This window comes from Streptococcus infantis, from assembly GCF_047465035.1.
Lineage (GTDB): Bacteria > Bacillota > Bacilli > Lactobacillales > Streptococcaceae > Streptococcus > Streptococcus infantis_T.
Window position 1 is genome coordinate 57,672 of sequence record NZ_JASHAQ010000003.1, and the last position, 55,819, is coordinate 113,490.

General features: G+C 39.8%; 66 protein-coding genes and 5 pseudogenes (2 of these 71 only partly in view). 15 read left to right on the forward strand and 56 right to left on the reverse strand.

The genetic code is table 11. The annotated features are described in order from the left end of the window. Positions 1-634, forward strand: partial view of a dipeptidase gene (locus QM406_RS01875; protein WP_414273248.1) — the 3' end only. It extends 695 nt beyond the left edge of the window; only the last 634 of its 1,329 coding nucleotides appear in the window; its start codon lies off the left edge, out of view; its stop codon occupies positions 632-634. 492 nt (positions 635-1,126) lie between these two features. On the opposite strand, the gene QM406_RS01880 is transcribed toward QM406_RS01875, so the two are convergent. Continuing rightward, positions 1,127-1,261, reverse strand: a complete 135-nt coding sequence (locus QM406_RS01880; protein ID WP_414273249.1) for a hypothetical protein — start codon at positions 1,259-1,261, stop codon at positions 1,127-1,129. A gap of 10 nt (positions 1,262-1,271) precedes the next feature. Then, positions 1,272-2,816, reverse strand: a complete 1,545-nt coding sequence (locus tag QM406_RS01885) for a peptide chain release factor 3 (RefSeq protein WP_414273250.1) — start codon at positions 2,814-2,816, stop codon at positions 1,272-1,274. A 212-nt stretch (positions 2,817-3,028) separates the two neighbouring features. Here QM406_RS01885 and gatC point away from each other — a divergent pair, with 212 nt between their 5' ends. The 6 genes from gatC to nusB all read left to right on the forward strand — a co-directional run bounded on the left by gatC (position 3,029) and on the right by nusB (position 7,759). Next, complete coding sequence (gene gatC / locus QM406_RS01890) at positions 3,029-3,331, forward strand: Asp-tRNA(Asn)/Glu-tRNA(Gln) amidotransferase subunit GatC (RefSeq protein WP_049548997.1); 303 nt, start codon at positions 3,029-3,031, stop codon at positions 3,329-3,331. Next, positions 3,331-4,797, forward strand: coding sequence for an Asp-tRNA(Asn)/Glu-tRNA(Gln) amidotransferase subunit GatA (gene gatA, locus QM406_RS01895; protein WP_414273251.1), 1,467 nt, complete (start codon positions 3,331-3,333; stop codon positions 4,795-4,797). The genes gatC and gatA overlap by 1 nt, the downstream gene beginning before the upstream one ends. Next, positions 4,797-6,239, forward strand: coding sequence for an Asp-tRNA(Asn)/Glu-tRNA(Gln) amidotransferase subunit GatB (gene gatB / locus QM406_RS01900; RefSeq protein WP_414273252.1), 1,443 nt, complete (start codon positions 4,797-4,799; stop codon positions 6,237-6,239). Before gatA ends, gatB begins: the two co-directional genes overlap by 1 nt. A 126-nt stretch (positions 6,240-6,365) precedes the next feature. Next, entirely contained in the window at positions 6,366-6,926 is a 561-nt protein-coding gene (efp, locus tag QM406_RS01905) for an elongation factor P (protein ID WP_000568646.1), read from the forward strand. Between the two features lie 28 nt (positions 6,927-6,954). Beyond that, positions 6,955-7,344, forward strand: coding sequence for an Asp23/Gls24 family envelope stress response protein (locus QM406_RS01910; protein ID WP_049503061.1), 390 nt, complete (start codon positions 6,955-6,957; stop codon positions 7,342-7,344). Beyond that, complete coding sequence (nusB, locus tag QM406_RS01915) at positions 7,337-7,759, forward strand: transcription antitermination factor NusB (RefSeq protein WP_000203647.1); 423 nt, start codon at positions 7,337-7,339, stop codon at positions 7,757-7,759. Before QM406_RS01910 ends, nusB begins: the two co-directional genes overlap by 8 nt. Positions 7,760-7,813: 54 nt before the next feature. On the opposite strand, the gene QM406_RS01920 is transcribed toward nusB, so the two are convergent. The 15 genes from QM406_RS01920 to QM406_RS01990 form a co-directional block, all read right to left on the reverse strand. Continuing rightward, positions 7,814-8,539 carry a lysostaphin resistance A-like protein gene (locus QM406_RS01920; RefSeq protein WP_414273253.1) on the reverse strand — a complete coding sequence of 242 codons (726 nt, stop codon included), beginning with the start codon at positions 8,537-8,539 and terminating at the stop codon, positions 7,814-7,816. Positions 8,540-8,814: 275 nt separating this feature from the next. Beyond that, entirely contained in the window at positions 8,815-9,582 is a 768-nt protein-coding gene (locus tag QM406_RS01925; protein ID WP_414273254.1) for an acetyl-CoA carboxylase carboxyl transferase subunit alpha, read from the reverse strand. Next, on the reverse strand, positions 9,582-10,445 hold the full coding sequence (accD, locus tag QM406_RS01930) for an acetyl-CoA carboxylase, carboxyltransferase subunit beta (RefSeq protein WP_316107887.1): 864 nt from the start codon (positions 10,443-10,445) through the stop codon (positions 9,582-9,584). Before accD ends, QM406_RS01925 begins: the two co-directional genes overlap by 1 nt. Positions 10,446-10,630: 185 nt before the next feature. Further along, positions 10,631-11,998, reverse strand: a complete 1,368-nt coding sequence (gene accC, locus QM406_RS01935) for an acetyl-CoA carboxylase biotin carboxylase subunit (RefSeq protein ID WP_414273255.1) — start codon at positions 11,996-11,998, stop codon at positions 10,631-10,633. Positions 11,999-12,009: 11 nt separating this feature from the next. Then, positions 12,010-12,432: a 3-hydroxyacyl-ACP dehydratase FabZ gene (fabZ, locus tag QM406_RS01940; protein ID WP_006145014.1), complete on the reverse strand. Its 423-nt coding sequence runs from the start codon at positions 12,430-12,432 to the stop codon at positions 12,010-12,012. Next, positions 12,429-12,869, reverse strand: a complete 441-nt coding sequence (gene accB, locus QM406_RS01945; protein WP_315640836.1) for an acetyl-CoA carboxylase biotin carboxyl carrier protein — start codon at positions 12,867-12,869, stop codon at positions 12,429-12,431. The genes fabZ and accB overlap by 4 nt, the downstream gene beginning before the upstream one ends. 2 nt (positions 12,870-12,871) lie before the next feature. Further along, the gene (gene fabF / locus QM406_RS01950; protein ID WP_414273256.1) at positions 12,872-14,107 is read right to left on the reverse strand and encodes a beta-ketoacyl-ACP synthase II; all 1,236 of its coding nucleotides are present in this window, start codon (positions 14,105-14,107) and stop codon (positions 12,872-12,874) included. A 22-nt stretch (positions 14,108-14,129) separates the two neighbouring features. Then, positions 14,130-14,864: a 3-oxoacyl-[acyl-carrier-protein] reductase gene (gene fabG, locus QM406_RS01955; RefSeq protein ID WP_414273257.1), complete on the reverse strand. Its 735-nt coding sequence runs from the start codon at positions 14,862-14,864 to the stop codon at positions 14,130-14,132. Between the two features lie 33 nt (positions 14,865-14,897). After that, the gene (fabD, locus tag QM406_RS01960; RefSeq protein ID WP_414273258.1) at positions 14,898-15,818 is read right to left on the reverse strand and encodes an ACP S-malonyltransferase; all 921 of its coding nucleotides are present in this window, start codon (positions 15,816-15,818) and stop codon (positions 14,898-14,900) included. Beyond that, a complete protein-coding gene (gene fabK, locus QM406_RS01965; RefSeq protein WP_414273259.1) occupies positions 15,811-16,785 on the reverse strand; it encodes an enoyl-[acyl-carrier-protein] reductase FabK in 975 nt (324 codons plus the stop codon). Before fabK ends, fabD begins: the two co-directional genes overlap by 8 nt. A gap of 115 nt (positions 16,786-16,900) precedes the next feature. Continuing rightward, positions 16,901-17,125, reverse strand: a complete 225-nt coding sequence (locus tag QM406_RS01970; RefSeq protein ID WP_060955323.1) for an acyl carrier protein — start codon at positions 17,123-17,125, stop codon at positions 16,901-16,903. A gap of 56 nt (positions 17,126-17,181) precedes the next feature. Further along, positions 17,182-18,156: a beta-ketoacyl-ACP synthase III gene (locus tag QM406_RS01975; RefSeq protein ID WP_414273260.1), complete on the reverse strand. Its 975-nt coding sequence runs from the start codon at positions 18,154-18,156 to the stop codon at positions 17,182-17,184. Next, positions 18,156-18,590 carry a MarR family winged helix-turn-helix transcriptional regulator gene (locus QM406_RS01980; protein ID WP_000386343.1) on the reverse strand — a complete coding sequence of 145 codons (435 nt, stop codon included), beginning with the start codon at positions 18,588-18,590 and terminating at the stop codon, positions 18,156-18,158. Before QM406_RS01980 ends, QM406_RS01975 begins: the two co-directional genes overlap by 1 nt. A 92-nt stretch (positions 18,591-18,682) precedes the next feature. Continuing rightward, entirely contained in the window at positions 18,683-19,468 is a 786-nt protein-coding gene (locus tag QM406_RS01985; protein ID WP_414273261.1) for an enoyl-CoA hydratase, read from the reverse strand. 110 nt (positions 19,469-19,578) lie between these two features. Next, on the reverse strand, positions 19,579-20,139 hold the full coding sequence (locus QM406_RS01990) for a hypothetical protein (RefSeq protein ID WP_414273262.1): 561 nt from the start codon (positions 20,137-20,139) through the stop codon (positions 19,579-19,581). Positions 20,140-20,298: 159 nt separating this feature from the next. Here QM406_RS01990 and QM406_RS01995 point away from each other — a divergent pair, with 159 nt between their 5' ends. The 3 genes from QM406_RS01995 to serS all read left to right on the forward strand — a co-directional run bounded on the left by QM406_RS01995 (position 20,299) and on the right by serS (position 23,525). Continuing rightward, entirely contained in the window at positions 20,299-21,663 is a 1,365-nt protein-coding gene (locus tag QM406_RS01995; protein ID WP_414273263.1) for an aspartate kinase, read from the forward strand. A gap of 2 nt (positions 21,664-21,665) precedes the next feature. Next, a complete protein-coding gene (locus QM406_RS02000; protein ID WP_070460172.1) occupies positions 21,666-22,037 on the forward strand; it encodes a DUF956 family protein in 372 nt (123 codons plus the stop codon). A 213-nt stretch (positions 22,038-22,250) separates the two neighbouring features. Continuing rightward, the gene (serS, locus tag QM406_RS02005) at positions 22,251-23,525 is read left to right on the forward strand and encodes a serine--tRNA ligase (RefSeq protein WP_414273264.1); all 1,275 of its coding nucleotides are present in this window, start codon (positions 22,251-22,253) and stop codon (positions 23,523-23,525) included. Positions 23,526-23,623: 98 nt separating this feature from the next. On the opposite strand, the gene groL is transcribed toward serS, so the two are convergent. The 24 genes and pseudogenes from groL to QM406_RS02125 form a co-directional block, all read right to left on the reverse strand. Next, positions 23,624-25,243 (reverse strand): chaperonin GroEL, encoded by a 1,620-nt coding sequence (gene groL / locus QM406_RS02010; protein ID WP_414273265.1) that lies wholly within the window; start codon positions 25,241-25,243, stop codon positions 23,624-23,626. A gap of 15 nt (positions 25,244-25,258) precedes the next feature. After that, positions 25,259-25,543 carry a co-chaperone GroES gene (groES, locus tag QM406_RS02015; RefSeq protein WP_414273266.1) on the reverse strand — a complete coding sequence of 95 codons (285 nt, stop codon included), beginning with the start codon at positions 25,541-25,543 and terminating at the stop codon, positions 25,259-25,261. A 155-nt stretch (positions 25,544-25,698) separates the two neighbouring features. Beyond that, a complete protein-coding gene (locus QM406_RS02020) occupies positions 25,699-26,094 on the reverse strand; it encodes a single-stranded DNA-binding protein (RefSeq protein WP_414273267.1) in 396 nt (131 codons plus the stop codon). Positions 26,095-26,170: 76 nt separating this feature from the next. Further along, positions 26,171-26,932: an SDR family NAD(P)-dependent oxidoreductase gene (locus tag QM406_RS02025; protein WP_414273268.1), complete on the reverse strand. Its 762-nt coding sequence runs from the start codon at positions 26,930-26,932 to the stop codon at positions 26,171-26,173. 29 nt (positions 26,933-26,961) lie between these two features. Continuing rightward, positions 26,962-27,588, reverse strand: a complete 627-nt coding sequence (gene ytpR, locus QM406_RS02030) for a YtpR family tRNA-binding protein (protein ID WP_414273269.1) — start codon at positions 27,586-27,588, stop codon at positions 26,962-26,964. Between the two features lie 14 nt (positions 27,589-27,602). After that, the gene (locus tag QM406_RS02035; protein WP_414273270.1) at positions 27,603-27,920 is read right to left on the reverse strand and encodes a thioredoxin family protein; all 318 of its coding nucleotides are present in this window, start codon (positions 27,918-27,920) and stop codon (positions 27,603-27,605) included. Then, entirely contained in the window at positions 27,917-28,207 is a 291-nt protein-coding gene (locus QM406_RS02040) for a DUF4651 domain-containing protein (RefSeq protein ID WP_414273271.1), read from the reverse strand. Before QM406_RS02040 ends, QM406_RS02035 begins: the two co-directional genes overlap by 4 nt. A gap of 75 nt (positions 28,208-28,282) precedes the next feature. After that, the gene (locus QM406_RS02045) at positions 28,283-28,537 is read right to left on the reverse strand and encodes a DUF1912 family protein (protein WP_373114988.1); all 255 of its coding nucleotides are present in this window, start codon (positions 28,535-28,537) and stop codon (positions 28,283-28,285) included. 9 nt (positions 28,538-28,546) lie between these two features. Continuing rightward, complete coding sequence (locus QM406_RS02050) at positions 28,547-29,881, reverse strand: DUF438 domain-containing protein (protein WP_414273272.1); 1,335 nt, start codon at positions 29,879-29,881, stop codon at positions 28,547-28,549. Beyond that, positions 29,881-30,114 carry a DUF1858 domain-containing protein gene (locus tag QM406_RS02055; protein WP_000368732.1) on the reverse strand — a complete coding sequence of 78 codons (234 nt, stop codon included), beginning with the start codon at positions 30,112-30,114 and terminating at the stop codon, positions 29,881-29,883. The genes QM406_RS02050 and QM406_RS02055 overlap by 1 nt, the downstream gene beginning before the upstream one ends. Positions 30,115-30,443: 329 nt before the next feature. Continuing rightward, positions 30,444-30,626, reverse strand: coding sequence for a hypothetical protein (locus QM406_RS02060; protein WP_414273273.1), 183 nt, complete (start codon positions 30,624-30,626; stop codon positions 30,444-30,446). A gap of 1 nt (position 30,627) precedes the next feature. Beyond that, positions 30,628-31,407 carry a hypothetical protein gene (locus tag QM406_RS02065; RefSeq protein ID WP_414273274.1) on the reverse strand — a complete coding sequence of 260 codons (780 nt, stop codon included), beginning with the start codon at positions 31,405-31,407 and terminating at the stop codon, positions 30,628-30,630. 159 nt (positions 31,408-31,566) lie between these two features. After that, positions 31,567-31,917, reverse strand: a complete 351-nt coding sequence (gene rbfA, locus QM406_RS02070; protein ID WP_049527021.1) for a 30S ribosome-binding factor RbfA — start codon at positions 31,915-31,917, stop codon at positions 31,567-31,569. A gap of 251 nt (positions 31,918-32,168) precedes the next feature. Beyond that, a complete protein-coding gene (gene infB, locus QM406_RS02075) occupies positions 32,169-34,922 on the reverse strand; it encodes a translation initiation factor IF-2 (protein WP_414273275.1) in 2,754 nt (917 codons plus the stop codon). A 16-nt stretch (positions 34,923-34,938) separates the two neighbouring features. Continuing rightward, a complete protein-coding gene (locus tag QM406_RS02080) occupies positions 34,939-35,238 on the reverse strand; it encodes a YlxQ-related RNA-binding protein (RefSeq protein ID WP_001041392.1) in 300 nt (99 codons plus the stop codon). Continuing rightward, entirely contained in the window at positions 35,231-35,524 is a 294-nt protein-coding gene (rnpM, locus tag QM406_RS02085; RefSeq protein WP_117305675.1) for an RNase P modulator RnpM, read from the reverse strand. The genes QM406_RS02080 and rnpM overlap by 8 nt, the downstream gene beginning before the upstream one ends. Positions 35,525-35,545: 21 nt before the next feature. Beyond that, a complete protein-coding gene (nusA, locus tag QM406_RS02090; protein WP_000032290.1) occupies positions 35,546-36,682 on the reverse strand; it encodes a transcription termination factor NusA in 1,137 nt (378 codons plus the stop codon). A gap of 42 nt (positions 36,683-36,724) precedes the next feature. Continuing rightward, a complete protein-coding gene (gene rimP, locus QM406_RS02095) occupies positions 36,725-37,204 on the reverse strand; it encodes a ribosome maturation factor RimP (protein WP_000338687.1) in 480 nt (159 codons plus the stop codon). 126 nt (positions 37,205-37,330) lie between these two features. Beyond that, entirely contained in the window at positions 37,331-37,966 is a 636-nt protein-coding gene (gene trmB / locus QM406_RS02100; RefSeq protein WP_414273276.1) for a tRNA (guanosine(46)-N7)-methyltransferase TrmB, read from the reverse strand. Beyond that, a complete protein-coding gene (ccrZ, locus tag QM406_RS02105; protein ID WP_414273277.1) occupies positions 37,963-38,757 on the reverse strand; it encodes a cell cycle regulator CcrZ in 795 nt (264 codons plus the stop codon). The genes trmB and ccrZ overlap by 4 nt, the downstream gene beginning before the upstream one ends. Before the next feature lie 161 nt (positions 38,758-38,918). Then, a pseudogene (locus QM406_RS02110) lies at positions 38,919-39,517 on the reverse strand (lysostaphin resistance A-like protein). A 52-nt stretch (positions 39,518-39,569) separates the two neighbouring features. Continuing rightward, on the reverse strand, positions 39,570-40,538 hold the full coding sequence (locus QM406_RS02115) for a thioredoxin domain-containing protein (protein ID WP_248034702.1): 969 nt from the start codon (positions 40,536-40,538) through the stop codon (positions 39,570-39,572). A 159-nt stretch (positions 40,539-40,697) separates the two neighbouring features. Then, on the reverse strand, positions 40,698-41,102 hold the full coding sequence (locus tag QM406_RS02120) for an immunity protein (RefSeq protein ID WP_206284145.1): 405 nt from the start codon (positions 41,100-41,102) through the stop codon (positions 40,698-40,700). Between the two features lie 19 nt (positions 41,103-41,121). Further along, positions 41,122-41,358: a Blp family class II bacteriocin gene (locus QM406_RS02125; protein ID WP_206284146.1), complete on the reverse strand. Its 237-nt coding sequence runs from the start codon at positions 41,356-41,358 to the stop codon at positions 41,122-41,124. Between the two features lie 328 nt (positions 41,359-41,686). On the opposite strand from QM406_RS02125, the pseudogene tnpA (QM406_RS02130) reads away from it, so the two are divergent. Further along, positions 41,687-42,009 (forward strand): annotated as a pseudogene (gene tnpA / locus QM406_RS02130) (IS200/IS605 family transposase); the annotation flags it as partial. 340 nt (positions 42,010-42,349) lie between these two features. Here the strand turns inward: tnpA (QM406_RS02130) and QM406_RS02135 are convergent. From QM406_RS02135 to QM406_RS02185, 11 genes and pseudogenes are all read right to left on the reverse strand, one after another. Continuing rightward, positions 42,350-42,754, reverse strand: a complete 405-nt coding sequence (locus tag QM406_RS02135) for an immunity protein (RefSeq protein ID WP_414273278.1) — start codon at positions 42,752-42,754, stop codon at positions 42,350-42,352. 28 nt (positions 42,755-42,782) lie between these two features. Further along, positions 42,783-43,103 carry a role in replication gene (locus tag QM406_RS02140; protein WP_414273279.1) on the reverse strand — a complete coding sequence of 107 codons (321 nt, stop codon included), beginning with the start codon at positions 43,101-43,103 and terminating at the stop codon, positions 42,783-42,785. Continuing rightward, entirely contained in the window at positions 43,100-43,339 is a 240-nt protein-coding gene (locus QM406_RS02145; RefSeq protein ID WP_315640804.1) for a ComC/BlpC family peptide pheromone/bacteriocin, read from the reverse strand. The genes QM406_RS02140 and QM406_RS02145 overlap by 4 nt, the downstream gene beginning before the upstream one ends. Positions 43,340-44,024: 685 nt before the next feature. Further along, positions 44,025-44,321 carry a bacteriocin immunity protein gene (locus QM406_RS02150; protein WP_248034706.1) on the reverse strand — a complete coding sequence of 99 codons (297 nt, stop codon included), beginning with the start codon at positions 44,319-44,321 and terminating at the stop codon, positions 44,025-44,027. Next, positions 44,321-44,542 carry a leucocin A/sakacin P family class II bacteriocin gene (locus QM406_RS02155; RefSeq protein ID WP_248034707.1) on the reverse strand — a complete coding sequence of 74 codons (222 nt, stop codon included), beginning with the start codon at positions 44,540-44,542 and terminating at the stop codon, positions 44,321-44,323. Before QM406_RS02155 ends, QM406_RS02150 begins: the two co-directional genes overlap by 1 nt. A 435-nt stretch (positions 44,543-44,977) precedes the next feature. Beyond that, positions 44,978-45,364, reverse strand: a pseudogene (tnpA, locus tag QM406_RS02160) (IS200/IS605 family transposase); the annotation flags it as partial. 205 nt (positions 45,365-45,569) lie between these two features. Continuing rightward, positions 45,570-45,922: pseudogene (locus QM406_RS02165) on the reverse strand (lysostaphin resistance A-like protein); the annotation flags it as partial. A gap of 108 nt (positions 45,923-46,030) precedes the next feature. Continuing rightward, positions 46,031-46,287 (reverse strand): annotated as a pseudogene (locus tag QM406_RS02170) (CPBP family intramembrane glutamate endopeptidase); the annotation flags it as partial. 315 nt (positions 46,288-46,602) lie between these two features. Continuing rightward, positions 46,603-46,851, reverse strand: coding sequence for an immunity protein BlpZ (gene blpZ / locus QM406_RS02175; protein ID WP_414273280.1), 249 nt, complete (start codon positions 46,849-46,851; stop codon positions 46,603-46,605). A 40-nt stretch (positions 46,852-46,891) separates the two neighbouring features. Next, positions 46,892-47,581 (reverse strand): lysostaphin resistance A-like protein, encoded by a 690-nt coding sequence (locus QM406_RS02180; protein WP_414273281.1) that lies wholly within the window; start codon positions 47,579-47,581, stop codon positions 46,892-46,894. A gap of 24 nt (positions 47,582-47,605) precedes the next feature. After that, positions 47,606-47,842, reverse strand: a complete 237-nt coding sequence (locus tag QM406_RS02185; protein WP_414273282.1) for a bacteriocin class II family protein — start codon at positions 47,840-47,842, stop codon at positions 47,606-47,608. A gap of 281 nt (positions 47,843-48,123) precedes the next feature. On the opposite strand from QM406_RS02185, the gene blpA reads away from it, so the two are divergent. The 3 genes from blpA to blpC are packed head-to-tail and all read left to right on the forward strand — an operon-like array spanning position 48,124 to position 51,864. Beyond that, a complete protein-coding gene (blpA, locus tag QM406_RS02190; protein WP_414273283.1) occupies positions 48,124-50,277 on the forward strand; it encodes a peptide cleavage/export ABC transporter BlpA in 2,154 nt (717 codons plus the stop codon). A gap of 10 nt (positions 50,278-50,287) precedes the next feature. Further along, positions 50,288-51,649, forward strand: coding sequence for a bacteriocin secretion accessory protein (locus tag QM406_RS02195; RefSeq protein ID WP_414273284.1), 1,362 nt, complete (start codon positions 50,288-50,290; stop codon positions 51,647-51,649). A 56-nt stretch (positions 51,650-51,705) separates the two neighbouring features. After that, the gene (gene blpC, locus QM406_RS02200; RefSeq protein ID WP_248034714.1) at positions 51,706-51,864 is read left to right on the forward strand and encodes a quorum-sensing system pheromone BlpC; all 159 of its coding nucleotides are present in this window, start codon (positions 51,706-51,708) and stop codon (positions 51,862-51,864) included. Between the two features lie 279 nt (positions 51,865-52,143). Here the strand turns inward: blpC and QM406_RS02205 are convergent, their stop codons facing one another. Genes QM406_RS02205 through QM406_RS02215 form a run of 3 tightly spaced genes read right to left on the reverse strand, consistent with a single transcriptional unit; the run spans position 52,144 to position 54,578 of the window. Then, entirely contained in the window at positions 52,144-53,484 is a 1,341-nt protein-coding gene (locus tag QM406_RS02205) for a sensor histidine kinase (protein WP_414273285.1), read from the reverse strand. A gap of 13 nt (positions 53,485-53,497) precedes the next feature. Then, on the reverse strand, positions 53,498-54,235 hold the full coding sequence (locus QM406_RS02210; protein WP_414273286.1) for a response regulator transcription factor: 738 nt from the start codon (positions 54,233-54,235) through the stop codon (positions 53,498-53,500). 4 nt (positions 54,236-54,239) lie between these two features. After that, positions 54,240-54,578: a LytTR family DNA-binding domain-containing protein gene (locus QM406_RS02215; protein ID WP_248034717.1), complete on the reverse strand. Its 339-nt coding sequence runs from the start codon at positions 54,576-54,578 to the stop codon at positions 54,240-54,242. A gap of 276 nt (positions 54,579-54,854) precedes the next feature. Between QM406_RS02215 and QM406_RS02220 the strand changes: the two genes are divergently transcribed. Next, positions 54,855-55,184, forward strand: a complete 330-nt coding sequence (locus tag QM406_RS02220; RefSeq protein ID WP_049549671.1) for a hypothetical protein — start codon at positions 54,855-54,857, stop codon at positions 55,182-55,184. 176 nt (positions 55,185-55,360) lie between these two features. Here QM406_RS02220 and QM406_RS02225 read toward each other — a convergent pair whose 3' ends face one another. Further along, positions 55,361-55,819: the end of an ABC transporter permease gene (locus QM406_RS02225; RefSeq protein ID WP_414273287.1), read on the reverse strand. 591 nt of this gene lie beyond the right edge of the window; the window shows 459 of its 1,050 coding nt (coding positions 592-1,050); its start codon lies off the right edge, out of view; it ends in the stop codon at positions 55,361-55,363.

A 55,819-nucleotide genomic window follows, 5' to 3' on the forward strand; every position in this document is an offset into this window, starting at 1 on the left:
TGATTATCAACAAAATGATCAGTCCCTTACTGTTCTAGGACTATCTAAGCATGCCAAGGATGCCAGTCAAGGGATTAATGCAGTCATTCGTCTAGCCACCGTGCTTGATTCCATTCAATCCCATCCTGCACTTACATTTCTTGCCAAAGAAGTTGGTCAAGATGGTCAAGGAAAAGAAATCTTTGGTGATATCAGCGACCAGCCTTCTGGACATTTATCCTTTAATGTGGCCGCCTTAACCATTACTCCCGAAAGTTCTGAGATTCGAATTGATATCCGAATCCCAGTCCTTGCAGACAAGGATGCCCTTGTTCATCAGCTGAAAGAGCGCGCAAAAGCTTACCAACTTAGCTACCAAGAATTTGACTACCTAGCACCACTTTACGTTGCAAGAGATAGTATGCTCGTCACTACACTCATGCAGGTTTATGAAGAAAAAACTGGTGACAATAGTCCCGCTCTATCATCTGGCGGTGCAACCTTTGCACGTACCATGCCAAACTGTGTCGCTTTTGGTGCCCTCTTCCCAGGAAGAGAGCAAACAGAACACCAAGCAAATGAATATGCTATCTTAGATGATCTCTATCATGCTATGGATATCTATGCTGAAGCTGTTTACCGATTAGCGACCTAAAAGACCTCCTAAACTCCGCCCCACATTGGGGCGGAGTTTTAGGAAAATTAGGAAAATTTTGAATAGCAAGCTACAACAAAAGCCAAGAAAATCCCTTCCTTGGCTTTTTTCAATAGTTTTAAGGTAAGTTACCAACTCAGGCACTCTTTTGATAGTAGATTGAAATAGAATATGGACAAATTGATGAGGGAATTTTCAAGTAATTTCTAACAATGCTTTAAAAAAATTATGATGTACTATTCTAGACTCAATTTGTTATACTATGACACGAAAACGCGAAAACGATTATTTTTTGCCGATGAGTTAGTAAGGTGGTTAGCTAGTTCACTTCCTTTCTGTTACGACGGCAAAACCCACGAATCAAAACCATTCGCGGATTTTTCCTAATGAAGCGTTTAGGTAAACAGCAATAGCAGTTACCGATTATTAGATTACGACACTGAGTTTTACAAATCGATTCCATTTGTAAAACTCAGTTAGTAAGGCAGTTAGCTAGACCGCTTCCTTTCTGTTACGACGGCAAAACCCACGAATCGATACCATTCGTGGGTTTTGCCTAGTGAAGCGTTTAGGTAAACCGCCATAGCGGTTACCGTCAAATGACAGCAACTTTATGTTGCTAGTCATTTGTAACGATTTACATTTTCTCTTCCAACTCTACATCTGGATACTTGTCCGCAAACCAGCGGAGGGCAAAGTCGTTTTCAAAGAGGAAGACAGGTTGGTCAAAGCGGTCTTTAGCCAAGATGTTTCGACTTGAAGACATACGCTCATCCAAATCCTCTGGTTTAATCCAGCGAACTGTCTTTTTACCCATTGGGCTCATAACGACTTCTGCATTGTACTCATTTTCCATACGATGTTTGAAGACTTCAAACTGCAATTGACCAACGGCACCCAACATATATTCACCTGTTTGGTAGTTGGTATAAAGCTGAATAGCTCCTTCTTGAACCAATTGCTCGATTCCCTTGTGGAAGGATTTTTGTTTCATGACATTCTTAGCAGAAACTTTCATGAAAATTTCAGGAGTAAAGGTTGGCAGCGGTTCAAATTCAAACTTGTTTTTTCCAACTGTCAAAGTATCCCCCACCTGATAAGTACCTGTATCATAAACCCCAATGATATCTCCTGCTACAGCATTAGTTACATTCTCACGACTTTCTGCCATAAACTGAGTAACATTTGACAGCTTAGCTCCCTTACCAGTACGAGGGAGATTAACACTCATACCACGCTCGAATTCACCCGATACGATTCGAACAAAGGCGATACGGTCACGGTGACGAGGGTCCATGTTGGCTTGGATTTTAAAGACAAATCCTGAGAAGTCCTTTTCATAAGGATCGACAAGTTCACCGTCTGTTTTTTTGTGTCCATGAGGTTCTGGAGCAAACTTGAGGAAGGTTTCAAGGAAGGTCTGCACACCAAAGTTTGTCAAGGCTGAGCCAAAGAAGACCGGAGTCAAATCACCTGCAAGAATGGCTTCCTCTGAGAATTCATTCCCTGCTTCATTTAAAAGTTCAATATCATCTTTGACTTGCTCGTAGAAAGGATTGCTAGCAAAAAGTTTATCGCCATCTTCTAGGCTAGCAAAACGTTCATCGCCTTTATAGAGTTCCAATCGTTGGTTATAGAGGTCATACAAACCTTCAAAGGCTTTCCCCATCCCGATTGGCCAGTTCATCGGGTAGCTAGCTATGCCCAAGACTTCTTCCAATTCTTGCAAGAGATCTAGTGGTTCACGACCGTCACGGTCCAGCTTGTTCATAAAGGTAAAGACTGGAATGCCACGGTGTTTAACAACCTCAAACAATTTCTTGGTTTGGGCCTCGATACCCTTGGCAGAGTCCACTACCATGACCGCAGCATCCACCGCCATCAAGGTACGATAGGTATCCTCTGAGAAGTCCTCGTGCCCTGGAGTATCTAGAATGTTGACGCGCTTGCCATCATAGTCAAACTGCATGACAGATGAGGTTACCGAAATCCCACGTTGTTTCTCGATATCCATCCAGTCAGACTTGGCAAAAGTCCCTGTTTTCTTTCCTTTTACAGTACCAGCCTCACGAATCTCGCCCCCAAAGTAGAGCAATTGCTCAGTGATGGTTGTTTTCCCCGCGTCCGGGTGAGAGATAATGGCAAAGGTACGACGTTTCTTAATTTCTTCTTGAATATTCATAAGTTCTCTTTCTTTGATTCTCTATTTTTCTTGTTTCAATGGCTAAGAATGATTTCTACATTGGATTTTACCATTCCTTTCAACACTCCATTATATCGGATTTTAGCATTTTTTTCAATTTCTATTTCTTTTCAGTTCCGCCTCCCTTATTTATAGGAAAATATGGTAAAATAGAACAGATAAATAATCATCATTTCACGAAAGGATACCAGATGAAAATTACGCAAGAAGAGGTAACTCACGTTGCCAATCTTTCAAAATTAAAATTCTCAGAAGAAGAAACTGCTGAGTTTGCGACAACACTCTCAAAAATTGTTGATATGGTCGAATTGCTGGGCGAAGTCGACACTACTGGTGTTGAAGCAACGACTACCATGGCAGATCGCAAGACCGTTCTTCGCCCAGACGTAGCCGAAGAAGGAACTGACCGTGATCGCTTATTTAAAAATGTACCTGAAAAAGATAACTACTATATCAAGGTACCAGCTATTCTGGATGATGGAGGAGATGCCTAATGACTTTTAACAATAAAACGATTGAAGAGTTGCACAACCTCCTTGTATCTAAGGAAATTTCTGCAACCGAACTAACGCAAGTAACACTTGAAGATATCAAATCTCGCGAGACAGCTATCAACGCTTTTGTTACCATCGCTGAAGACCAAGCTCTTGCTCAAGCCAAGGCTATTGACCAAGCTGGAATCGATGCTGAAAATATCCTTTCAGGAATTCCACTTGCGGTTAAGGATAATATCTCTACAGACGGCATCCTGACAACTGCTGCCTCAAAAATGCTCTACAACTATGAGCCAATCTTTGATGCGACAACCGTTGCCAATGCAAAAGCCAAGGGTATGATTGTCGTTGGGAAAACCAACATGGACGAGTTTGCCATGGGGGGATCAGGTGAGACTTCTCACTACGGTGCAACTAAAAACGCTTGGGACCACAGCAAGGTTCCTGGTGGCTCATCAAGTGGTTCTGCCGCAGCTGTAGCCTCAGGACAAGTCCGCTTGTCACTTGGTTCTGATACTGGTGGCTCTATCCGCCAACCTGCTGCCTTCAACGGAATCGTTGGTCTCAAACCAACCTACGGAACGGTTTCACGTTTCGGTCTCATTGCCTTTGGTAGCTCATTGGACCAAATTGGTCCTTTTGCTCCAACTGTTAAGGAAAATGCTCTCTTGCTCAATGCTATTGCTAGCGAAGATGCTAAAGACTCTACTTCTGCTCCTGTCCGCATTGCTGACTTTACTTCAAAAATCGGCCAAGACATCAAGGGCATGAAAATCGCTTTGCCTAAAGAATATCTTGGCGAAGGGATTGACCCAGAAGTTAAGGAAACTATTCTTAATGCTGCCAAACACTTTGAAAAACTGGGTGCCATCGTCGAAGAAGTGAGCCTGCCTCACTCTAAATACGGTGTTGCCGTCTACTACATCATCGCTTCATCAGAAGCTTCATCAAACTTGCAACGTTTTGACGGTATCCGTTACGGCTATCGCGCAGAAGATGCAACCAACCTTGATGAAATCTATGTAAACAGCCGTAGCCAAGGTTTTGGTGAAGAAGTGAAACGTCGTATCATGCTAGGTACTTTCAGTCTTTCATCAGGTTACTACGATGCCTACTACAAGAAAGCTGGTCAAGTCCGTACCCTCATCATTCAAGATTTCGAAAACGTCTTTGCGGATTATGACTTGATTTTGGGTCCAACTGCTCCTAGTGTTGCTTATGACTTGGACTCACTCAACCATGACCCAGTTGCCATGTACTTGGCTGACCTTTTAACAATTCCTGTCAACTTGGCTGGTCTACCAGGAATTTCAATTCCTGCAGGATTTGTTCAAGGTCTACCAGTAGGACTCCAATTGATTGGTCCTAAGTATTCAGAAGAAACTATCTACCAAGCTGCTGCTGCTTTTGAAGCAACAACAGACTACCACAAACAACAACCCGTGATTTTTGGAGGTGATAACTAATGAACTTTGAAACAGTCATTGGACTTGAAGTCCACGTAGAGCTTAACACCAATTCAAAAATCTTCTCACCTACTTCTGCCCACTTTGGAAACGACCAAAATGCCAACACTAACGTGATTGACTGGTCTTTCCCAGGCGTTCTGCCAGTTCTCAATAAGGGTGTTGTCGATGCTGGTATCAAGGCTGCACTCGCTCTTAACATGGACATCCATAAGAAGATGCACTTTGACCGCAAGAACTACTTCTACCCTGATAATCCTAAAGCCTACCAAATTTCTCAGTTTGATGAACCAATCGGTTACAACGGTTGGATTGAAGTGGAACTAGAAGATGGTACGACTAAGAAAATCGGTATCGAACGTGCTCACCTAGAAGAAGATGCAGGTAAAAACACGCATGGTACAGATGGTTACTCTTATGTTGACCTCAACCGCCAAGGGGTGCCTTTGATTGAAATCGTATCTGAAGCAGACATGCGTTCACCAGAAGAAGCTTATGCTTATCTAACAGCTCTTAAGGAAGTGATCCAGTATGCTGGTATTTCTGACGTTAAGATGGAAGAAGGCTCTATGCGTGTGGATGCCAACATCTCGCTTCGTCCTTATGGTCAAGAGAAATTCGGTACCAAGACTGAATTGAAGAACCTTAACTCCTTCTCAAACGTTCGTAAGGGTCTCGAATACGAGGTTCAACGCCAAGCTGAAATCCTTCGCTCTGGTGGTCAAATCCGCCAAGAAACACGTCGTTATGACGAAGCTAACAAGGCAACTATCCTCATGCGTGTTAAGGAAGGAGCTGCAGACTACCGTTACTTCCCAGAACCAGACCTACCGCTCTTTGAAATCTCTGATGAGTGGATCGAAGAAATGCGTACGGAGTTACCAGAGTTTCCAAAAGAGCGCCGTGCACGCTATGTCTCTCAACTCGGATTATCAGACTACGATGCTAGTCAGTTGACAGCTAATAAAGTTACTTCTGACTTCTTTGAGAAAGCTGTTGCCCTCGGTGGCGATGCCAAACAAGTATCTAACTGGCTCCAAGGTGAAGTCGCTCAATTCTTGAACGCGGAAGGCAAGACACTGGAACAAATCGAATTGACACCAGAAAACTTGGTTGAAATGATTGCCATCATCGAAGACGGTACGATTTCGTCTAAGATTGCCAAGAAAGTCTTTGTTCACCTGGCTAAAAATGGCGGAGGTGCGCGTGAATACGTGGAGAAAGCAGGTATGGTTCAAATCTCAGATCCAGAAATCTTGATTCCAATTATCCACCAAGTCTTTGCAGATAACGAAGCTGCTGTTGCCGACTTCAAGTCAGGCAAACGCAACGCAGACAAGGCCTTCACAGGCTTCCTTATGAAAGCAACCAAAGGCCAAGCCAACCCACAAGTCGCCCTTAAGCTTCTTGCCCAGGAATTGGCGAAGTTGAAAGAAGATTAAGCGGAAGGAAAGCAGCCAGAAGGTTAATGTTACCCTTCTGGTATCTTTCAAAACCATTTTGACTTTATTTTCAGACCATTTTATGGTAGAATGAAGAGTAATAATATTTATTAAAGAGGTAAAAACATGATTGAAGCAAGTAAACTAAAGGCTGGTATGACTTTTGAAACAGCTGAAGGAAAATTGATCCGCGTTTTGGAAGCTAGCCACCACAAACCAGGTAAAGGAAACACGATCATGCGTATGAAATTGCGTGATGTCCGTACTGGTTCAACATTTGAAACAAGCTACCGCCCAGAAGAAAAATTTGAGCAAGCGATTATCGAAACCGTTCCAGCTCAATACTTGTACAAAATGGACGACACAGCTTACTTCATGAACACAGAAACTTACGACCAATACGAAATTCCTGTTGTGAATGTTGAAAACGAATTGCTTTACATCCTTGAAAACTCAGATGTAAAAATCCAATTCTACGGAACTGAAGTAATCGGTGTAACTGTACCAACTACTGTTGAATTGACAGTTGCTGAAACACAACCATCTATCAAAGGTGCTACTGTTACAGGTTCTGGTAAACCAGCAACAATGGAAACTGGTCTTGTCGTGAACGTTCCAGATTTCATCGAAGCAGGTCAAAAATTGATTATCAACACTGCAGAAGGAACTTACGTTTCTCGCGCCTAATCTCTAGAAACTAGAAAGAGGTCATTCTATGGGAATTGAAGAACAACTTGGCGAAATCGTCATCGCCCCACGTGTACTTGAAAAAATTATTGCTATCGCAACTGCGAAAGTTGAAGGCGTACACTCTTTTTCAAACAAATCAGTATCTGACACCCTTTCAAAACTTTCTCTTGGTCGTGGCGTTTATCTAAAAGAAGCAAACGATGAGCTCACAGCTGATATCTACCTCTACCTAGAGTACGGTGTCAAAGTTCCTAAGGTTGCTATGGCTATCCAGAAAGCTGTTAAGGATGCTGTCCGTAACATGGCTGATGTTGAAATCTCTGCCGTCAACATTCACGTTGCAGGTATCGTTCCAGATAAAACACCAAAACCAGAATTGAAAGACTTATTCGACGAGGACTTCCTCAATGACTAGTCCATTATTAGAATCTAGACGTGAACTACGTAAGTGTGCTTTCCAAGCCTTGATGAGTCTTGAATATGGTTCAGATTTAGAAACTGCTTGTCGCTTCGCCTACACACATGATCGTGAAGATACAGACGTACAACTTCCTAACTTCCTTGTAGAGCTCGTTTCTGGTGTCCAAGCTAAAAAGGATGATCTGGACAAACAAATCACTCAACATTTGAAAACTGGTTGGACCATCGATCGTCTAACTTTGGTAGAAAAGAATTTACTACGCCTAGGAGTTTTTGAAATCACTTCATTTGATACTCCTCAGCTCGTAGCTGTTAACGAAGCTATTGAGCTTGCTAAGAGCTTTTCAGATCAAAAGTCAGCCCGTTTTATCAATGGACTCCTCAGTCAATTTGTGACAGAAGAAGATTAAATAATATAGAAAAAGTGTTTGACTCCGATCAAACACTTTTTTCTTTACCTTTCACTATCTAAAAAAGTGGTAATAGAAATGATTATAAACAAAAATCCAGATGGGCTTGGCATAAGTGAGAAAGTTGAAAAAACTATGGCAAAGGATTGTGATTTTTAGATTCTTTTTCCAACGGTAGACCAGGGCAAAGAAAAGGCCTCCTAAACTATAAATGATCAAACTGATGGGATCTCGATGGGAAAACACCAAATGACTGATTCCAAAGATAAGGGCTGATAAGATAACATCCAGATAATACTTAGAGTTTGGAAAGAAGGTATTCATAAAATATCCTCTCAGAACTATCTCCTCCAATATAGGTGCGACGACTACTATTAAACTAAACTTAAGAACAGTTGATAGAAAAGTTGGTTGTCCATTTGAATACAAGGCTGAAAGAAGGTCTTGAAAGATATACTTGTTATCAATGAAGTGATGAAACTGTAACTGAAAAGCATCCACCAATTGACGATCAAAATAAGTAGCCACTAGACCAACTACAAGGAAAAAGAGAGTTGACCAAGTCCAAACATTTTTTTCAAAAATATAGAGCATCTTTTTCTTTTTGAGCCAATAGATAAATAATCCTAAAAGAGCTAGTTGCTTTACTGCTAAAATGATAAAATAGCCATCTATCCCCCATTTTAAAAACTTAGTCAGATGCAAAACCCCTAACTCTGGTAGATAAACTGATAGAAATACCAGTAAGATAAAGATTCCCAAATGCCCAAGTTTTTTCATACTCACTCCTTAAAAAAATTAAAATTACCTTGATGGAGGGAAAAATTAACAACCCCCTATTCAGTTTATCAGTTATATACTGACCTAGCACAGCATAAAATCTATAAAAACCTAGTCTATTCTCTGGAGCACTTATAGATTATCATTCCTTATTATATAATATACATCTTTTTTTACGACTCTCAGTTCCATTTCCTCAACTGTCAATTCTTAATCCTGAAATGAATTTTTGAGAGAAACCAAAAAGCTAGAACCACTTTTGTTCTAGCTTTCTTTTAATATTTTCTAAAGCGTTGGTAACGTTCTTCAATGAGTTGGTCTAGTGGCAGTTTACCAAGTTCATAAAGTTCTGCTTGGAGTTGTTCCTTCACTTGCTTGATCAGTTCTTTACTTGATAGACCCACCTCAGAGATGACCTTATCAACAACTTGCATATCCAACAACTCATACGAGGTGATTTTCATCAACTCAGCTGCTTCCATGGCACGAGTTCCATCTTTCCATAAAATAGAAGCAAATCCTTCAGGACTCAGTACGGCATAGATGGAATTTTCAAGCATCCAAACACGGTCAGCTACTGCAAGTGCAAGAGCTCCACCAGATCCACCTTCACCGATAATAATCGCAATGATGGGAACTTTTAAATCACTCATTTCAAAGAGGTTACGGGCAATAGCTTCACCTTGACCCCGTTCTTCTGCTCCTACACCAGGATAGGCTCCCGCAGTGTTGATAAAAGTTACAACAGGCCGGCCAAATTTTTCAGCCTGCTTCATCAAGCGAAGGGCTTTCCGATAACCTTCTGGATGAGGTTGACCAAAGTTGCGGTTAAGATTATCTTGTAAGCTTTTACCTTTTTGGATTCCGACAACAGTTACCGCTTGTTCTCCCAACCATCCGATACCACCAATAACAGCACCGTCATCTCTGAAAGAGCGATCCCCATGTAGCTCTACAAAGTCATCAAAAATTCCTGTTGCGAAGTCCAAGGCAGTTAAGCGGGTTTGTTCACGTGCTTCTCTGACGATTTTCGCAATATTCATCAACTCTCCCTCCTGTGTAGTCTTACTAATCGAGCAATCATATCTGGCAATTCTCGCCGTTTAATAATTGCATCTACAAAACCATGCTCCAGTAAAAACTCAGCCTTCTGGAAGTCTTCTGGTAGGTCTTCTCTTACTGTATTTTCAATCACACGGCGTCCAGCAAAACCTACCAAACTTTGGGGTTCTGCCAAGATGATATCCCCTTCCATAGCGAAGGAAGCTGTTACTCCTCCAGTCGTCGGGTCAGTAAGGATAGTCAGGTAAAATAGACCTGCATTGGAATGACGTTTGACTGCTGCAGAGATTTTAGCCATCTGCATCAAACTCATGATTCCTTCTTGCATGCGTGCACCACCAGAAGCTGTAAACAATACGACAGGTAATTTTTCAGCGGTCGCATATTCGAACAAGCGAGTGATTTTCTCACCAACAACTGTACCCATTGACGCCATAATAAAGTTAGAATCCATGATGCCAAGGGCAACCTTCTCTCCCTTAATCAAAGCTGTTCCTGTTACAACAGCCTCATCAAGACCTGTCTTTTCACGCATCAAAGTCAATTTTTTACGATAGCCTGGAAAATTCAAAGGATCCTGAGTCTCAATCCCTTTAAACATTTCCAAAAACGTACCCATATCAATGGTTAAAGCTAAACGCTCTTGAGCTGAAATACGGAAGGTATAGCCACAGTGAGGGCATATACGCTCACTCCCCAAGTCCTTTTGGTAAATCGTATATTTGCAACCTGGACATTGGGAGAAGAGCTCATCTGGAACCTCTGGCTTGATCTGAGGTTGATTTACAGTCGAACGATTGGGATTGATTCGAATATATTTATCTTTTTTACTAAATAGAGCCATACATCCCCCTTTTCAGTCTTATACTATTTTTATACTCAATGAAAATCAAAGAGCAAACTAGGAAGCTAGCCGCAGGTTGCTCAAAGCACTGCTTTGAGGTTGTAGATAAGACTGACAAAGTCAGTCACATATATAATCCAAGGCCAAGCTGACGCGGTTTGAAGAGATTTTCGAAGAGTATTACATTATTCTTTTTCTTGATAGTGTGGTAAGAAAGTTTCCATCAAGAATGAAGTATCGTAGTCCCCTGCTATCACGCGACGATCTGAAATTAGATCAAGTTGAAAATCAGCATTGGTGACAACCCCTTCAATTTCGAGTTCATAAAGAGCTCGTTGCATTTTCATGAGAGCATCAAAACGATTTTCGCCATGAACAATAATTTTAGCAATCATACTATCATAGTATGGCGGAATGGTATAACCTGGATAGACTGCTGAATCCACACGCAAGCCCACACCACCACTTGGTAGATAAAGATTGGTAATCTTACCTGGACTTGGTGCAAAATTAAAGGCTGGGTTTTCCGCATTGATACGGCACTCAATAGCATGTCCTTTTAGAACAATATCTTCTTGTTTCAAGGTCAAAGGTTGACCTGCTGCGATACGGATTTGTTCCTTGACAATATCCACACCAGATACAAATTCGGTTACCGGGTGTTCCACTTGGACACGCGTATTCATCTCCATAAAGTAGAATTTGCCACTTGCTTCATCTAGTAGGAATTCAATGGTACCAGCATTCTCGTAACCAACAGACTCCGCTGCACGAACTGCTGCAGCACCAATTTCATTACGAAGGGTTTTCCCTATAGCAATCGAAGGACTTTCTTCTAAAACCTTTTGGTTATTCCGTTGCAGCGAACAGTCACGTTCACCAAGGTGAATAGCATGACCCATCTGGTCAGCAAGAATCTGTACTTCAATGTGGCGAGCAGGATAGATTACACGCTCAAGGTACATAGCTCCATTACCAAAGTTGGCTTTGGCTTCACTTGAGGCTGTTTCAAAGGCTGACACGAGATCTTCTGCTTTTTCAACCTTACGAATCCCTTTTCCACCACCTCCAGCTGAAGCTTTCAGCATAACTGGATAACCAATTTTTTCAGCAATAGCGAGGGCCTCTTCTGCAGTATGGACTTCTCCATCTGATCCTGGAATGACAGGTACATTAGCCTTAATCATTTGAGCACGGGCGTTAATTTTATCTCCCATGATATCCATGACACGAGCTGATGGTCCGATAAATTTGATCCCAACTTCTTCACACATGGTTGCAAATTTGGAATTTTCACTTAAAAAACCAAATCCAGGGTGAATGGCTTCAGCTTCAGTCAAGACCGCAGCTGAAAGGATAGCATTGATGTTCAGATAAGATTCTGTAGCCTTCCCAGGGCCGATACAGATAGCCTCATCAGCCAAAAGCGTGTGGAGAGCTTCCTTGTCAGCAGTCGAATAGACAGCGACTGTTGCAATTCCTAACTCTCGTGCCGCACGAATAATACGAACAGCAATTTCACCACGATTGGCAATTAAAATCTTACGAAACATGGAAAACCTCCCTAGTTTCCAATAGCAAAGGTTAGAGTACCGCTTGCTGCAAGCTTACCATCTACTTCTGCCTTCGCTTCTACTACGGCGATTGTGCCACGACGTTTGACAAAAGTTGCTGTCATGACAAGCTGATCACCAGGAACAACTTGCTTTTTAAATTTAACTTTGTCCATACCAGCATAGAAGACAAGCTTCCCTTTGTTTTCAGGTTTTGATAATTCCAAAACACCTGCTGTTTGTGCCAAAGCTTCCATGATCAAGACACCTGGCATCACAGGGTAAGCTGGAAAGTGTCCATTGAAGAAAGGTTCGTTAATCGTCACATTTTTAATAGCAACAATGGTATCTTCGCTAACTTCTAAGACACGATCCACTAAGAGCATGGGATAACGGTGTGGCAAAGCTTCTTTAATTCCTTGAATATCAATCATTTGATACGTACCAAGCCTTTCCCAAACTCAACCATTTCTTCATTTTCAACTAAAATTTCTGTTACAACACCATCTTTAGGTGCTGGAATTTCATTCATGATCTTCATGGCTTCGATGATGACCAAGGTTTGGCCTTTTTTAACAGTATCACCGACTGAAACAAAATTAGGTTTGTCTGGTCCGGCAGCCAAGTAAGCAACTCCGACAAGTGGACTTTCTACAAGGTCCCCCTCAGCTACAGATTCACTAGCACTTGATTCTGAAACTACTTCTACAGCTGGTGTAGTTTGAGCTTGAGGTGCTGGACTTGCTTCTGCAACAAGTTTCGCTTCATTCTTACTGAAGACCAACTCGTCCGTTCCATTTTTATAAGAAAATTCTTTCAAGCTTGACTGGTCAAATTGCGCCATCAAGTCTTTGATTTCATTTAAATTCATCTTTACTTATTCTCCCAACGTTTGAAAACAAGGACTGCATTATGCCCACCAAATCCAAAGGTATTTGAGATAGCATATGGAATTCCACACTCCAATCCCTGTCCATAGATAACGTTCGCTTCGATATAGTCTGATAATTCTTTCGTTCCGGCTGTCATTGGAACATAGCTATGACGAATAGCTTCAATAGTAGCAATGGCTTCAACAGCCCCTGCTGCTCCCAGCAAATGACCTGTGAAGGATTTGGTTGAAGAAACTGGAACATCCTTACCTAGAACAGATACAATCGCTCCACTTTCTCCCTTTTCATTGGCAGGAGTCGAGGTTCCATGAGCATTGACATAGGCTACTTGGTCTGGAGAAATCTCAGCTTCTTCCAAGGCTAATTTGATAGCCTTAATAGCTCCTTGTCCTTCTGGATGTGGTGAAGTCATATGGTAGGCATCACAAGTGTTACCGTAACCAACAACTTCAGCTAAGATAGTTGCACCACGTTTTTCAGCATGCTCTAAACTTTCAAGTACCAACATACCTGATCCTTCACCCATGACAAATCCATTACGATCCTTATCAAATGGAATAGAAGCACGAGTTGGGTCCTCTGTTGTTGAAAGAGCTGTTAAGGCTTGGAAACCTGCAATCGCAAATGGAGTAATAGAAGCCTCAGAACCACCAACTAGCATAACATCTTGGTAACCAAACTTGATGGAACGAAAGGCATCCCCAATTGCATCATTTGAAGAAGCACAAGCAGTATTGATAGATTTACAAACACCGTTTGCTCCAAAACGCATAGCAACATTTCCTGATGCCATATTTGGTAAAGCTTTTGGAAGTGTCAATGGTTTTACACGTTTTGGTCCCTTATCATGAAGTCGAAGCACTTGATCTTCGATTTCCTTGATTCCACCGATACCTGAAGCAACGATGACACCAAAGCGGTCTCTATCAAGAGTCTCTACATCAAGATTAGCATTGTTCACTGCTTCTTGTGCTGCATATAGTGCATATAAAGAATAAGCATCAAAACGGTTGGTATCTTTTTTTACAAAATATTTGTCAAAAGGAAAATCCTGGATTTCTGCCGCATTATGCACCGCAAATTCACTATGATCAAACTTGGTGATTTCAGCAATTCCGATTTTTCCAGTTGTCAAACTATTCCAAAATTCTTCTGGTGTATTTCCGATTGGAGATGTCACTCCATAACCTGTCACTACTACTCGATTCAGTTTCATTCTTCTACCTCTATTTTAACTCTTATTGCATAGTTAGTCCACCATCAATTGCAATGACTTGTCCTGTTAGATAATCTTGACTAGCCAGAAAGGCTGTCACATCAGCAACCTGCTCAGCTTGGCCAAATTGTTTCATCGGAATTTGTGCCAACATGGCATCCTTTACTTTATCTGTCAAGACTGCGGTCATATCCGATTCAATCATCCCAGGTGCAATAGCATTAACCCTGATATTGCGATTGGCAACCTCACGTGCTACTGATTTAGTAAATCCAATCAAACCAGCTTTGGATGCGGCGTAGTTGGCTTGACCGATATTTCCCATGAGACCAACAACACTAGACATATTGATGATAGCACCTTCGCGTGCTTTTATCATCGGTTTTAAGACTGATTGTGTCATATTGAAAGCCCCTGTCAAATTGACTTTCAAGACCTTCTCAAAATCTTCTTCTGTCATCTTGAGCATGAGAGTATCTTGAGTAATCCCAGCATTATTAACGAGGACATCAACTGAACCCAGCTCTTCAATGGCTTGGTCTACCATACGTTTTGCGTCCGCAAAATCAGACACGTCACCAGAAATAGCAAGAACCTTCACCCCGTATGGTTTAAATTCGGCAAGAAGTTCCTCGGAGATTTCACCACGACTATTCAAAACAACATTGGCTCCCAAGCTGGCAAATTTATGAGCAATGGCGAGACCAATTCCTCGACTTGAGCCTGTAATAAAGACATTTTTCTGTTCTAGTTTCATGTTTCTCCTTTCAGAACTTCTACCTCATGAAATTTAATTCTCTAGAAGTGCTTCTAAGCTTGCTTGATCTTCCACATTAGCAAGTTGAGCTGTTTTATTAATCTTTTTAACGAATCCTGACAAGACTTTTCCAGGACCAATCTCGATAAAGTTGGTTACGCCCGCTTCTTGCATAACTGCAATGCTTTCATAAAAACGAACTGGCTCCTTGACCTGACGCGTCAAAAGTTGAGCAATATCTTCTTTTTGCATGACTATAGCTTCTGTATTGCCAACTAGGGGACAAATAAAATCTGAAAAACTTACCTGAGCCAGAGTTTCAGCTAGTTTCTGGCTAACAGGCTCAAGGAGAGCGGTATGAAAGGGACCTGATACCTTGAGAGGAATCAAGCGTTTGGTACCAGCTTCCTGCAAGAGTTCTACAGCTCGGTCAACTGCAGCCCCTTCTCCACCAATCACGATTTGTGCAGGTGTATTATAGTTGGCTGGGTTAACCACTCCAAGTTCAGAAGCTTTTTGACAGGCTTCCTCAATGACCTCTACTGGTGTATTAAGAACTGCCACCATCTTGCCAGAGCCAGCAGGAGCCGCTTCTTCCATATAGACGCCACGCTTAGCAACCAAGGCTACCGCATCTTCAAAATCCAAGGCACCGCTGGCCACCAAGGCAGAGTATTCTCCAAGAGACAAACCTGCCACCATATCAGGCTGGTAACCTTTTTCCTTTAGTAGTCGGTAAATAGCAACGGATGTAGCCAAAATAGCTGGTTGTGTGTAACGAGTCTGATGTAGCTTCGTTTCATCGTTATCAATCAAGTCACGAAGATCATAACCTAAGACCTGGCTAGCTTGGTCGATTGTTTCCTTGACGATAGCATATTGGTCGTATAGTTCACGTCCCATTCCAAGGTACTGGGCTCCTTGACCTGCAAATAAAAAGGCTGTTTTAGTCATTTCTTGTAACTCCTGCCCAACGAGCGGCTTCTTCCTGTATTTTCTTAGCTGCACCGTAGTAAATATCTTTTAAGATTTCTTCAACAGTTTCTTCTTTCGAAACCAGACCTGCAATCTGACCAGCCATCACTGAACCGCCATCCACATCACCATGGACAACAGCCTTAGCTAAGGCTCCTGCGCCCATTTGTTCAAAAATTTCTAAATCTGGATTTTCTTGTTTGAAGGCATCTTTTTCAGCTTGCTCGAAATCACGAGTCAATTTGTTTTTAATGGCACGAACTGCGTGTCCAAAATGTTGTGCTGAGATCGTTGTATCAATATCACGAGCTTTTAAAATCTTAGCCTTATAGTTTGGATGAGCGTTAGATTCTTTAGCAACTACAAAACGAGTTCCTACTTGCACAGCTTCTGCACCAAGCATAAATCCAGCTGCAGCTCCCTCACCGTCTGCAATACCACCAGCAGCGATAACAGGAATTGAAACAGCCGTCGCAACTTGACGAACCAAGGTCATGGTTGTCAATTTACCAATGTGTCCACCTGCTTCCATACCTTCTGCAATAACAGCGTCTGCACCGATTTTTTCCATGCGTTTAGCCAAAGCTACACTTGGGACTACAGGAATAACGGTAATCCCCGCTTCGTGGAATCGCTCCATGTATTTGCTTGGATTTCCTGCACCAGTTGTGACTACCTTAACCCCTTCTTCAATAACGAGGTCAACAATATCATCTACAAATGGAGACAGAAGCATAATGTTAACACCAAAAGGTTTATCTGTTAAAGATTTAATCTTATCGATATTAGCTTTAACAACTTCTTTAGGTGCGTTTCCTCCACCAATGATTCCGAGACCACCAGCTTTTGAAACAGCACCCGCCAGGTCACCATCAGCTACCCAGGCCATTCCTCCCTGAAAGATAGGATATTTAATATTCAATAATTCTGTAATACGTGTTTTCATAGCGCCTCCATGAGTCTTGCTTAGGTAATAGTTCGACTATATTATACTTTGACTGTCAAACTATTACCTGAACAAGAGGGAGCGGGTTTCCCTACTCCTTCTCCATTTATTTAAATTATTTTGTTTGCTCTTCAACGTAAGCAACCAAGTCACCAACTGTTTTCAAGTTGTCTTCTGCTTCGATTTGGATATCAAAAGCATCTTCGATTTCTGAGATTACTTGGAACAAGTCCAATGAATCTGCTTCCAAATCATCAAAAGTAGATTCAAGTGTTACTTCTGATGCGTCTTTTCCAAGTTCTTCAACGATAATTTCTTGTACTTTTTCAAATACTGCCATGATAGACTCCTTTAAAATAAATAGTTTTTATAACAATGTGTTCACCACATGATTACCTAAATTGTAACAACAAGTGTGCCCCATGTCAAACCTCCACCGAAGCCTGACAAGAGTATTTTTTGGCTACCATCCAAACGGATTAGCCCTCCTTCTACACACTCTGAAAGTAAAATCGGAATACTTGCCGCACTAGTATTTCCATACTTGGTCATATTTGCGGGAAGCTTATCACGATCTACACCGATTTTTCTAGCCATCTTATCCAAGATACGGTTATTAGCCTGATGAAGCAGGAGATAGTCTAGTTCTTCTGCAGATACAGGACTCATCTCTATGGTCTCTTTGATAGACTTAGCAACATCTCGAATTGCAAAGTCAAAAACTGCTCGTCCATCCATTTTCAAGAAAGCGTCTGGCTTTTCTTGAACTGAAAATGGGGAAGTCAAGCCTGTCTGCCCATAGGTCAAGCACTCACTACGTGAACCATCGCTATTGAGACTCTCCGCTAGGAAATGTTGCTTATCGCTTGCTTCTAACAAGACGCCACCAGCTCCATCTCCAAATAGGACAGCTGTTGAACGATCTGTCCAGTCCAAGGTTTTGGACATAGTTTCACTACCGATGACCAAGCCCTTGCCAAATCGTCCAGATGATATGAATTTCTCAGCAGTTGAAAGGGCAAAGGTGAAACCACTACAAGCAGCAGTTAGATCAAATGCAAAGGCCTTACGAGCACCAATACGAGCCTGTACATGTGCTGCAGTAGAAGGCATCATTGAGTCAGGTGTCATCGTAGCTAGGATGATAAAATCCAACTCTTCAGCAGAAATCCCTGACTTCTCTAGGAGTTGTTTTGCAACTGCCGTTGCCAAATCTCCTGTTGATTCTGTCTTAGAAATGCGACGTTCCTTAATCCCAGTTCGACTTGAAATCCATTCATCACTCGTATCCATAACCTGAGCCAAATCCTCATTTGTGACAATCTGCTCTGGTACATAATGAGCAACCTGGCTTATTTTTGCAAAAGCCATTATTTCAAATCCTCCAAAAATTGATAAAGATTGGTCAAACCTTTACTCATGACGTCCATTTCCTCTGGGCTCATGCCTTCGATAATTCTTTCGACCATGGCCTTGTGGAAACGTTTATGGAGACGATGTACGAGTCGACCTTTCTTGGTCAAATGCAGATGTACTACACGACGATCCTGATCTGAACGTAAACGTTCGATGTAACCTTTTCGTTCCAAGTTGTTCAAGCTAGTTGTCACTGTTCCTAGAGTTACCATCAACTCTTTGGACACTTGACTTGGTGTCACATCTGGAAACTTACCAATCACATCAATCGTGTGCATTTCCTTGATAGAGATGTCCTTGAAACGACTACCTCGCAAACTCACTTCCTCAATCACCAGGACGTTATTAAAAATAGATGTTAAATAGTCATTGATCCGTTGGTAGTCCAATTCTTTTCCCTCCCTCATCAAAAAAAGTTTAACTATCAAAACATTTGACAAAAAAAGTATATCAAACTTCAAAGAATTGCGCAAGTATTTTCTTATTTCCCCAAAAATTTTGGACGTCTTCTTTCAGAATGTGCACGAACACCTTCCTTAAAATCTTCGGTATAAGATAGAGTTTTCTGTAGCTCCAGTTCCAATTTGGCATATTCATGCCACTGCTTAAACTCGCTCTCCCAGACCAATTTCTTAATGGCTGCGTAAGAGTTAGTAGAGCCTCTTCTCAACTTCTTCAATAGTTGCTCTCTTGTCTTTTCCAGTTGCTCACTAGCACACAGACGATAGACAGCTCCTGCTTCTAAAGCCTTCTCAGCTGTAAAAGCTTCACCGGTCATAGCAAGTTGCGTCGCCCGAGTCGCTCCTAGCGATCGTGTCAGCAAGAATAAACCACCCGCATCTGGAGCCAAGCCCACGCCTACAAAGGCTTGAATAAATTTAGCCTTGTCCGATGCAATACAGAAATCAACTGCTAAAGCCATATTAGCCGCAGCTCCAGCAACTGCTCCGTCTACTTCCATGATGACAGGCTTAGGAATTTGCTTTATTTTATAAGAAATGGCATTGACTAATTCTGCAATCTGAGCCAAGGATGCAATATCATCCTCATCGACAGCTCGTTTCATCTCTACCAAGTCCCCTCCGACAGAAAAAACTTTGCCTCTTGCATTGATGAGAATATAGGAAACAGCACTATCTTTTTCAGCTAATTCTAAGGCTTCTAAAATTTCCTGACACATAGGAATATGAAAGCCATTTGCTACCTCGGGACGATTCAGAGTAAGCATCGCTAGATCGTCCTGAACTTGATAGATAATATGATTCATAGCCACTCCTTTCAAATTACAATGATATTTAAATTATTTTATTTTCAAATTATATCTTTTTCCGGCTTTTTAAACAAGATAAAAATCGACCGAAAGTGTCTCGGCCGATTTTAAAATCTTAGTCTGGTCTCTAAAAATACAGGAAAACCAGTATTTGTATCATCCATGAAATCATAAATCACTTCAAGCATTCGCCCTCCTTCTCTCTGATAGAGCTGTTCTTGGTTGGATCCTTTATGGTAGAATTCTCCTGAAATCATGTAAAAAACACGATTTGGATCTTCAAGGTAGGCAAAAAGATTGCCTGTAAAAGGAGCTTCCTTGTCTCCGTCCTTGTTAACCAGACTTGTAGCTAAGAGTTTTGTGATTCCTCTAAATTGTCCACTTTCATCTGTTCGACAATAAAACTTGACTCTAGTTTCATAGTCAGGATTAACGATAATCTTTTCAGAGAGAATTCGATAGGTCCTTGCCTTACTATCTGACAAGCCGATAGATAAGATAATTTTAGCCCTCTCAACTGAAATCTGACGCTCCTGAGCATACTCCATCGCTAATTCTTCTCCCGTCAAACGACCACTGGGAAGAGGTTGAGAACTTGCTCCGATATTTGTAGGAATTATCACGAAGGTAAGGACTAGTAAGATTAAACAAACTACTCTTTTAATCATCTTCCCCCAACTCCTTTCATTAGAAGAGTCTTTCCTCCTACACCTTTATTATAAGCTTTCCTGATGAGACTTTCAAACAATTGTATAGGATATTTTCCAGATTGAAAAAAGCCCCTCTTTCTGCTATAATCGTATAAAATACTTACTTTAGGAGTTCTTATGAAGGTTGTTAAATTTGGTGGAAGCTCGCTTGCCTCTGCTAGCCAATTAGAAAAAGTTTTAAATATTGTCAAAAGTGACTCAGAACGTCGTTTTGTGGTTGTATCTGCCCCTGGTAAACGTAATTCTGAAGACACTAAGGTTACAGATGCCTTGATTAAATACTACCGCGACTATGTGGCTGGAAATGATATTAGCAAAAGCCAAAACTGGATTATTGATCGCTATGCTGCTATGGTTAGCGAATTAGGTCTTAAACCAGCCGTTTTAGACAAAATTTCAAAAAGCATTCGCTCTCTAGCTACTCTTCCAATTGAAGATAATAAGTTTCTCTATGATACCTTCCTGGCTGCAGGGGAAAATAATAATGCCAAGCTAATTGCTGCTTACTTCAATCAAAACGGAATTGAAGCACGTTATGTCCATCCAAGAGAAGCTGGAATTGTAGTTACTAGTGAGCCTGGAAATGCTCGTATCATCCCTTCAAGTTATGACAAAATTGAAGAACTCAATAATAGTTCAGAAGTTCTTGTTATCCCTGGTTTCTTCGGTGTTACGAAAGAAGATCAAATTTGTACCTTTTCACGCGGGGGATCAGATATTACTGGTTCTATCATCGCTGCTGGTGTCAAGGCTGACCTCTATGAAAACTTTACGGATGTAGACGGAATCTTTGCAGCTCACCCTGGTATTATCCATAAGCCACACTCTATCCCTGAATTGACCTACCGTGAAATGCGTGAATTGGCCTATGCTGGATTCTCTGTACTACACGATGAAGCACTTCTACCAGCCTACCGTGGGAAAATTCCTCTTGTCATTAAAAACACCAACAATCCAGACCACCCAGGTACTCGCATTGTGCTACAACATAGCAGCGACAAATTCCCAGTTGTTGGGATCGCTGGTGATTCTGGCTTTGTCAGCATTAATATGTCTAAGTATCTGATGAACCGCGAAATCGGTTTTGGTCGTAAAGTTCTTCAGATCCTTGAGGACCTTAATATTGGTTGGGAACACATGCCAACTGGTATCGATGACCTGTCTATCATCTTACGTTCACGAGAATTGACTCCGATCAAGGAAGAAGAAATCCTTCGTCAATTAGTCCAAAAAGCAGAGGTAGACCACGCTGAAATCGAACACGATCTCTCTATCATTATGATTGTTGGGGAAAAAATGAAGCGTCATATCGGGGTAACTGCTACAGCCACTCGTGCCTTATCTGAAAACAACATCAACATCCAAATGATGTCACAAGGCTCTAGTGAAGTTTCTATCATGTTTGTTGTCCATAAAGACCAAGAAAAAGCCGCTCTTAAAGCTCTCTACCAAGCATTTTTCGGTGAAAATAAGGAAGACTAAACATGGCACAATCCCTCAACAAGGTCGTCGACTTACAAACAACTGGAACTTCCTATCTCTCCATTACAGGAAAGGTTGGAAAATTTCTGGTCGGAGATCATGCTTTAGAATTTTACGCAGACCGTAATGTCGAGGACTATATTCAAATCCCATGGTCCAGCGTTAACCAAATCGGAGCCAATGTTTCAGGCCGCAAGGTTAGTCGGCATTTTGAAGTCTTTACAGACCAAGGAAAATTCCTCTTCGCCTCAAAAGACTCTGGAAAAATACTTAAAATAGCTCGTGAAAAATTGGGAAATGACAAGGTAGTCAAACTTCCTACCTTAGTCCAAATCATTGGTCGAAAAATTAAAAATCTATTTGCAAAAAAATAGAAAGTTTAGTATAATCATAGAAACGGATAAGTAGGTTACTTCCTTCTTTCAGAAAGTCTGCGGGTGCTGCGAGCAGATAGAAGATTTAATTGAAATTCTACCGTTGTTTTAAATCAAATACAGAATCAAGTGCACACCTGTGAAGTTGGATGGAACCGTGGCCCTGCCACTCCAACGCTTTGTCAGGTGTGCTTTTTTCATAAAGGAGTTTATATGTTAGATATCAAACGTATTCGTACAGACTTTGATGCTGTCGCAGAAAAACTAGCTACACGTGGTGTAGATGCTGCTATCTTGAACGAGATGAAAGAAATCGATGCCAAACGACGTGACATCTTGGTCAAGGTTGAAACCCTCAAGGCTGAACGTAACACAGTTTCTGCTGAGATTGCACAAGCTAAACGTAACAAGGAAAATGCTGACGATAAGATTGCAGCTATGCAAACCCTCTCTGCCGAGGTAAAAGCTCTTGATGCTGAATTGGCTGAAATCGATGCTAAATTAACAGAATTTACTACTACACTTCCAAATATCCCAGCTGATAGCGTGCCTATCGGTGCAGACGAAGATGATAACGTAGAAGTTCGCCGTTGGGGAACTCCTCGCAAGTTCGACTTTGAACCAAAAGCTCACTGGGATCTAGGTGAAGATCTTGGTATTCTTGACTGGGAACGTGGTGGAAAGGTAACTGGAGCGCGCTTCCTCTTCTATAAAGGACTTGGGGCTCGTTTGGAACGTGCTATCTACAACTTCATGTTGGATGAGCATGGAAAAGAAGGTTACACTGAAGTCATCACACCTTATATGGTTAACCATGATTCTATGTTCGGTACAGGACAATATCCAAAATTCAAAGAAGATACGTTTGAATTAAAAGATACGAACTACGTCCTCATTCCTACTGCTGAAGTTCCTCTGACCAACTACTATCGTGATGAAATTCTTGATGGAAAAGACTTACCAATCTACTTTACTGCTATGAGCCCATCATTCCGTTCTGAAGCTGGTTCAGCTGGTCGTGATACTCGTGGTTTGATTCGTTTGCACCAATTCCACAAGGTTGAAATGGTGAAATTTGCCAAACCTGAAGAGTCATACGAAGAACTAGAAAAGATGACAGCCAACGCTGAAAACATCCTTCAAAAACTCAACCTTCCATATCGCGTAGTTGCTCTTTCTACAGGAGACATGGGTTTCTCAGCTGCTAAGACTTATGACTTGGAAGTATGGATTCCTGCGCAAAATACCTACCGTGAAATCTCAAGCTGTTCAAATACAGAAGATTTCCAAGCTCGTCGTGCCCAAATCCGCTACCGTGATGAAGCCGATGGAAAAGTGAAACTCCTTCATACCTTGAACGGTTCTGGACTTGCTGTTGGACGTACAGTCGCTGCTATCCTTGAAAACTATCAAAACGAAGATGGTTCTGTGACCATTCCAGAAGTTCTTCATCCATACATGGGTGGAGCTGAAGTTATCAAACCATAATTAAATAGATGTAAAAAGAGGAGGCTGAGCTTCCTCTTTTTGAGTAATTCAAAAGAAACAGGTAGAAATCTTTCATTCTACCTGTTTTTATTTATTTCTTAGTAGCCACCCATCATAGATGGATCCATAGCTGGCGCTGGTGCAGCTGGTTCTGGTTTGTTAGCTACGACTGCTTCTGTCGTTAGAATCAAACTTGCTACTGAAGCTGCGTTCTGAAGGGCTGAACGACTAACCTTAACAGGATCGATAATTCCTGCTTCAATCATGTTGACCCATTCACCTGTTGCAGCATTGAAGCCTGTTCCAAGCTCTGCATTTTTCAAACGATCAATAACAATTGAACCTTCATAACCTGCATTGTAAGCGATTTGACGTACAGGTTCTTCCAAGGCACGAAGAACAATGTTACGTCCTGTTGCTTCATCACCTTCTAACTCCAAGGCAGCAACAGCAGAGATAACATTGACAAGGGCAGTACCACCTCCCGCAACGATACCTTCTTCAACGGCTGCACGAGTCGCGTTAAGGGCATCTTCGATGCGGAGTTTCATCTCTTTCAACTCAGTTTCAGTTGCAGCACCGACCTTGATAACTGCTACCCCGCCTGACAATTTAGCCAAGCGTTCTTGGAGTTTTTCACGGTCGAATTCTGAAGTTGTTGTTTCAATTTGTGATTTGATGACAGCAACACGGTTAGCAATTGCTTCAGGATTACCTGCACCTTCTACAATGACTGTACTATCTTTATCAACAGACACTTTAGCTGCTTGACCAAGCGCTTCGATAGTAGCATCTTTCAATTCAAGACCAAGATCTTCTGTGATAACAGTTCCACCTGTCAAAATCGCGATGTCTTCCAGCATAGCCTTACGACGGTCACCAAATCCAGGCGCCTTAACAGCAACTACGTTGAAGGTTCCACGGATCTTGTTCAAAACAAGAGTTGGAAGAGCTTCACCGTCAACATCGTCTGCAATAATCAAGAGTGGACGACTGCTTTGAAGAATACTTTCTAAAAGTGGCAAGATTTCTTGGATATTTGAAATCTTCTTATCTGTAATCAAAATGTATGGATTTTCAAGGTCTGCAACCATTTTTTCATTGTCAGTGACCATGTACTGTGATAGATAACCACGGTCAAATTGCATTCCTTCTACAACTTCAAGCTCTGTTTCCATCCCACGTGATTCTTCAATGGTGATGACTCCATCCTTGCCAACTTTTTCCATGGCTTCAGAGATGTACTCACCTACTTTTTCAGAGCGAGAGGATACGGCAGCGACTTGGGCGATTGCTTCTTTATTAGCAACTGGAATTGCATTATTTTTCAAGGCTTCTACTGCTGCAACAACCGCTGCTTCAATTCCACGACGAATGCCGATCGGATTTGCGCCTGCTGTGACGTTTTTGATCCCTTCACGAACGATCGCCTGTGTCAAGACTGTTGCAGTAGTTGTCCCGTCACCAGCGATATCATTCGTCTTAGAAGCTACTTCTGATACCAATTTGGCACCCATATTTTCAAAATGGTCTTCCAATTCGATTTCTTTAGCGATTGTTACACCATCATTGGTAATCAATGGAGAACCAAATGATTTTTCAAGCACAACGTTACGACCTTTAGGTCCCAAGGTTACTTTAACAGTATCTGCTAGAATATCAACGCCACGAACCATAGCTGAACGAGCGTCTGATGAAAATTTAATGTCTTTTGCCATACTTACTTTCTCCTATTATTCTTCAACGATTGCTAAGATGTTAGCTTCACCCACGATGATATATTTTTCGTCACCATCTTTGACCTCGATACCTGCATGAGCTTCGACTAAAACTTGATCTCCAACTTTTACACTTGGAGCAACTAGTTCACCACTCAAGGTACGAACGCCTTGTCCTGTAGCCACTACTGTAGCTGTTTTTGTTTTTTCTTGAGCTGATCCTGCAAGAACAAAGCCTCCAACAGTTTGTTCTTTTTCTTCAATTTTCAAGACCACACGGTCTCCTAATGGTTTCAACATCTGTTTTCCTCCATAATTCAATCATATTATTAGCACTCTTTGTACACGAGTGCTAAACCATAGTTCTATTGTATCACTTGGTCAAAAATAGTCAAGAAAAAAGTCTGATTTATAGCATAAAAAGAGTTGGAGAAAAATCTCAAACTCTTTTCATTTTAGAAGGGAAGTTCCTCCTCTTCCAAGACCAAATCTGCTAAGTCTTGTCCTGCATTATTTTCACGCATAGCACGTTGGGCACGACTTTCTAAGAGTTGAAAACCTGTACAGAGAACTTCTGTTACATAGTTGGTCTGGCCATTCTTCTCAAACTTACGGGTACGAAGTTCCCCATCCACAGAAATGAGACTACCCTTGCTTCCATAACTAGCCAAGGTTTCAGCCAATTTGCCCCAGACCACAATATTGATGAAGTCTGCTTCACGTTCCCCATTTTGATCTTTATAACGGCGATTCACTGCGATAGTTGCTCGTGCAACGGACTTGTCATTGTTGGTTTTGTGCAATTCTGGTGTTGCCACGATTCTTCCAATAAGAATAACTTTATTATACATTTTTTCATCCTCCTACTTATCTATTCGAAGGAAATCAAAAAAAGTTACAACATTTGTAACTTTTTTAAAAATAATATTAATCTCTGTGAATCGTAAATCCAGTAGCTTGTTGATTGGCCATGATGGTCATATCAGTGATTTGCACACGACGAGGTTGACTGGTCACATAAACTACAGTATCTGCAATATCTTGCGCCTGCAAGGCTTCAAGTCCCTGATAGACCGTTGCAGCCCGTGCCTCATCTCCATGGAAACGGACCTTAGAAAAGTCAGTCTCTACGATTCCTGGCTGAATGGTTGTCACCTTGATATCTGTAGCTATGGTGTCAATCCGAATCCCATCTGAAAAAGTTTTGACAGCTGCCTTGGTTGCTGAATAGACTGCTGCACCAGCGTAGGCGTAAATACCTGCGGTTGAACCCATATTAATGATATGACCTTGATTTGCAGTCACCATAGAAGGCAAGAGACAACGAGTGACTGCCATCAAGCCCTTGACATTGGTATCCAGCATGGTCAGCATATCCAACTCTTCATAGTCCTGATAGGGAGCTAAACCGAGAGCCAGCCCAGCGTTATTGACCAATATATCAATCTGACCCACAGTTTTTAGAATATCTGAACAGACAGTCTTAACCATGCTCATATCCGTAACATCTAAAGGAAAGGTCCAAACTTTTTGATTTGGAAAGACTTCTGCGAACTCAGTTTTTAGGGCTTGGAGTCTTTCTGTTCGACGCCCTGTGAGAACAATATTTTCACCTTTTTCTAGATAGGCACGCGCAATAGCTTCACCAATACCTGATGTTGCACCTGTTATCACAACATTTTTTGCCATCTTACTTTCTCCTATCTAACTTAACAAATTTAAGCTGTCCAGTGTTTTGCTGGGTCAAATGGAGTTCCAACAACTTGGTCTTCGGATAATTCAATGACACCACGTTTTTGTGGAGCATTTGGCAAATGCAATTCACGAGGACTACACATCATGCCAAAACTCTTTTCACCACGAAGTTCCCCTGGGAAAATGAGATTCCCTTTTGGCATCATAGCTCCTGGAAGAGCTACAATGGTTTTCAAACCAAGACGCGCATTGGGAGCACCAGCAACGATTTGTACTGTCTTATCACTCGCAACTGCCACTTGACAGATATTGAGGTGGTCACTATCTGGATGTGCAACCATTTCTACAATCTCACCAACCACAAATTTTGGTTCCTTGTCGTTAATGATTTCTTCAGTAAACCCTTGAGCCTGCAATTCTTGGTTCAAACGAGTTACTTGGTCGTCTGTTAAAAATACTTGGCCACGGTCTTCAAGTTCAAACAAGCTAGAAACCTCAAAAATATTCCAAGCGACAGTTTCACCAGTTTCCTTTAAAAAAACTCGTGCTACATTGCCTTTACGCTCAGCATCTAGTTTGGCATCTCCACTATTTTTTACGATGACCATAAGGACATCGCCGACATGTTCTTTATTATATGTAAAAATCATTCTTTCTTTTTCTCCTATTTTAATCCTGCTAAAAATTCGTTAATTTGGTCCTTGGTTTTACGGTCACGATTGACAAAGCGTCCAATCTCCTTGTCCTTATCTAAGACAACAAGACTTGGAATCCCGTAAACATCCCAAAGTTTGGCTAAGTCCATGTACTCATCACGGTCTACTCGTATAAAGGTAAACTCTGGATTTGACTCTTCAATCTCTGGCAAAGCAGGGTAGATATAACGACAATCGCCACACCAATCCGCAACAAAAAGGAAGACTTTCTTGCCATCCTGCTCTACTAGATTTGCTAATTCTTCTATACTCTTAGAAGAAATCATAAGACTTCCTCCTCGTAGATGAGATCTTCATCTTCATAGACAAAGGTATAGTGACGACCATCTTCAAACATGACACCACCAACGAGACGCTCTAAGCTACTTTCGTAGACTTGGACATAGAGAGTCGCAATTTCACCCATCTCTGAAAAGGAGTCACGCACAATAGCAGTCAACTCTTCTTGTGTCTTCATGAGCTTGTGCTCATCAGCTACTTTCTTTGCTCCAAAAGCAAGTGCTCCAAGACCTACTAATGCCAAACCTGTTTTAATGATATTTTTCGTTTTCATGCTAACATTGTAACACAAAAAGGCTCAAGGAACAATGAAAAAGGGAGTCCCTCTCCCCTTTCTAATTTCTAAACATTAATAATTTCTCTCGCCAAACAAACCTTCCGGTAAATCATGGAATCCCTTGCCTGTCTTGAAGTTTTCAAACTTGCCTAGCAAGAACTGGTAGGCATCCAGACGACTCTCGTAGCGAATCATGGCATCTTTAGCGCGCTCATCTTGATCTTCTTCATAAACCTTTTGGCTTTCCTTAAGAGCCATATCATTAATCATGATTTGGGTATTAACCCAGGCTTCAAATTCCTTCATAAATTCTTGTTCGTAACTCATTTTTTCTCCTTATTCTAATCCACGGAAAAAGTCTGTATCAATCTCACGGTAGGGTTGGATGTCCTGAACATATTCCAACACACCCTGAAATTCCCCGTTTTCATCATGTACCGCAGCATAGGTGATGTGGACAAACTTGCCTCGTGACTCGGACTTAAACCACATCTCGTACTTATCCTTAGTTCCCTCACGAAGACCTTGCATAATCGCTTTGACTTTCTCCAAATATTTTGGGGGATGGCATAGTTCGACATTTCGTCCAACTTGAGACGGTGTCCTCTTGAAAATCATCTCATTTGCTGGAGTATTGTCATTGTAATACTGGAAAATATCGTCTTTATTGACAAAGGTAATCTCCATAGGGAGGTGATTGAGGATGAGATTGGCCTGTTCAACTGAGAGATATCCATTGCCGAAAGCCTGCTGGCTATTGCGATCTAGCACCGTTTCCTTTTCCTTTGGTGTAAAGGTGATGGTAAGCTGGCCTTCTGGCGTATCAATCACTTGCTGAACTTGTCCATCTACAGTTTCTGGCTGAATTGGTTCTTCTACACTTTTTTCCTCAACAAAACTTTGACGTTCTGGAATCCATTTCTCAGACGGACGGATAATGGCATATCCATAGGCGTCACTTTCCTCGGCAATCTGAATCCAGTCATCCTGGGTAAAAGATTCGAGCAGAATCATGAGAAGGATTGATTCTTCCTTGAAAATCATACTCTCAAATTCTGTCGCAAAAGCTTCAAAATCTGCCTTTACAGTGCTAATGGACACTTCTGGTAGGGACTTGGCTGTCGCCAAGGCTATTTGAAAGAGGTCCCTGATTTGGTCATCCACTCCCCACATGACTTTTGGTGGCGAATCATGTCCATAACGCTCCATGATAGGAAAGAAGAGCTCTTCCTTGCGCTGGTAGTGACGGTCAAATTGACCTACAAGTCCCATCTGCCGAACCAAACCCTTACGCATCTCCGCAAGCATTTCCTCATCTTCCATAGACTCATATGTATCTAATAATCTACGAACACGAATCAAGGCAGCACGAAGGGCTAGATTTTCATCCTTAAAGACACGCACGGGATGACCTGGATGGTCGGTATCTTCAACCTCGACACCCTTAACAGCATTTTTAAAGAGATTGGCATGGACATCACAAAGCTCCATGACATCTTCAAAGGTCACACCTGAGTCCGAGTTCATCAACTCGTGCTCCATAAGGGAAATCTCGATAGCTGATACACCTGTAAAGGTTGCATCAAAGCGTTCCTGAACGGACTCTGGAGAGGCTCCATGATGCAATTCTAATAAAATATCCCGCAGGATATGAATACGTTCATCTGTCATTAGTCTAACCCGATCACTTCGTAACCATTTGCTTCAAGCGTACGCACAATCTTATCCATAGGAGTTCCCTCGAGTTTAGAACCCTGTTTAAGCGAAACTTTTCGCCCTACAGTATTACGCATCAAGGGATTTGCAAGAGGTTTAAAACCAAGCTCAACCAAAATATCTAAAACTTCTGGATGTTTATCCACCACTTCCGCAACTGGAATTGATACATCGATTATATTGTCCATGAGAACCTCCATGAGTCTATCTCTAATCATTTAGCTATTTTTATTATACCATAAGGACAATGATTAAAAAAACTAGCAGTACAAGTCTTGCTAGTTTATTTCTTATAAAATCATTGTTCATGTCTATGTCGGCTCTTCCTAGTGATATCACAAAGTCTTAATGTATCCCTAGCATGATTATTAGAGAACTTTGAAAAACCAGTCTAATATCTTAAAAAGAATCTTGTAAAACAGTAATTGGATGGCGAAAGAGATTAGGAACCAGAGTATTTTTATCAGACCAACAATTGGTGTTATAAAAAGAAGAGTGAAGAGCCTCCAAAAAGATTTCATTCTTTATCCTCCGGCTTCATCAACCAAGTAGCTGTATCCATAAGCTTATCTACAAGAAATAATTTTCCTAAGCCAACTACTATATTTTCATCTTTCTTCATGGTTTCTGCAACTTTTAAAGCTTGCTTTGTAAGAAGATAATTACCGTATGTTTTGGCCAGTACTGTTATGATCCCCATGTCATTCTCCTTCGATGATTTTAACCTCTTTTTGGATAGTGGCAACATCTCTTTGATATTGTGCTTCATCGTAGTTAATCAATTTGGACAATTCTTTTTGCAATCTTTCTCCCATGGGTTTCATGGTCGCAAAAGTTAAGCCACCTGATAGGACTCCACCTAAGATAGGAATAACTTTTCCCATCCCCTTAGCCAATCCTCCCTTAGTCAGATTCACTCCAAAGATTTTCAGAGCTTTTTCCAAAATTGGATACCAAAGAGTCTTTGTCAAAGCCTTTTTGTTTACAATTTTCATCACTTGCTTAGCAACTGTAACACCACCAGAACGAAGTAGAGCGCCCGCACCATTTACTCCCAACATCACTCCCAGATAGAGCAAGAGGGTATTTTTAGCTTCTTCGCTCAGCTCATTTCGCGAAGCCCAGAGATCATCATAGCCGTAAATATAGCCTAGCTCCTGGGCTAGTTTTAATGAAAATGCGTAAAATTGGGCTACATCTGTCGGAATGGTAACTGCCATGGCAATACCTCCTGGCAAACCTGCCAAAACAGATGTCCCACTTGCCAGTAAAACATTATCTTTAATACAGGCATTGGCCACTTGATCTAAGGTTTCCTTAGGTAATAAAGCTGTCGGCCCTTCTTCCAATAATCTAGGAATATCCTTTGAAGCCACTTTCTTAGAGAATTTATCCATTAAAAATTTTGACCGGTTCACTTTGACGACAGGAAGTTTTACTACCTGTTGCAACACATGCATCGCCACATCTTCTTTAGCCATCTCTATCTCCGTTTTTCATTCATATCAAGCTTTATCTTATCATATTTATGGAATAAATGATATTTTCAAGATTTATTTTCTTGATTTCTACTCATCTAATCTGACTAGACAATGACCTACTTATAGACACACAAAAAAGAGGGTTTCCCCTCTTTCTGCTTAATGTTTATCCAGATTGCGTAGCATTTCATCAATTTTGTTTCCATATTCGATGGATTCATCTTTGACAAAAGTTAAGTCTGGAATTTTGTACAATTTCAAATTGCGACCAAGTTCACGTTTGATAGTACCAGTTGCTTTTTCAAGTCCGACTTGAGCTTTCTGATTATCTGAAGCAAGATTACTCAAAATAGTGTAGTAAACCTTAGCCATAGATAAATCACCTAGCATCTGAACATCAGTGATAGTCACACCTTGGACACGCGGATCACGGACTTTCTTTTGCAAAATCTCATTGACTTCGCGCTTGATTTCCATGCCCACACGGTCCGTACGGAAATGATTTGCCATGCGTTTTCCTTTCTCTCAATTGAACCAAAAGCTAGGCCAGCAGACCTAGCTATTTTTAAACTTATTGATTTTCAATTCAAATTGAAACGAAGTTCAATTTGAACTTATCTGCTTCTTTCACCGTGGCGAAAGTGATTGGACTGATAATTCAATTCAATCACTGGGTATTTTGGGGACTCTAGGCTCAAAAATAAGCAATGAAACCATCGGTTTGCTTGTGTCCCTCACCACCTAAGAAAGGAGCAAAAACCTTATCTCTTGATTTCTTCCATGATATAAGCTTCAATCACATCATCCATCTTGATATCATTGTAGCCGTCAATCATGAGACCACCTTCACGGCCGTTTGTAACTTCTTTAACGTCATCTTTATAGTGTTTCAAGCTAGCTAGAGCGCCATCGTAAATAACAACACCATCACGGATAACACGGACTTTAGAGTCACGGGTAACTTTACCGCTGGTAACCATAAAGCCACCGATTGTTCCCACTTTAGATACCTTGAAGGTTTCGCGGATGATCGCTTCACCAATAATTTTTTCTTTAAATTCTGGGTCAAGCATCCCTTTCATGGCTTCTTCCATCTCTTCAATTACCTTGTAGATGATGCTGTGGAGACGGATTTCTACATCGTCAGCTTCTGCTTGTTGACGAGCTTGTGGTGTAGGACGCACGTTGAAACCAACGATAAAGGCATTTGAAGCTTCGGCAAGAGTCACGTCAGATTCATTGATAGCACCAACTGCTGAGTGAACGATGGTAACTTTAACACCTTCCACATCAATCTTTTGAAGTGATGCAGAAAGAGCTTCAACAGAACCTTGTACGTCTGCCTTGATGATGACGTTAACAGACTTGAGTTCTCCAGCTTTAAGGGTATCAAAGAGGTTTTCAAGGCTGACACGTTGAGTAGCTTGACGTTGCTTCATAAGAGCACGTTTTGCACGCTCTTCACCAGCTGCCCGCGCAGATTTTTCATCCTCATAAACAGCAAAGTGGTCACCCGCCATTGGCGCTTCATTCAAACCAGTGATCGATACTGGTGTTGATGGGCCTGCAACCTTCACACGACGTCCAAGGTCATTGGTCATGGCACGGACACGTCCAAAAGTATTTCCGACAACGATTGGATCTTGGACATTCAAAGTACCTTGTTGAACAAGAAGGGTTGCGACCGCACCTTTTCCTTTATCCAAACGAGCTTCGATAACAGTACCGATGGCACGAACTGTTGGATCAGCTTTGAGCTCTTGAATTTCAGCCACAAGTAGAACAGTTTCCAAGAGTTCATCGATATTTTGGTTGAACTTGGCTGAGATTTCTACGAACTCAGAATCTCCACCCCAAGCTGTTGACATAACACCATGTTCAGCCAATTCACCGATCACACGTTCTGGGTTAGCACCTGGTTTATCGATTTTGTTGATAGCCACGATGATTGGAACATTAGCCGCTTTTGAGTGGTTGATAGCTTCGATAGTCTGAGGCATTACCCCGTCATCTGCCGCTACGACCAAGATGGTAATATCGGTAACAGAGGCACCACGCGCACGCATAGAGGTAAAGGCTGCGTGTCCTGGTGTATCAAGGAAGGTAATCTTCTTACCATTTTCTTCAATCTGATAGGCACCGATATGCTGAGTGATACCACCGGCTTCTCCCGTAGCAACACGAGAATTACGAAGGGTATCCAAAAGGGTTGTTTTACCATGGTCAACGTGTCCCATGATCGTTACAACTGGTGGACGCTCTACGAGTTCATCTTCATTGAGATAACCCTCTTCAGCAAAGAAACGTTCGATATCAGCATTGTCCACTTCAACCTTTTGTTTAGCTTCAATACCGTAATCTACCATGAGGAGTTCGATTGTTTCACCGTCCAAGGACTGGTTTTGTGTCGCCATCACACCCATCATGAAGAGTTTCTTAACAATCTCAGCTGGTTCGCGTTTGATACGTTTTGCAATTTCCGCGACGGTCATACCATCTGTATATTCAAATTCTGTTGGCAATTCATGGAACTTACGCTCTGTAACAGGTTTTGGTGCCTGACTACGGTTGTTTTTGTTATTGCCTTTTTTATTCTTTTTGTTATTGTTCCAGTTACTATTTCTTTGATTTCTCACTTGATTTTGACTACTTCGATTCTTTTGTTGTTTTCTAGGACCATCTTCTTCGTGATCGTAATCATCACGATCTTTGTCTGGTCGGGCTTGTTTCTTACGACGTGTATCCACTACAGGTTCTTTAGCTGCAGGAGCTACTTCAACCACTGGTTGAACTGGCTGCGCTTGTTCAGCTAACTTAGCAGCTTCTTCAAAGATTTCCTCAGGTTCCTTGCGTTTGTTTGCTTGAGCCAAGGCTTCTTTGGCAGCTTGAGACTGCTTGAAGCGTTCCTCACTTGAACGAGCATATTCTGCATTTTGCTCTGCTTTTAGAGCAGCTGCACGGGCTTTAAAGTCAATGCGTGGGCCTGCTTGATTTGGACGTTTGTCCTCTTGCTGGCGGCGGTCATTCCCGCGATTTTGCTGACCTTGTTGTTTTTTACCTTGATCATTGAATCGACGGTTGTCACGATTGCCTTGACCTTGTTTACCACCATTACGGTTATCATTTTTTTGACGATTCCCATTTTGTTGATGGTCACGGTTATTACCCTTATTTTGCTTGCGTCGTTCAGCCTGCTCTTTTGCACGTGCTTCACGCTCAGCCTTAAAGTTTCGACTCTGCGGTTTTGCTGGTGCCACTTTTTCTTCTTTAGGGGCAACAGCTGTTGCTGGTTTTGCCTCTTCCTTAGTGACAACTGGCTTTGGAGCCACAGGTTTCGATTCTACCTTTGGAGCAGGAGCAGGTTTAAAACTTGCTACGATTTTTGAAGCAGCTGCTTCCTCCACACTTGATGAGTGGCTTTTTACATCCAAGCCCAACTCTTTTGCACGCGCTACAACTTCTTTACTTTCTTTTCCAAGTTCTTTTGCGATTTCGTACAATCTTTTCTTAGACAAATCATGTCCTCCTCTTCTATTCCATAAGAGACCTCATTTTCTTTGTAAATCCAGCATCTGTCACAGCCAAAACTTTTCTCGATTTTCCGACTGCTATGCTTAATTCCAGTGTTGAAAACACGGTTACAATTTCTACTTGATAATAATGACTTTTATCTTGAATCTTCTTGGTCAGATTGGGTCCAGCATCATGAGCTAGAAAGACCATCTTAGCCTTGCCGTCTTGAATGGCCTTGACCACCAATTCTTCACCCGATATGATACGTCCTGCTCGTTGAGCAAGTCCCAAGAGATTACTTATCTTTTGCTTATTCAAGTCCTAACTCTCTTCTTTTCACTTTGTGATCCACATAAGCGATCAACTCATCATAAAAGCTTTCTTCCACTTCCATGTTAAAGCTGCGGTTAAAGACCTTCTTCTTTTTCGCCTCTAGGGCTTCTTTATTGTCTAGCTTGATATAAGCGCCACGGCCATTGGCCTTGCCTGTCGGATCGATAAAGACTTGTCCTTCCTTGTTCTTGACAATGCGGAGCAAATCACGCTTATCAATCACTTCATTGGATACAACAGACTTGCGCAAAGGGATTTTTCTCGTTTTCATCTTTCCCTCCTCTAGCAGCTTTTATTCTTCTACAGTATCGTTTTCTGCTTCCAAATCTACCGAACCAGCTTCTTCCATGGCTTCAAATTCGCTAGCAGACTTGATATCGATACGGTAACCAGTCAAGTGAGCTGCCAAGCGAACGTTTTGTCCACGACGACCGATCGCAAGAGAAAGCTTGTTATCAGGAACAACCACCAAGGCACGTTTGCTGTCGTTTTCATCAAAGATAACTTGGTCAACTTCTGCAGGAGCGATTGCGTTGTAGATAAATTCAGCTGGATCTGCTACCCATTCGATAACGTCGATGTTTTCTTCGATTGGGACCATACGATCGCTCTTGGCATCGTAGCGAGCTGGGTGGAATTTGCTAGTGATTTTCTTGATGTTAGCACCACCACGTCCGACGATTGTCCCGATCGCATCCACGTTTGGATTGTGGCTACGAACAGCAACTTTCGTACGGTCACCTGCTTCACGAGCCACGCTCATGATCTCAACTGTTCCGTCATAGACTTCTGGAATTTCTTGTTCCATCAAGCGTTTGATCATTTCAGGATGGCTACGACTTACAAAGACGTTCACACCACGAGGATTGTCTTCAACCTTGTAGACATAAACTTCGATACGATCGTGGGAAGCAAAGACTTCACCAGGGATTTGGTCTTGTTTTGACAATTGAGCTTCGATGCTGCCAAGGTTGACATAGATAAAGCGATTGTCGAAGCGCTCCACTGTACCTGACATGATTTCTTGCTCATGCTCTTTGTATGTGTTGTAGGTGATAGCACGTGTTTGCTTGCGCATTTTTTCCATGATGGTTTGTTTGGCAGACTGAGCTGCTACACGACCAAACTCACCTGGTGCTTCTTCAAATTTAATCTTGTCCCCAAGCTCGTAAGCTGAGTTAATGGCAAGAGCATCTTTCAAGCTGATTTCCAAACGGCTATCAAATACTTCATCAACAACTTCACGAACAGTATAAACTGTAAAATCACCTGTTTTTTCGTTGAAATCAATGGCCACACTGTCAGACTGCCCATAGCGTCTGCGATAGGCTGAACGAAGTGATTCCACCACTGCATCAATGATGTCTTCTTTTTTGATTCCCTTGTCTTCTTCCAAAATGCGGAAGGCCTCTAGCATTTCTTTACTCATCTTCTATTCACTTTTGAATCTTCAAAAGCTTCCTTTCTTTTACTATAATTTTACTGCTAAACGTGCTTTTGACACCAAACTGTATGGGATTTGGACTGTTTTCTTACGTGTCTTGTCCATATATTCCATAGTCAACTCATCCTCTTCAAAGGCTAGCAAGGTTCCTTCAAAGACCTTTTGCTTATCGATGGCTTGGTAAAGTCCAACATGGATGTATTTCCCAACCGCTCCAGCGACTGCTTCCTTGGTTTTCAAAGGACGTTCCAAGCCTGGACTGGTGATTTCTAGGAAATATTGTTCTGGGAAGGGATCTGGCTTGATAGTATCTAGGACAGGACTGATAATCTCTGTCAAGTCCGCTGTGTCGTTCAAGGTAATTCCCTCTGGTTTATCTACAAAAATACTAAGAATCATGTCACTGCCAATCTTTCCGTACTCGATATCCACGAGTTCAAAGGGAGCTTCAATGACAGGTTCTACGACTTCTCTGACTAATTCTACGATAGTTGCGATTGCGTCCACCTCCTCATAAGCAAGAGGCGAAGATATTTCCCCGCCTCACTTTCTCATATTCTTACTTACAGTATAGCACTTTTGACTACTTATGTAAAGTATAAGCACTCAGAAGGCTTGATTTTAAGCTTTTTCTTAAAATTCTGCCTCCACTCGGTAGATGACTTGACCCTTGCTTGAGAATTTTTGCTCATATTCTGTCATGACATTGCCTTCAAAGTCACTGGTATGCAAGTCCAACCAAACTCCATTGAGCTTCATGCCGTATTGAGAAAAACTCACTAGGCTATATTCAAACAAGCCACGGTTATCCGTTTTGAAATGAATCTCACCGTGTTCAGGCAAGATACGCTTGAAGGTATCCAAGAAACTCTTATAGGTTAAACGACGTTTTTCGTGGCGCTTTTTAGGCCATGGATCTGAAAAGTTTAGATACAAGCGATCAATCTCACCATCTTCAAAGTAGTCAGTCAAATCTGAACCATCAACCCACAACAACTTGATATTGGGGACTGCAACTTCCAAGACCTTGTCCAAGGCATAACTCAAAACAGACTTTTGAATATCAATCCCAATATAGTTGATATTAGGGTTTTGCTTGGCCATACCTGACACAAAGGCTCCCTTACCACTACCAACCTCAACATGGATAGGATTGTCATTTCCAAAGAGGTCTCGCCATTTTCCTTTGGCTTCTAAAGGATTTAAGACAACATACTGAGGATTAGCCTCTAGTAATTCTGTTGCCCCTTTACGATTTCTAACTCTCATCTCTTCTTTCCATACTTGTCACGGAAGATACGCAAGGCATAAATCTCCCGATTGACATTTTCTAGATCTTCATTTGTATAATATTTGGCAATCTGGCTCAAGAAGGATAACTGAGCATACCAAAATAGTTTGCTGATGACTGTCTGGTTGTATTTGTAACCGTAATAAGTCAACCACTCTTTCCACTGATAGTCTGGAATATAGTGACATAGCATATGCGCCACATCAAACATGCGATCCGTTAAACGAACGGAATCCCAATCCACTAAATAAACAAGACCGCTCTCTGTCTCAATCCAATTACTATGTCGTACATCTCCATGAACGATCGTTGCATAATCTTCCCTAAAGTTTGGCAAACTTCCTCGCAAATCCTCTACTACCATTCTTAGATATTGATTGTTCTTCAAGGATTCTGGAGCATCTTTTAACCAAACCTGAAGCAAGTCAAAAGGTGTTTCTAAAGAATAGCCCAAACGAGTCAATTGCGTCATCAAAGGACGCGAACGATGCAAGCGGCTCAAAATATTGATAATCTGCTTGCGATTCATATCATAAGGGGTCAAAATTTTACCATTCAACCATTCTTGGGCACACATATCACGCCCATCCGATAAACGGCGAGTCCATAATAATTGAGGAGCGATTTGTTCCTTGGCTAAACCAGGTAGGATTGGAGAGGTGTTCATTTTAATAAAGACGCGCTTCCCATTAGGGTAGCTTCCCATATAAGCTTTCCCGCTTTTCCCAGGTATAGGGGTCAGCGTTAGCTCAATATCACCCAAGTCCATTTCTTTCCTCCGTATAAAGTTTCCTTACTATTCTACTAGTTTTTAGGCTATTCGTCAACCAGTCCCGACCTGATTCTCAAATAAAAGCCTCTGGGGTGGTTTGGATTATCATTATAGAAAGAAAAAGGTAAGCACAATCTCCTACTTACCTTTCATGATTTTTATAAATAAAATAAGAGTGGCCAACTGTTGTAAAACATATGGACTAGAGTAGAAACCCATAGATTTTGGCTCTTTTTATAAGCAAAGCCCAGTAACAAGCCCCCAAGTAGATAAAAAATAAACGAAGGGACATTAGAAGGTCCATGCATGAAAGAAAAGAGAGAGGAAGTTAGCACAAGCCCTAACCAAGAATTTTCAAATATAGTCCCCTGAAAATGAGTTCCTCCTGGATGGGTCCAAAAACTGAGGTAGTCAAAATCAAAGACATAGAAATTCCTCTGCTGACTTCCTCCAAGTGTTGAGCTCCTGCTCCAGAAGAAACAGCGAAGAAATGAATATAAACTAGCGTCTCAAGCACACTTAGAAGAAAGATTGCAATGAAAAGTAAAAGTTGTTTCTTGCTTAACATCCCAAAAGAAATCATTTCAAACTTTCTAGCATAAGAAACACTCAGCGCGGTTACAAGAAGACTTACAATAATCAATGCAGATTCATTTTGAAAAAAATCCCCATGGTTAATCGTATAAGGAACTGTAATTACGATTATTAGTACTAAAAATCCAAAACAAAAGGCATGAAATTTATTAAAAATAGTCATAAGCACAACCTCTCTCCTTTAAAAGTCGATCAAAATAAGGAGGCAAAAATTTTTATTTATGAACTCTTTGTTTCCACTTGATCATACCTGAAGTAATTAAGAGTGCAACAGCTATACGCAATAGATTGTAACTTTCTTCCTCTCCTGTATTAGGCAGTAATTGTTTGCTCAAATGAATGGTTTGGGAGGCAGAATCATTCCCCTTAACTTCGGATAAAGAAGTTTGTAACTTATCAGTATTTTCAGAGATTGTCTTAGATGTATCTCCTCGCTTATTCTTATCTGTCATTACCAAATCTTCAGGCTGAACAGTTATAGTGTTAGAAGGAGGAATATTATTCTTCAATGGTTCTCTACTATCACTATTATTAGTTAAATTTTCCTTTGAATTCTCCACCTCTCCTGTTTTATCATCACGGACACTTTCTGTTACTGTATCCTCAGAAGATGCTACTGTTTCCGTTTGCTTAGGTGAGTTTCTCGAGTACATATAATCATAAACCTGTTGTGCAGTTGCTCCGCCACCAACCCATCCAGATATCGGACGTCCGTTTCTTAAATACAAAATTGTTGGTGTTCCTGGAATACCGACTTTTTTAAATAGAAACTCTCTCGCTTCCCCGTCAAAATCTTTACCATCCAAATCATAATATTCTAACTTCTTTTCAATTAAGTTATTAAATTCTTTCAATTCAGGAGAAAATTGACGACAATGAGAACAAGTTTTTCTACCAAAATATATAGTATGTTCCAATTGATCCTCTGTAAAAGATTGACGAACGGCTTCAATATCTATCTTTTTAAATTCCGCAACATTCTGCTCATACTCTTCGGGAGTTACAACGGAAGGTTTATGCTCAACATTTTCCGTACCCGATTGCAGATCTGGTGCCACAACAGAACTATCATTAGGCTGGATAGAGGAAGAAGTAGTCTGTTCTTCTGCATATGCAACACCTGTAGTAATAGATGCAAATACAAGTGGTACAAGTAATAGTGATTTTATCTTTTGTTTCTTCATAAGAATACTCCTTTACATTTGATATATTTATCTTACCTTATTTAAGATTACAAATTCATCTAAATCTTAAATGGTCATCAAAACATCTTGAATTGCAAAAACTTCATTAAAAAAGGTAAGCATTTTGAAAACACTTACCCTTTTATACTTTATTAACCTCTACTTTTTATAATACTTCAACCCCCAAATGAGCAAAAGCATGATAATCAAGCATAGAACCACACCAATATAGGCGATTATTTGTTGGTAGGCTTCTGCTGCTGTGATACCTCTATACAGACAAATAATAGACATAAAGCCTGTCAAGCCGATGAACATGAGTTGATTGGTTCTAGGACTAACCAAATCATCATCTTCAAACTCTCTTATCCTCATTTCCCTAGTGAGGTAAACAGTAGCCAAAATAGAAGCCAAGTTAATAACTACTAAAAGAAATTGGAAAACTACGGAAAAATTTAAAAACTGACGAGATAGAAATAGATAAGTAGAAACAACCAAAGGTATCTGTCCGAACAACAACCTCACTAAGAAAACATTGCGTTTTGTTGCAAATATTTTTTTCATTACTATCTCCTTTCCCATGCTAACAGGTAAGCGCACCGCCAATTCCACCTAGTACAGCACCAATTGCACCTGTTCCTATAGCGTATGGCCCAAGTAGAAATGTTGAGCCATAAGTTGTAGCGTAGCCTTCCATCGCACCGTATGCAACCCCCGCTGCACAGCTAATTGTTCTTCCCCAATCAATATCTCCACCTTCAACGCAAGCAAGCATATCAGCATCCATAATCTCAAATTGTGACATCATTTTTGTATTCATGACAAATACTCCTTTTTATTTTTAATTTTTGTCTTGTTGCAACTTTGACAAGTTTAGTATAACATTGTTTTTTTTAATTTTTCACCCGAATCTTGAATTGTCATCGAAACATCTTGAATTGCAAAAACTTCATTATAAAAGGGTAAGTATTTCGAAAACACTTACCCCTTTATACTTCATTATGTGACTTTCAGTCTGTCTCGCACCTCACGGAGCGAGACAAAAAAACACCCGCTATGTAGGTGCGCGTCGAAGGTTATACCCCAAAAACTCCAAATGCGATACAATAAAGGTGTTCAAGCCAATTGTAAAGCGAAAGGAGAAAACCATGGTACAAAAGTCTCATAGTTTATCACACACAAAGTGGCACTGTAAGTATCACATTGTGTTCACCCCTAAGTATAGACGAAAAGTGATCTATAATCAATATCGAAGTAGTTTGGGAGAAATATTCCATAGATTATGTAATTATAAAGGTGTTGAGATTATCGAGGGTCACTTAATGCCAGACCATGTACATATGTTAGTCAGTAATCCACCGAGTATAAGTGTTTCAAGTTTCATGGGGTATTAAAAGATAAAAGTGCACTCATGATGTATGACAAATACGCTAATCTCAAGTACAAGTTTGGGAATCGTCATTTTTGGGCGGAAGGTTATTATGTGAGTACGGTTGGACTCAATGAAGCCACAATTAAGAAATATATTCAAGATTAAAGAAATTATCCAGTGAATGATTTCTTCACGAGTATGAAAATTTGAGAACGAGTAAAGCATGATATAGCACTAGATAAATTGAGTGTAAAAGAATATGAGGATCCCTTTAGGGATAGTGGTAAGTAATACCTAAGCCTCTTTAAGAGGCAAGTGACGAGTCAGGAGCAATAGGGCTTGAACAACGTGAAAGCCAGCGTCTTTAGGCGCTGGCTGGTAATTTGGGCTTATAGCCCTGGTACAAACCACCCGTTTAACGGGTGGTTATGATTAAGCTCTACTTTTTATAATACTTCAAGCCCCACATGAGCAGAAGCATGATAATCAAGCAGAGAATAGCACCAATGTAGGCAATTAGTTGTTGATAGAATTCTCCTGCTGTGATCCCTCTATACAAACAAATAATAGACATAAAACCTGTCAAGCCGATAAACATAAGTTGATTGGTTCTAGGACTAACCAAATCATCATCTTCAAACTCTCTTATCCTCATTTCCCTAGTGAGGTAAACAGTGACCAAAATAGAAGCCAAGTTGATAACCACTAAGAGAAATTGGAGGACTAAGGAAAAATTTAAAAACTGACGAGATAGAAATAGATAAGTAGAGACAAGTAAAGGCAACTGACCTAGGAACAATCTCGCAAGGAAGATGGTCCGTTTTTTAAAAAATATTTTTTTCATTGCTTTCTCCATTACAATTAAATGACATCTAATCATTTTCTAAAATTTGATAACTTTTGTGAAATGTTTTAGCAGAAACAACTCTATGATTGGTGATATCTATATAATCACCTGGATAACCAAGAACATACATTCCATAACCAGCGAATCCTCCTCCAACTGTTCCAACTAGACCAAACTTGATATTCGTTGCGAGAGAAGTGTTGAGACCTGCCATTAGAATGCGCACATGATTATCCAACCAAACCATATAATTTTTTTGAAAAGCTTCCTCTACCCAACTTGGTTTAGGAGTTGCTTGACCAATTTCCCAAACATCAACAATCTGATTCCCATGTTTTGCCTTCATAGCTTCAATCCTTTTTTTAAAATACCATTACATGAGTTTGGAGTTCCCCCTATACCATAAGGACTACATGGTTTCGAAGGATGTCTAATAGGCCACTTACCATTTAATTGATCCAAAGTTGGAGACGGTGCTAGTCCACCCAATAAACCAGAAAGCATATCTCCGAAACCTCCTTCAACTTTCGCAAGCATTTCAGTATCCATGACCTCTAATTGTAACATCATTTTTGTATTCATGATGAATACTTCTTTTTTTATTTTCAATTTTTTACCAAAGTCTTAAATTCAATAAACAAATAGAATTATTTTTAATAATATATTTTTGATTTTCTTAACAAAGTATAGACGTCTACTATCTTCTTAAAAGTAGCAGTACTTATTTTTAAGTCTAAGATTTCAATAATCCTGAGTATCTAAAATATCTTAATTTTCACTGCTCTCCTTGCAATAAAAAGTTTTACTATATTATTTATTATCTTGCAGAAAAAATATTAGTAAATTAATCGTTTGTAGTTAAGTTTTTTTATTTCCTACAAATCCATCAACTAAGCAAAACATCAACAATTATATAAACTATTGATAATATAATCAAAATTTTGCTAACTATCTTATTCTCATCATTCTTAGATAGCTTTGATATTTTGTAAGTAAGCAAATAAGACAGTAAATTAATAGCGATAATAATACTATATTTAAGAATCATAATCTTACAAATTCGAGTTATTCAGTATCCATAATCTCAAATTGTTCCATCATTTTTGTATTCATGATAAATACTCCTTGTTTATTTTTAATTTTTTTCCTGTTGCAACCATGATAAATTTAGTACAACACTGTTTTAATTTTCTCACTCAAATTCAGAGTTACAATAAAAATATTAGAAATACATAAACTATAATTAACATATCACCTATACTATATCCTAGTATCCATATCTAATATTAGATAATTCTCTTAATTTTTTTATCTGATTAGACTGAATTTCAGATAAATGTAGCGCATTTTCAATTAATACATTTGAAATTTCAATGTTCATTCGACTAAGGGTATAAGGAATCGATATACTTCCTTTCTTTAATTCACATTCGTAAGAAATCAATATATCTTTCAAAGGGAGGAGTTGAGAATCACATTTTATATTTTGAATAAGTTCTTCTAATATGATGATAGCTTCACGGCGTCTTTCAATCCCACCAGAAAACCACTTTAACCCTCTCATTATAGAGGTCCACCCGAATTCCAACCTGCATTCCCACCTGAAAATCCATTAACAATAGAATTAGTAAGAATTTTATTTATAGCTTCAGGCCAGTTTACCCAGCAACCTTTAGAGTTATCACAATATAAACCATTACCGTAATATATTGTTTTTCCTCCTACTTTACTCGCAAGCATCTCAGTATCCATAATCTCAAATTGTTCCATCGTTTTTGTATTCATGGTAAATACTCCTTGTTTATTTTTAATTTTTGTCCTGTTGCAACTTTGACAAGTTTAGTATATCACTGTTTATTAAATTTTTTCATCCAAATCTTGAATTGTCATCGAAACGTCTTGAATTACTCAAAGAGCACCATCTTCCCAATCAACTAATCATGACCACCCGTCAAACGGGTGGTTTGTACCAGGGCTATAAGCCCAGATAACTAGCCCGCGCCTAAAGACGCTGGCTTTCACGTTGTTCAAGCCTTATTGCTCTTGACTCGTCACTTGCCTCTTAAAGAGGCGTGAGTATTACCTACTACTATCCCTAAAGGTATCCCTAAAGGGATTCTCATATTCTTTCACACTTAATTTATCTAGTGCTATATCATGTTTTACTCGTTCTCAAATTTTCATACTCGTGAAGAAATCATCCACTGGATAATTTCTTTAATCTTGAATATATTTCTTAATTGTGGCTTCATTGAGTCCAACCGTACTCACATAATAACCTTCCGCCCAAAAATGACGATTCCCAAACTTGTACTTGAGATTAGCGTGTTTGTCAAACATCATGAGTGCACTTTTGCCTTTTAAATAACCCATGAAACTTGAAACACTTATCCTTGGTGGAATACTTACTAACATATGTACATGATCAGGCATTAAGTGTCCTTCGATAATCTCAACACCTTTATAACTACATAATCGGTGGAATATTTCTCCCAAACTACTTCGATATTGATTATAAATGATTTTTCGTCTATACTTAGGGGTGAACACAATGTGATATTTACACATCCACTTTGTGTGTGATAAACTATGTGCCTTTTGTGCCATATTTTTCTCCTTTCGCTTTACAATTGGCTTGAACACCTTTATTGTATCGCGTTTGGAGTTTTTTGGTATAACCTTCGACGCGCACCCGCATAGCGGGTGGTTTATTTGTCTCGCACCTAACGGAGCGAGACGGACTGAAAGTCACATAATAAGAAGTGAATAATATTAAATTCCATTATTCACTTCTTAAAATCGATAATTATTTTTACCCAAATACCCTGTGTAAAAAAGTCAGCAAAAATGGTAATGTCGCTACAATATTATTAATCACATGCACAGCATAGGATAGATAAATGCTCTTTGTATAGCGGGTAAAACCAGCAAAGATGATGCCAAATGTTGCAAAGACGAAGATATCTAACAGACTAGGCAGGCTTGAAAAATGAGGAAGAGCAAATAAAATGGACGAAAGAAGCAAATCAAGACCAAATCTCGAATATTTAAAGAAGGCGTGTGGAAGTAATCCTCTATATATCCCATCAATACGGCCCAACCTTCAGCAGTTGACTGAACATGTTTAGCTGTCTAAACATTAAAAGAGATATAGAGAACTACCACTACAATAGATTGAACCTAGAATAGTACACTAAGGATTCTAAAACGTTTCTAGAAATTAATTTGACTTTCCTAATCTCTTTGTTCATATCTTATTTCAATCTACTATAATATTGTCAAAATCGAATACCTGAGCCATTTTTTCTCGGAATTCGAAAGATATAACCATGGCCTGTCTTGACCAGAATCCAAATCATGACCCCACTAAATAGCAAACTCAATATATTGCGAATCCAGAAGAAATTTCCTACATGAGAAGAAAATTGCCAATGATTTTGGATGATAAACGTCAACTGAGAAAGTCCAAATACGAAAAAGAGATAAGAGAAGGCTACACTTATTTTGAAAAGAAGCTGATACTTCTTCATATGAATTCTCTTTTGTAAACTAGAAACATCTCTAATATAAACCATATTTCCCTGAATCACTACGCAAAATTCTTGAGATTTCCTGAATAGTTAAAATAAAGGAAATGAGGAAACATGAATATCTATTCCCTTGTATCAAAAAATCACTGCCTTCCCCAGATACACCTAAGGAAAACAGTGATTCAATTTTTAGGAATTAGGAATGAATATAAGGACATGTGTTTGATGTCAATATATTAAAAATCAAAAAAATAAGGTATAATCTTTATTAAAAACGATCATAAAGATGACCACTTAAACACTAAGTAAGCCTTCCTACAAGTCATCCTTTATCTCAAATCTCTCTAAAACAAAACATTTAAGTAACAAAAATCCGACCACATAGCCAGCACCTAAGAATATAGCCATTAATGCTAGCATAAGATTCAGGAAATAAAAGACCACCACAGATACAAAGGTTAGCACAAAAACATTAAAGGCAATGGTGTCAGAAGCCAAGTCTAGAATATAGGGCGTCAACCAATCTAAGGTTTTTGAATCTAGGAAAAATAAGTGTTTATACATGATGACCTCCTCTATAGCTGAAAAATAAGCCTTTGTTTTTTTACCCCAAGACCCTATGCAAAAAAGTCATGATAAATGGTAAGTTTGCGATGATATTATTGATAATATGAATCGTGTAAGAAGGATAGATAGTCTTGGTATACCGTGTCAAACCAGCAAATATACATCCAACTGCTGTATAAACCAGAAGGTCTAGCAGACTAGGAAAACTTGAAAAATGAGGTAAGGCGAACAAAATCGACGGAAATAGAATATCCAGTCCCCATCTTGAATTTTTAAAGAAGGCATGTTGAAGCAGTCCCCTACAGACCAATTCTTCCATCAGAGGTCCTAGTACGATTAAGGTTAGGTAAACACCGAACTCCGCAAAATTGGTCTCACTAAAGGCAATAAATAAATTCCAACCTTCGTTTGTCCCCTGAACGTGTTTAGCTGTCAGATAGTTAAAGCTTATAAGAACGACAGCTGCTAACATCGTCAAAACAGAATAACTCAACCACTTTTTCCTAGGGATACGAAAGAGATAAGCATGACCCGACCTGACCAAAATCCAAATCATCAAACCGATAAAGAGAAGGCTGATGATGTTTCGAATCCAGATAAGATTTCCTACCCAAGAGGAGAACTCCCAATAATTTCTCCAAAATTGTGTTGTCCAAGACAACCCGAAAAACAAAAATAAATAGGAAAGGACTGCACTCGTTTTGAAAAGAATAGGGGGTTTTTTCACAGGAATTCTCCTTTAATAGCTTTTCTATCCCATTTTACATAAATGAAATCCTGCCCCTATGTACCCAATATCATGATAACCACGTGGGCAATAACCACTAACAGGGAATGGACCCATATTTTTCAATGGAAACGGATAAGGATTAGGTAAAGTGTTACTAGGGTCATAATGTCCAATATAATCATTTATTTCTCCACCTTCAACACAAGTAAGCATATCAGTATCCATAATCTCAAATTGTTCCATCATTTTTGTATCCATGATGAATACCTCCATTTTATTTTTAATCTTTGTTCTGTTGCAACTTTGACAAGTTTAGTATATCATTGTTTTTTAAAATTTTTCATCCAAATCTTGAATTGTCATCGAAACATCTTGAATTAGCTTTTTTATTTCAATCCACCTCTAAATTTTTAAAGAAAGATAGTTTCTAATCACTTTTTCACCATTCAGGAAGTTTCAATGACTATTCAAGATTTTATAAAATATGAACTTATTTTTATGGCATAATATACCTATCTATTATATGAAAGGAATTGCCAATGACTTCTTATAAACGTACATTTGTTCCTCAAATAGATGCTAGAGACTGCGGTGTTGCTGCCTTAGCCTCGATTGCTAAATTCTATGGTTCAGATTTTTCTCTAGCTCACTTGAGAGAACTTGCAAAGACCAATAAAGAAGGAACGACTGCTCTTGGCATTGTAAAAGCCGCTGATGAAATGGGCTTTGAAACAAGACCTGTTCAAGCAGATAAAACGCTCTTTGACATGAGTGATGTCCCCTATCCATTTATCGTTCACGTTAACAAAGAAGGAAAACTCCAACATTACTATGTTGTCTATCAAACAAAGAAAGACTATCTGATTATTGGTGATCCTGACCCTTCTGTAAAAATCACCAAAATGTCAAAAGAACGCTTTTTCTCTGAATGGACTGGAGTAGCTATTTTTCTAGCTCCCAAACCTAGCTATCAACCCCATAAAGATAAAAAGAATGGTCTACTAAGCTTCCTTCCTCTGATTTTCAAACAAAAATCTCTCATTGCTTACATTGTTCTCTCAAGCTTATTGGTCACTATTATCAATATAGGTGGTTCTTATTATCTCCAAGGAATCTTGGATGAATACATCCCAAATCAGATGAGATCAACTTTAGGAATTATCTCAGTTGGTCTGGTTATCACCTATATCCTCCAGCAAGTCATGAGTTTCTCCCGTGATTATCTCCTAACTGTTCTGAGTCAGAGATTAAGCATTGATGTGATTTTATCCTATATTCGCCATATTTTCGAACTTCCTATGTCTTTTTTTGCGACACGTCGTACAGGAGAAATCATTTCACGGTTCACAGATGCTAACTCTATTATAGATGCCTTGGCTTCTACCATTCTCTCTCTTTTTCTTGATGTTTCCATTCTGATTATTGTAGGGGGTGTTTTACTGGCACAAAACCCTAATCTCTTCCTTCTTTCTCTTCTTTCCATTCCTATATACATATTCATCATCTTTTCTTTTATGAAACCTTTTGAAAAAATGAACCACGATGTCATGCAAAGTAATTCTATGGTTAGTTCTGCCATTATCGAAGATATCAATGGGATTGAAACCATCAAGTCACTCACAAGTGAAGAAAATCGCTATCAAAATATAGACAGTGAATTTGTAGATTATTTAGAAAAATCCTTTAAACTCAGTAAATATTCTATTTTACAAACTAATTTAAAACAAGGAACAAAATTAGTTCTGAATATCCTTATCCTATGGTTTGGCGCTCAATTAGTCATGTCGAGTAAAATTTCTATCGGTCAGCTGATTACCTTTAACACACTTCTTTCTTACTTTACAACTCCTATGGAAAATATTATCAACCTCCAAACCAAACTCCAATCTGCGAAGGTCGCTAATAACCGTTTGAACGAAGTCTATCTAGTCGAATCTGAATTTCAAGTTCAAGAAAACCCTGTCCATTCACATTTTTTGATGGGCGATATTGAATTTGATGACCTTTCTTATAAGTATGGTTTTGGACGAGATACCTTAACAGATATTAATCTCACGATTAAACAAGGAGATAAGGTCAGCCTGGTTGGAGTTAGTGGTTCTGGTAAAACAACTCTAGCCAAAATGATTGTCAATTTCTTTGAACCCTACAAAGGACATATTTCCATCAATCATCAGGATATTAAAAACATTGATAAAAAAGTCTTGCGCCGTCATATTAATTACCTACCTCAACAAGCCTATATCTTTAATGGATCTATCTTGGAAAACTTAACTTTGGGCGGTAATAATATGATTAGCCAAGAAGATATTCTAAGAGCTTGTGAATTAGCTGAAATCCGTCAAGACATTGAAAGAATGCCTATGGGCTATCAAACTCAGCTCTCTGATGGAGCTGGTCTATCAGGAGGACAAAAGCAACGAATCGCTCTCGCTCGTGCTCTTTTAACTAAATCTCCCGTTTTAATACTAGATGAAGCTACTAGCGGTCTTGATGTCTTGACTGAGAAAAAAGTTATAGATAATCTTATGTCCCTAACTGATAAAACCATTCTCTTTGTAGCCCATCGTCTCAGTATAGCCGAGCGAACTAATAGTGTCATTGTTCTTGACCAGGGTAAAATCATTGAAGTTGGTAGTCATCAAGAGTTAATGAAGGCGCAGGGCTTCTACCATCATCTATTCAACAAATAAGGAGAATGTTATGAATCCTAATCTTTTTAGAAGCGTCGAGTTTTATCAGAGACGTTACCATAATTATGCGACAGTATTAATCATACCTCTTTCATTACTGTTTACTTTCATCGTGATTTTCTCCCTTGTTGCCACAAAAGAAATTACTGTTACTTCCCAAGGGGAAATCACCCCTACAAGCGTCATTGCATCCATTCAGTCGACCAGTGATAATCCTATCCTAGCTAATCATTTAGTGGCAAATCAAGTAGTTGAGAAAGGTGATTTACTCATCAAATACTCTGAAACAATGGAAGAGAGCCAGAAAACTGCCTTAGAAACTCAATTACAAAGACTTGAGAAGCAAAAAGAAGGACTTGGAATTTTGAAACAAAGCTTAGAAAAAAATACCGATCTTTTTTCTGGTGAGGATGAGTTTGGCTACCATAATACCTTTATGAATTTTACTAAACAAGCTCATGATATTGAACTAGGTATCTCAAAGACTAACACTGAAGTTTCAAATCAAGCTAATCTTGCCAATAGCAGTTCATCAGCTATTGAACAAGAAATCACAAAAGTTCAACAACAAATTGGCGAATACCAGGAGCTGAGAGATGCTATCGTAAATAAAAGGGCTCGCTTACCAACTGGCAATCCACATCAGTCAATTTTGAATCGTTATCTTGTAGCCTCTCAAGGACAAACACAAGGAACGGCAGATGAGCCATTTTTATCTCAAATTAATCAAAGTATTGCAGGTCTTGAATCATCTATCGCAAGCCTCAAAATTCAGCAAGCTGGGATTGGAAGTGTAGCAACTTATGACAATAGTTTAGAAACCAAAATTGATGTACTCCGCACTCAGTTTTTACAAACAGCTTCTCAGCAACAACTAACCGTGGAAAATCAATTAACAGAATTAAAAGTACAACTAGATCAAGCGACACAGCGCTTGGAAAATAATACCTTAACCGCTCCAAGTAAAGGTATCGTTCATCTGAACAGCGAATTTGAAGGTAAAAATAGAATTCCAACTGGTACAGAAATTGCTCAAATATTCCCTGTCATCACAGATACAAGAGAAGTACTAATCACTTACTACGTATCTTCTAACTATCTACCTCTACTAGATAAAGGACAAACTGTAAGATTAAAACTGGAGAAGATTGGAAATCACGGCATTACCATCATCGGCCAACTTCAGAGCATTGATCAAACTCCTACCAGAACAGAGCAAGGCAATCTCTTTAAATTAACCGCTCTTGCAAAACTATCTAATGAGGACAGTAAACTCATCCAATACGGCCTACAAGGTCGAGTCACTAGTGTAACTGCAAAGAAAACATATTTTGATTATTTCAAAGATAAAATTCTAACACATTCTGATTAATTTTCAGATAACACTCTATAACTATTTATTATCTTATAAAACAGGAGAATCATAACATGGATAAGAATCAAAACCTAACTTCATTCCAAGAACTAACAACTACTGAACTCAACCAAATTACAGGTGGAGGATGGTGGTTCGATTCAATATTAAGTATATTAACATCTGATTCATCAAACCAAGCCAATAGGTATGGAAATCATCAACAAATGTAATCATACAAGGTGGTATTGGATAAAAAACTTGGCTCTATAATATTTGTAGTGGGTAAATCTCCTATAGATATTATGAAGCCTATTTTGTTGTAAAAAAATAAGACAGTAACCTCAGGATAGCTACTGTCTAGTCTCGTTTCTTCATAATTCCCTTATTGACTTAACAAATGGTAGAAAAAACTTAAAAATTATAAAAATTCATAATTAATCTTTCAAAACACTTATATTATAGAATTTTGTTATATTTATTCTATTATTTAGTCATTCTATTATTTGTTATCATTCAATTGATAACATTGTCAAAACCTGACGAAAGACTTGATTTTTGCAGGTGGTATTTAGACTAGTATTAGGATGGCTTTCCACAATTTTCATGACGGTATAGAGACCAACTCCTCTCTCCTCCCCTTTAGAACTTGCTCCAAAGGAGAAAATCTCAGAAATATCGATACCCTCTTCTTTGATGGAGTTTTCAATGATAAAGGTCTCCTGTGCTCCATTTTTAAAAAAGGCAATTGAAACTTGAGGATGACTAGCCTCTGCACTGGCTTCAATGGCATTGTCACAAAGGATAGATACGATGGTTAAAAAATCAAGCAGGCTCATCCCCTCAACTTGAATCTCCTCAGGAACTTCGACATTAAAGACAATATCCCTTTCTCTTGCTTTTATAAATTTTCCAGCTAGAAGACTTTTGAGGGCACGGTCACGAATATTCACCAATCTGCCCAGTTCATATTTATTGTCCCGCAATTTCTGAACGGAGTCCTTTAAGACCGAGTCGTAGACCTCTTTTACCTGTCCCATATCCTCCTCTTCAATGCCCAGACGTAAGCTAGTCAAGAGATTGGTATAATCATGACGAAAGCTCCGTACTTCCTTGTAAAGCTCCTCTATATGCAGACTATACCGCTCCATATCTTTGTAGCGCAAGTCCTGCTCTTGGTTCAGTTTTCCCTGAAGTTTTTCCTTCAAGTAGGTGTCCAATCTCTTGACAACCCCCATAAAAAAGAGCAAGTAAAACACCAGAATCAGATGGCGAATAGTCGTTGATTGAACACCTTGTACATATTCAAAATAAGACAGACTTTGCATCACCAAATAGTAAGCTCCCATTATCCAGTTAATCTTAGTCAGGGACTTTTGAAAATCTTTATCTAGAATCTCCCTTCTCAAGCTAGTGAAATCATAGTCTAACCATTTCAAAAAAGCTAGAGAAATAAAGCAAATAAAAATTTTTATAAATAACCAAATAAAAGAGTGGTCATCATACACCTGCCCTTGCTCCAAAAATGGAAGCACAAAATAGGAGACTCCTCTATAAAAGAGATTCACCAATATCATTGGAAAGAGACCATAAAAGAGAAGGAGTTTTTTAGGAAGCCCTCTTAAAAACAAGAAAGATAAACCGATGCCGTACAAGGGTTCCACAAAATAAGATAGGTAATTATTTCCTACTATATAGCTAATCATTACAAAAACAACTGCCAAAAGTATCTTAAAAAGAAAGGCCTTAAAAACTCTCTCCAGAGTTAGAACAATTCCATCCACCTTAAAAAATATAAACAATTCCAATCCAGGTATCAAAAACGCATATACTATCTTCCAAACTAATTCCATTCCATCACCTCACTCAGTGTAAGTTATTGATAACCTCAGACACTTCCCTGACCTTATAACGCGCGATCAGACAGCTTCCACCATTGGGAAAGAAAAGGAGTTTTTCTTTCTTATCCAAACGAACTACATTGGTTGGATTGATGAGGAAGGAGCGATAGCACTGCAAGAGACGTGGCTCCTGCTTGAGAACCTCCTCTAAACTCGCCGTAAATTCCAACCTGTCTGTCTTGGTATAGAGGATAACACGATGGGGTCTTGGGGATGTTTCGAGATAGTAAACCTCTTTAAAAGGATACTGGAATTGAGCAAATTTTGATTTAAAGTAAAAGCAATCGTCCGCCAGACTTTTACTATCTTGACTATTGGCATAGAGGAGGGCTGTCTCGATACGAGATTCAAACTCCTCTGCCGACAAGGCCTTATCAATGTAGTCCAAAGCTGAAACTTGGTAGCGAAAAGACAGGGGCATAAACTCTGAGTGAGTCGTCACAAAGACAATCAGGGCATAAGGATCCCGATCCCGAATCTTTCTAGCCACTTCCAGACCCTTCATCTCTTCGTTTCGAATCTCAATGTCCAAAAAGAAAAGCTGATGCGCCCCCTTCTCATGCACCTCTGCCAGCAGTTGGTTTGGCTTGCCAAAAACTTCAAAAGAACTGGGAATGATACTCTGTTTTTTCAAAAGTTTTTCAATCGTCGTTTCAATTCTTGCTTGTTGGGAAAAATCATCTTCTAAAACAAAAATTCTCATCTTCTTACTCTCCTTCTTTCAACCATTTTTGGCGAATTTCTCTATAACGACGTCTGGAATACTGAACAGCATATCGACCTTCTTCTCCAAGAAAAAGAGTCTTTGATTGGAGTTCCATGGATTTTACTCGTTCAAGGTTGACCAGACAATTCCGATGACATCTCGTTAAGGTTTCCCCATATTGTTTCTCAAGCTTGCTTAAATTTTGAAACAGATCAAAGCTAGCTTCTTTAGTAAAAATCTGCACGGTATGGGCTTTACTTGGATGCGTTTGGATATAGTAGATATCCTTTATGTTTAATTTAAAAATTTCTTTCTCTTTTTGGATGATGATATAGTTCATGGATAAAACCTCCTGTAGAGAGGATATCATAAGTCTAGCAACTAATTTTCACCAAATCCTAAACGGTCCTCAAAAATTCCTAAAGTGTTGAATTTTTTACTAAATAACCATGATAACCTTACAACTATTTTATCATAAAATCCCGCTATTACCATTCAGGAAATTTCAATGACAATTAAAGATTTGTAGATAAAAAAAGAGTAAAAAGTGATAGGCTATGATTAGAAAGACAAAGGCTTAAAACAACTTTAAAACCATCACAAAGGAGGAATTCTCATGACAGAAACAGACCCAATCAAAAGAGCTCAGACACTGATAACTGAGTTAAACAAAGCCTACCAAGTCTGCAAACAGGCAACAACTGACGATGTCCGTTTCCAGGAGCAACTGGACAATATCCTCTGCTTTCTCTCTAAAGCTGAGACAGTGGATAATCGATTCTTGATTGAGCTGGAAAAATTTTACCAAACTTCCAGTCTTCTCATGGGCCTCAGTGCTCTCAATCCAGATGCCCCTACCCGTGCCGCTTGGAGAGCCTATGACCGCTTCCACTTTGACCAAGTCAAAACCAAGTTGAGTCTCTACGGGCCAACCCTTATCTTGTAGTAACTAAAAAGAAGCTGAGACAGATTGAACTCAACTTCTTTTTTAGTATCATATAAGCAATGTTATACTCAATGAAAATCAAAGAGCAAACTAGGAAGCTAGCCGCAGGTTGATCAAAGCACCGCTTTGAGGTTGCAGATAAAGCTGACGTGGTTTGAAGAGATTTTCGAAGAGTATTAGTCCTGCATCTGACGTTTCACCTGATATGGGAGATACAAGATTTGCAAGACCAGTCCAGCTCCAAGGAGGGCTAGAAGGGCTAATTTTTCTTGGAGGGTAATCAAACCAACTACCAGTTGAACCAATAAAACAAAACCAGTCAATCCTCGGACAACCGCCTGTAACCCTTTTTCCTTTTGCCCCTTGTCTAGCGGGAAAAGTTGGGTCAAATATTGGTAGTCAAAAGCATGATAGAGGGCCAATAACTGAAAGAGCAAGAGATAGTTAAATAAAACTACTACTGCTGTCGCTATCCAAGCTTGCTCGATAAAGATCAACGCCAGCAAGGATAGGAAGAGGAGACGAAGACTGAGGGCAAAGAGGTCTCCATTTCGCAGATAAGAACGAAGATAGAGGTTTTGCCAAATCTTGCTCGGCACCTTTTGAACAACTTTAAGGATAAAGTCTAGATAAGC

Bases quoted from the DNA above. Each gene is read 5' to 3' on its own strand.
- QM406_RS01880 (WP_414273249.1), bottom strand. From the start codon at position 1,261: ATGACTAGCAACATAAAGTTGCTGTCATTTGACGGTAACCGCTATGGC.
- QM406_RS01885 (WP_414273250.1), bottom strand. From the start codon at position 2,816: ATGAATATTCAAGAAGAAATTAAGAAACGTCGTACCTTTGCCATTATC.
- gatC (WP_049548997.1), top strand. From the start codon at position 3,029: ATGAAAATTACGCAAGAAGAGGTAACTCACGTTGCCAATCTTTCAAAA.
- gatA (WP_414273251.1), top strand. From the start codon at position 3,331: ATGACTTTTAACAATAAAACGATTGAAGAGTTGCACAACCTCCTTGTA.
- gatB (WP_414273252.1), top strand. From the start codon at position 4,797: ATGAACTTTGAAACAGTCATTGGACTTGAAGTCCACGTAGAGCTTAAC.
- efp (WP_000568646.1), top strand. From the start codon at position 6,366: ATGATTGAAGCAAGTAAACTAAAGGCTGGTATGACTTTTGAAACAGCT.
- QM406_RS01910 (WP_049503061.1), top strand. From the start codon at position 6,955: ATGGGAATTGAAGAACAACTTGGCGAAATCGTCATCGCCCCACGTGTA.
- nusB (WP_000203647.1), top strand. From the start codon at position 7,337: ATGACTAGTCCATTATTAGAATCTAGACGTGAACTACGTAAGTGTGCT.
- QM406_RS01920 (WP_414273253.1), bottom strand. From the start codon at position 8,539: ATGAAAAAACTTGGGCATTTGGGAATCTTTATCTTACTGGTATTTCTA.
- QM406_RS01925 (WP_414273254.1), bottom strand. From the start codon at position 9,582: ATGAATATTGCGAAAATCGTCAGAGAAGCACGTGAACAAACCCGCTTA.
- accD (WP_316107887.1), bottom strand. From the start codon at position 10,445: ATGGCTCTATTTAGTAAAAAAGATAAATATATTCGAATCAATCCCAAT.
- accC (WP_414273255.1), bottom strand. From the start codon at position 11,998: ATGTTTCGTAAGATTTTAATTGCCAATCGTGGTGAAATTGCTGTTCGT.
- fabZ (WP_006145014.1), bottom strand. From the start codon at position 12,432: ATGATTGATATTCAAGGAATTAAAGAAGCTTTGCCACACCGTTATCCC.
- accB (WP_315640836.1), bottom strand. From the start codon at position 12,869: ATGAATTTAAATGAAATCAAAGACTTGATGGCGCAATTTGACCAGTCA.
- fabF (WP_414273256.1), bottom strand. From the start codon at position 14,107: ATGAAACTGAATCGAGTAGTAGTGACAGGTTATGGAGTGACATCTCCA.
- fabG (WP_414273257.1), bottom strand. From the start codon at position 14,864: ATGAAACTAGAACAGAAAAATGTCTTTATTACAGGCTCAAGTCGAGGA.
- fabD (WP_414273258.1), bottom strand. From the start codon at position 15,818: ATGACTAAAACAGCCTTTTTATTTGCAGGTCAAGGAGCCCAGTACCTT.
- fabK (WP_414273259.1), bottom strand. From the start codon at position 16,785: ATGAAAACACGTATTACAGAATTATTGAATATTAAATATCCTATCTTT.
- QM406_RS01970 (WP_060955323.1), bottom strand. From the start codon at position 17,125: ATGGCAGTATTTGAAAAAGTACAAGAAATTATCGTTGAAGAACTTGGA.
- QM406_RS01975 (WP_414273260.1), bottom strand. From the start codon at position 18,156: ATGGCTTTTGCAAAAATAAGCCAGGTTGCTCATTATGTACCAGAGCAG.
- QM406_RS01985 (WP_414273261.1), bottom strand. From the start codon at position 19,468: ATGAATCATATTATCTATCAAGTTCAGGACGATCTAGCGATGCTTACT.
- QM406_RS01990 (WP_414273262.1), bottom strand. From the start codon at position 20,139: ATGATTAAAAGAGTAGTTTGTTTAATCTTACTAGTCCTTACCTTCGTG.
- QM406_RS01995 (WP_414273263.1), top strand. From the start codon at position 20,299: ATGAAGGTTGTTAAATTTGGTGGAAGCTCGCTTGCCTCTGCTAGCCAA.
- QM406_RS02000 (WP_070460172.1), top strand. From the start codon at position 21,666: ATGGCACAATCCCTCAACAAGGTCGTCGACTTACAAACAACTGGAACT.
- serS (WP_414273264.1), top strand. From the start codon at position 22,251: ATGTTAGATATCAAACGTATTCGTACAGACTTTGATGCTGTCGCAGAA.
- groL (WP_414273265.1), bottom strand. From the start codon at position 25,243: ATGGCAAAAGACATTAAATTTTCATCAGACGCTCGTTCAGCTATGGTT.
- groES (WP_414273266.1), bottom strand. From the start codon at position 25,543: ATGTTGAAACCATTAGGAGACCGTGTGGTCTTGAAAATTGAAGAAAAA.
- QM406_RS02020 (WP_414273267.1), bottom strand. From the start codon at position 26,094: ATGTATAATAAAGTTATTCTTATTGGAAGAATCGTGGCAACACCAGAA.
- QM406_RS02025 (WP_414273268.1), bottom strand. From the start codon at position 26,932: ATGGCAAAAAATGTTGTGATAACAGGTGCAACATCAGGTATTGGTGAA.
- ytpR (WP_414273269.1), bottom strand. From the start codon at position 27,588: ATGATTTTTACATATAATAAAGAACATGTCGGCGATGTCCTTATGGTC.
- QM406_RS02035 (WP_414273270.1), bottom strand. From the start codon at position 27,920: ATGATTTCTTCTAAGAGTATAGAAGAATTAGCAAATCTAGTAGAGCAG.
- QM406_RS02040 (WP_414273271.1), bottom strand. From the start codon at position 28,207: ATGAAAACGAAAAATATCATTAAAACAGGTTTGGCATTAGTAGGTCTT.
- QM406_RS02045 (WP_373114988.1), bottom strand. From the start codon at position 28,537: ATGAGTTACGAACAAGAATTTATGAAGGAATTTGAAGCCTGGGTTAAT.
- QM406_RS02050 (WP_414273272.1), bottom strand. From the start codon at position 29,881: ATGACAGATGAACGTATTCATATCCTGCGGGATATTTTATTAGAATTG.
- QM406_RS02055 (WP_000368732.1), bottom strand. From the start codon at position 30,114: ATGGACAATATAATCGATGTATCAATTCCAGTTGCGGAAGTGGTGGAT.
- QM406_RS02060 (WP_414273273.1), bottom strand. From the start codon at position 30,626: ATGGGGATCATAACAGTACTGGCCAAAACATACGGTAATTATCTTCTT.
- QM406_RS02065 (WP_414273274.1), bottom strand. From the start codon at position 31,407: ATGGCTAAAGAAGATGTGGCGATGCATGTGTTGCAACAGGTAGTAAAA.
- rbfA (WP_049527021.1), bottom strand. From the start codon at position 31,917: ATGGCAAATCATTTCCGTACGGACCGTGTGGGCATGGAAATCAAGCGC.
- rnpM (WP_117305675.1), bottom strand. From the start codon at position 35,524: ATGAAAACGAGAAAAATCCCTTTGCGCAAGTCTGTTGTATCCAATGAA.
- nusA (WP_000032290.1), bottom strand. From the start codon at position 36,682: ATGAGTAAAGAAATGCTAGAGGCCTTCCGCATTTTGGAAGAAGACAAG.
- trmB (WP_414273276.1), bottom strand. From the start codon at position 37,966: ATGAGAGTTAGAAATCGTAAAGGGGCAACAGAATTACTAGAGGCTAAT.
- ccrZ (WP_414273277.1), bottom strand. From the start codon at position 38,757: ATGGACTTGGGTGATATTGAGCTAACGCTGACCCCTATACCTGGGAAA.
- QM406_RS02115 (WP_248034702.1), bottom strand. From the start codon at position 40,538: ATGAAGAAACAAAAGATAAAATCACTATTACTTGTACCACTTGTATTT.
- QM406_RS02120 (WP_206284145.1), bottom strand. From the start codon at position 41,102: ATGAAAAAAATATTTGCAACAAAACGCAATGTTTTCTTAGTGAGGTTG.
- QM406_RS02125 (WP_206284146.1), bottom strand. From the start codon at position 41,358: ATGAATACAAAAATGATGTCACAATTTGAGATTATGGATGCTGATATG.
- QM406_RS02135 (WP_414273278.1), bottom strand. From the start codon at position 42,754: ATGAAAAAAATATTTTTTAAAAAACGGACCATCTTCCTTGCGAGATTG.
- QM406_RS02140 (WP_414273279.1), bottom strand. From the start codon at position 43,103: ATGAAGGCAAAACATGGGAATCAGATTGTTGATGTTTGGGAAATTGGT.
- QM406_RS02145 (WP_315640804.1), bottom strand. From the start codon at position 43,339: ATGAATACAAAAATGATGTTACAATTAGAGGTCATGGATACTGAAATG.
- QM406_RS02150 (WP_248034706.1), bottom strand. From the start codon at position 44,321: ATGAGAGGGTTAAAGTGGTTTTCTGGTGGGATTGAAAGACGCCGTGAA.
- QM406_RS02155 (WP_248034707.1), bottom strand. From the start codon at position 44,542: ATGAATACAAAAACGATGGAACAATTTGAGATTATGGATACTGAGATG.
- blpZ (WP_414273280.1), bottom strand. From the start codon at position 46,851: ATGTATAAACACTTATTTTTCCTAGATTCAAAAACCTTAGATTGGTTG.
- QM406_RS02185 (WP_414273282.1), bottom strand. From the start codon at position 47,842: ATGGATACAAAAATGATGGAACAATTTGAGATTATGGATACTGATATG.
- blpA (WP_414273283.1), top strand. From the start codon at position 48,124: ATGACTTCTTATAAACGTACATTTGTTCCTCAAATAGATGCTAGAGAC.
- QM406_RS02195 (WP_414273284.1), top strand. From the start codon at position 50,288: ATGAATCCTAATCTTTTTAGAAGCGTCGAGTTTTATCAGAGACGTTAC.
- blpC (WP_248034714.1), top strand. From the start codon at position 51,706: ATGGATAAGAATCAAAACCTAACTTCATTCCAAGAACTAACAACTACT.
- QM406_RS02205 (WP_414273285.1), bottom strand. From the start codon at position 53,484: ATGGAATTAGTTTGGAAGATAGTATATGCGTTTTTGATACCTGGATTG.
- QM406_RS02210 (WP_414273286.1), bottom strand. From the start codon at position 54,235: ATGAGAATTTTTGTTTTAGAAGATGATTTTTCCCAACAAGCAAGAATT.
- QM406_RS02215 (WP_248034717.1), bottom strand. From the start codon at position 54,578: ATGAACTATATCATCATCCAAAAAGAGAAAGAAATTTTTAAATTAAAC.
- QM406_RS02220 (WP_049549671.1), top strand. From the start codon at position 54,855: ATGACAGAAACAGACCCAATCAAAAGAGCTCAGACACTGATAACTGAG.